Raw genomic sequence first — 57,335 nt, 5'->3', positions numbered from 1 at the left:
GCCGCGCCGACGCCGCCGCCGGGATCGTGCTCAAGCCCCTGGCCGCACGTCTGGAGCGGGTGCAGGCGGAGTTCGCCGCCAAGCCCTACGAGGAGCTGATCCAGCTCATCCGCACCGGGCCGCCGCGGCTGTCGCCCTACGCCCTCAAGCAGGTCGACGAGGCCGCGAACACCGTCGAGTTCTACGTGCACGCCGAGGACGTCCGCCGGGCCCAGCCGGACTGGGCCCCGCGGGAGGTCGACCCCGTCTTCGCGGACGCCCTGTGGGCCCGGCTGGAGCGGGCGGCCCGGGTGCTCGGCCGGAGATCGCCCGTCGGCCTGGTCCTGCGCCGCCCCGACGGGCGCACGGCGGTCGCCCGGCGCGGCGCGCCGGTGGTGACCGTCACCGGGGAGCCCGGCGAGCTGACCCTCTTCGCCTTCGGCCGCCAGGCGGCCGCCCGGGTGGAGCTGGACGGCGAAAAGGACGCGGTGGCCGAGGTGGAGGGGGCCGAGCTGGGAATCTGAGGTTCCGTGCCGGACCCGACTCCGAAGAGGTGCCCTGCCATGGCGTACACCAGCAGATCCGCCCACTCCGCCCCGTCGCCCGCACCACCCCTGACCGGCTTCTCGCTGGGGATCCTGCTGCTCCGGCTGATGATCGGCCTCATCATGATGGGGCACGGCACGCAAAAGCTGTTCGGCTGGTTCGACGGACCCGGCCTCGACGGCGTCGCGAAGGGCTTCCAGGCCTGGGGCTATCCCGCGCCCAAGGCGATGGCCGTCATCGCCGGCCTCAGCGAGACGCTGGGCGGCGCCGGCCTCTTCCTCGGCCTGCTCACCCCGCTGGCCGCGGCCGCCGTGCTCGGCACGATGGTCAACGCGCTCGGGGTGACCTGGGACGGCTTCTTCCTCCCCAAGGGCATCGAGTTCACCCTGCTGGTCGCCGTCACGGCGACGGCCCTCGCGCTCACGGGCCCCGGCAGGTACTCGGTGGACGCACACCTGCCGGTGCTGCGGCAGAACCGGCTGTCCTACGGGATCGCGGCGATCGCCCTCGCCCTGGTGACGGGGGCGATCTTCCTGCTGATCCGCGACTAGCCTCCGGCGGGCCTTCACCCGGCTGCGGTGCGGTCCGGCGGTGCCGGACCCGCATCGGGCCTACCGGACCGGGTGACCCGCCTCGTGCAAGGCGTTCTTGACGTCGGCGATCCTCAGGTCGCCGAAGTGGAAGACCGACGCGGCCAGCACCGCGTCCGCGCCTGCCGTCACCGCCGGAGCGAAGTGCTCCAAACGTCCCGCGCCGCCGCTCGCGATGACCGGGACCGTGACGTGCTTGCGCACGGCCCGGATCATCTCGGTGTCGTAGCCGTCCTTGGTGCCGTCGGCGTCCATGGAGTTCAGCAGGATCTCCCCGGCGCCCAGCTCCGCCGCGCGGTGCGCCCACTCGACGGCGTCGAGGCCGGTGCCGCGGCGGCCGCCGTGGGTGGTGACCTCGAAGCTGCCGGAAGGGGTGCGGCGGGCGTCGACCGACAGGACGAGGACCTGCCGGCCGAAGCGCTCGGCGATCTCCCGGACGAGCTCCGGCCGCTCGATGGCCGCCGTGTTGACGCCCACCTTGTCGGCACCGGCCCGCAGCAGCTTGTCGACGTCGGCCGCGGTGCGCACACCGCCGCCGACGGTCAGCGGGATGAAGACCTGCTCGGCCGTGCGGCGGACCACGTCGTAGGTGGTCTCGCGGTTGCCGGAGGAGGCGGTGATGTCGAGGAACGTCAGCTCGTCGGCGCCCTCCCGGCCGTACACCTTGGCCATTTCCACCGGGTCGCCCGCGTCGCGCAGGTTCTGGAAGTTGACGCCCTTGACGACACGGCCGTTGTCCACGTCCAGGCAGGGGATGACTCGGACCGCCAGGGTCATGTGCTCGTTGCTCCTCGGTACGCTTCCAGCTCTACTTCGACCAGCACGCGCGAGTCGACGAAGCCGGAGACGACGACCAGGGTCGCCGCCGGGCGGACCGCGTCGAAGAGCTCCTTGTGGGCGCGGCCCACCTCGTCCACGTCTCGCGCGTGGGTCAGGTACATCCGGGTGCGGACGACGGCCCCGGGGCCGAGTCCGAACCGCTCCAGCGCGGCGAGGGCGTTGCCGAAGGCCGACCTGGCCTGTTCGTACGGATCGCCCTCGCCGTGCAGCACGGTGCCGGTGAACGGCATGGTGCCGGCCACCAGCACACGGTCTCCCGCCGCGACCGCGCGCGCACAACCGAAGGCCTCTTCCCAGGGACTGTCGCTCTGCACACGCTGCACGGCTTCGGTCATGCGGACACAGCCTCCAGGGCCTCTTCCAAGGTGAACGCCTTGGCGTAGAGGGCCTTTCCGACGATGGCGCCTTCGACACCCTCCGGTACCAGGTTGGCAATCGCCCGCAGGTCGTCAAGGGAGGAGACTCCGCCGGAGGCGACGACCGGCTTGTCGGTGGCCGCGCAGACGTTCTTCAGCAGCTCCAGGTTGGGGCCCTGGAGGGTGCCGTCCTTGGCGATGTCGGTGACGACGTAGCGGGCGCAGCCCTCGGAGTCGAGGCGGGCGAGGGTCTCGTAGAGGTCGCCGCCGTCGCGGGTCCAGCCGCGGCCGCGCAGGGTGGTGCCGCGGACGTCCAGGCCGACCGCGATCTTGTCGCCGTGCTCGGCGATGACCTTGGCGACCCACTCGGGGGTCTCCAGGGCGGCGGTGCCCAGGTTGACGCGGGTGCAGCCGGTGGCGAGGGCGGCGGCGAGCGAGGCGTCGTCGCGGATGCCGCCGGACAGCTCGACCTTGATGTCCATGGCCCCGGCCACCTGGGCGATGAGCTCGCGGTTGTCACCGGTGCCGAACGCGGCGTCCAGGTCGACCAGGTGCAGCCACTCGGCGCCCGAGCGCTGCCAGGCGAGGGCCGCCTCCAGCGGGGAGCCGTACGAGGTCTCGGAGCCGGACTCGCCGTGGACGAGGCGCACGGCCTGGCCGTCGCGGACGTCGACGGCGGGGAGGAGTTCGAGCTTGCTCACAGGGTTCCGATCCAGTTGGTGAGGAGCTGGGCGCCGGCGTCGCCGGACTTCTCGGGGTGGAACTGGGTGGCCCACAGCGGGCCGTTCTCCACGGCGGCCACGAAGGGCTCGCCGTGCGTGGCCCAGGTGACCTTGGGGGCGCGGATGTTGGGGTTGGTCACCTCCAGGCTCCACTCGCGCACCGCGTAGGAGTGCACGAAGTAGTAGCGGGTGTCCGCGTCGAGGCCGGCGAAGAGCTGCGAGTCCGCGGCGGGCGTGACGGTGTTCCAGCCCATGTGCGGGACGACGTCCGCCTTGAGGGGCTCGACGACGCCGGGCCACTCGTCCAGGCCCTCGGTCTCCACGCCGTGCTCGATGCCGCGCTCGAAGAGGACCTGCATGCCGACGCAGATGCCCATCACGGGGCGGCCGCCGGAGAGGCGGCGCCCGACGAGCCAGTCGCCGCGGGCGGCGCGCAGGCCCTGCATGCAGGCGGCGAAGGCGCCCACGCCGGGCACGAGGACGCCGTCGGCGTTCATGGCCTTGTCGTAGTCGCCGGTGATCTCGACGTCCGCGCCGACGTGGGCGAGGGCGCGCTCGGCGGAGCGGACGTTGCCGAAGCCGTAGTCGAAGACGACGACCTTCTTCTTCGGGGCGCTCATGACCACAGTCCTTCGATCCGGAGGGTGCCGGCGGTCAGGCACATCGCGGCGCCTATCCCGAGCAGCACGACGATGCTCTTGGGCATGCCCTGCTTGAGGAAGGAGATGATGCCGCCGACCAGGAAGAGGCCGACGACGATGAGCGTGGTGGACAGGCCGTTCACAGGGCACCCTTCGTGGAGGGGAGGATTCCGGCGGCGCGCGGGTCGCGCTCGGAGGCGTAGCGCAGGGCCCGGGCGAGGGCCTTGAACTGGCACTCCACGATGTGGTGCGCGTTGCGCCCGTACGGGACGTGCACGTGCAGGGCGATCTGTGCCTGCGCGACGAAGGACTCCAGGATGTGCCGGGTCATCGTCGTGTCGTACGTGCCGATCATCGGCGCCATGTTCTCGGGCTCGGTGTGCACCAGGTAGGGGCGGCCGGAGAGGTCGACGGTGACCTGGGCGAGGGACTCGTCCAGCGGGACCGTGCAGTTGCCGAAGCGGTAGATGCCCACCTTGTCGCCGAGGGCCTGCCGGAAGGCGGCGCCCAGCGCGAGGGCGGTGTCCTCGATGGTGTGGTGGGTGTCGATGTGCAGGTCGCCGTCGGTCTTGACGGTGAGGTCGAAGAGGCCGTGGCGGCCGAGCTGGTCGAGCATGTGGTCGTAGAAGCCGACCCCGGTCGACACGTCGACCTGCCCGGTCCCGTCGAGGTCGATCTCGACGAGAACGGAGGTCTCCTTGGTGGTGCGCTCTACGCGGCCCACGCGGTTCATACGGTGGTCTCCTTGCGGTTGCGCCGCCCGCGGCGCGCAATACGATCGGCATCGACCCGGACCCGGCCGGGGGTCCGGGGGTTGCCCCCCGGGAGAAGCAGCACGCGGCCCACGCGGTTCATACGGTGGTCTCCTTGCGGTTGCGCCGCCCGCGGCGCGCAATACGATCGGCGTCAACCCGGACCCGGCCGGGGGTCCGGGGGTTGCCCCCCGGGAGAAGCAGCACGCGGCCCACGCGGTTCATACGGTGGTCTCCTTGCGGTTGCGCCGTCCGCGGCGCGCAATACGATCGGCGTCAACCCGGACCCGGCCGGGGGTCCGGGGGTTGCCCCCCGGAAGAAGCAGCACGCGGCCCACGCGGTTCATACGGTGGTCTCCTTGCGGTTGCGCCGCCCGCGGCGCGCAATACGATCGGCATCGACCCGGACCCGGCCGGGGGTCCGGGGGTTGCCCCCCGGGAGAAGCAGCACGCGGCCCACGCGGTTCATGACTTGCTCTCCTTCAGTACGGCGCGGACCGCGTCCAGGAACGCGTCGTTCTCCTGCGGGGTGCCGGCGGTGACCCGCAGCCACCCCGGTACGCCGTTGTCGCGCACCAGCACGCCGTGGTCGAGGATGGCCCGCCACGCGGCAGGGCTGTCCTCGAAGCGGCCGAACTGGACGAAGTTGGCGTCCGAGTCGGTCACCTCGCAGCCCATCGCGCGCAGCTCGGTGACCAGGCGGTCGCGCTCGGCCTTGAGCTGCTCGACATAGCCGAGCAGGGTGTCCGTGTGCTCCAGGGCGGCCAGCGCCGTGGCCTGGGTGACGGCCGACAGGTGGTACGGCAGGCGGACGAGCTGGACGGCGTCGACCACGGCCGCGTCCGCGGCGAGGTAGCCGAGCCGGAGTCCGGCGGCGCCGAACGCCTTGGACATGGTGCGGGAGACGACGAGGTTCGGGCGGCCTTCGATGAGCGGCAGCAGCGAGGGGCCGTGGCTGAACTCGCCGTACGCCTCGTCGAGGACGACCAGCGAGGGCCCGGCCGCCTGCGCGGCCTCGTACAGCCGCAGGACCGTCTCCGCCCCGACCGCCGTGCCCGTGGGGTTGTTGGGCGAGCAGACGAAGACGACGTTCGGCCGGTGCTCGGCGATGGCTCGCTCGGCCGCCTCCACGTCGATGGTGAAGTCGTCGCGGCGAGGGCCGGAGATCCAGCCGGTGCCGGTGCCGCGCGAGATCAGGGCGTGCATCGAGTACGAGGGCTCGAAGCCGATCGCGGTGCGGCTGGGGCCGCCGAAGGTCTGCAGCAGCTGCTGGAGGACCTCGTTGGAGCCGTTGGCCGCCCAGACCTGCCGCATGCCGACCTCGTGCCCGGCGGTGCGGGTGAGGTACCTGGCCAGCTCGGTGCGGAGCTCGACCGCGTCCCGGTCGGGGTAGCGGTTGAGGTGCCGCGCGGCCTCGGCGACGCGCTCGGCGATGCGGGCGACGAGGGGCTCGGGCAGCGGGTAGGGGTTCTCGTTGGTGTTCAGGCGTACGGGCACGTCCAGCTGGGGGGCGCCGTACGGGGACTTGCCGCGCAGCTCGTCCCGGATGGGGAGGTCGTCGATACGGGTCTCGTGCGTCACTTGCCGTCCGGTACCTTCCAGTCGAAACGCGCCTTGACCGCGGCCCCGTGCGCCGGCAGGTCCTCCGCCTCGGCGAGCGTCACCACGTGGCCCGCGACCTCGGCCAGGGCCTCGCGGGTGTAGTCCACGACGTGGATGCCGCGCAGGAAGCTCTGGACGGAGAGGCCGGAGGAGTGGCACGCGCAGCCGCCGGTGGGCAGCACGTGGTTGGAGCCGGCGGCGTAGTCGCCGAGCGAGACGGGCGCGTACGGGCCGACGAAGATCGCGCCGGCGTTCTGCACGCGGGCGGCGACGGCCGCGGCGTCGGCGGTCTGGATCTCCAGGTGCTCGGCGCCGTAGGCGTCGACGACGGCGAGGCCGTGGTCGACGGAGTCGACCAGGACGATGCCGGACTGGCGGCCGGAGAGCGCGGGCACGATCCGGTCCTCGACGTGCCGGGTCATGGCGACCTGGGTCTCGAGCTCCTTCTCCACCGCGTTCGCGAGGTCCTCCGAGTCGGTGACGAGGACGGAGGCGGCCAGCGGGTCGTGCTCGGCCTGGCTGATCAGGTCGGCGGCGACGTGCACGGGGTCGGCCGTGGCGTCCGCGAGGATGGCGATCTCGGTGGGGCCGGCCTCGGCGTCGATGCCGATGCGGCCCTTGAGCAGCCGCTTGGCGGCGGCGACCCAGATGTTGCCCGGGCCGGTGACCATGTTGACGGGGCGGCACTCCTCGGTGCCGTAGGCGAACATGGCGACGGCCTGGGCGCCGCCCGCGGCGTACACCTCGTCGACGCCCAGCAGCGCGCAGGCGGCCAGGATCGTGGGGTGCGGCAGGCCGCCGAAGCCGGCCTGGGGCGGGGAGGAGACGGCCATGGAGCCGACGCCGGCCTCCTGCGCCGGCACCACGTTCATGATCACGGACGAGGGGTAGACGGACCGGCCGCCCGGGACGTACAGCCCGACGCGCTGGACGGGCACCCAGCGCTCGGTGACCGTGCCGCCGGGCACGACCTGGACGGTCTTGTCGGTGCGGCGCTGCTCGCGGTGGACGATCCGGGCGCGGCGGATGGACTCCTCCAGCGCGGCGCGCACGGCGGGGTCGAGCTCTTCGAGCGCCCGGGCGATCGCCTCGGCGGGGACCCGGATCCGGTCGAGCGTGACGCCGTCGAACCGATGCGCGTAGTCGATCAGGGCCGCGGTACCGCGATGATGCACGTCCTCGCAGATGGGCCGCACCTTCTCCAGGGCGGCCTCGACGTCGAGTTCGGCTCGGGGCAGCAGGTCGCGGTCGACGCCGGCCTCGGGGGAGCCCGGGGCGGAGGCGGAACCACGCAGATCGATTCGGGAGATCACACGGTAATTGTCTCAGACCCGTCCCGTCGCGCGGCGCCCCGTACCACTCAGTGGTACGGGAGTTTCACCGAGAGTGTTCAATCGGTCACACGTTTGGGAAAGGGGACAGTACACCGGGGTGCACGGGACGGGAGGGGGGACGGAGCGTGACCGACCCGACGGACGGCGACCCGCCGGCGGAGCTCGAGCTGACGCCCCCCGAGCGGGCCATGTGGGAGGCCTTCCGCCGCGGCGGCACCCACGACCTGCGCGCCCCCCGCCCCGAGTGGAACGATCCGCGCGCGCCGCACGCCTGGGGGCCCGAGCGCAGCGTGCGGGCCCGGCTCGTGGCCCTCCTCCTGCTGGACGGCCCGCCCGCGCTGCCCGGCCGCGTCTGCGCCCTCAAGCTCAACGGCGTGCAGATCACCGGCCAGCTCGACCTGTCGGGCGGCACGGTCGTGCCGTACGTCGAGATGCACAACTGCCGCTTCGAGCAGGAGGTGCTGCTGCCCGAGAGCCACTTCACGACGCTGCGGCTGGTCGCCTGCGCCCTGCCCCGGCTGGAGGCGGCCCGGCTGCGCACCGAGGGCGATCTGCACCTGCCGCGGTGCGCCGTGCGGCGCGGCATCCGGCTCACCGACGCCCAGATAGGCACCGACCTGCTGCTCAACCAGCTGGTGGTGCGGGCGGACCGGCGCGGGGTGTCCATCGCCGCCGACGGCATCAGCGTCGGACAGGACCTGCAGGCCGAGATGATGCGCTCGTACGGCGAGCTGAGCATGCGGGCCGCCACGATAGGGGTCTCGCTGAGCCTGCGCGGCTCCACGCTGAGCAATCCGCAGGGGCGGCGTGCGCTCAACGCCCCGCAGCTGACCGTGGAGCGCACGCTCTACCTGACCGGGGCCGGGGTCGGCGGCTATCCGTTCGCCACGGGCGCCACTCCCCCGTACGGCATCACCACCACCCCGCAGCACGGCGTCCGCACCCAGGCCTTCGAGTGCCGCGGCGGGGTCCGTCTCGACGACGGCCGCTTCGGCGACGCCGTCGACTTCAGCCAGGCCCGGTTCGTCCTGGAGTCCGACCAGGAGCTGTCGCTGCGCCGCGTCCAGACCCCCGAGCTGCGCTTCCTCGGCGAATGGGTCCAGCGGGGGCGGGTGGTGCTCTCCGGTGCCCGCGTCTCCAACCTGGTCGACCGCTACGCGAGCTGGCCCGGCCCCGGCCATCTGGTGATGGCCGGCTTCTCCTACGAGACGCTGATACCGCTCGGCCACTTCCCCCTGGCCCTGCGCCTGGAGTGGCTGGCGGCGGCCACCCCCGAATACGCCCCCGAGCCGTACGAGCAGCTGGCCGGCGCCCTGCGCGACAGCGGCGAGGACGCCGACGCCCGCGCCGTCCTGCTCGCCAAGCAGCGGCGCCGCCGCGAGACGCTCCCCCCGGCCGGCAAGGCCTGGGGCTACCTGCAGGACTGGACGGTGGCCTACGGCTACCGCCCCGGGCGGGCGGCGGTGTGGATGGCCGTGCTGTGGGCGGCCGCCGCGGTCTACTTCACCTGGCGGCCCGTGCCGCCGCTGAAGGAGGGCGAGGGCCCCGCCTGGAGCCCCGAGCTCTACGCCCTCGACCTGCTCGTCCCCGTCATCGACCTCGGACAGGGCGGCGCCTGGCGGCCCACCGGCGCCACGCAGTGGGTGGTGACCGCGCTCATCCTGCTGGGCTGGGTGCTCGCGACGACCGTGGCGGCCGGGGCGTCGCGCCTGCTGCGCCGGCAGTGAACGCCGGGGCGGCATCGCTGCACAGGCCATTAGGCTTACCGGCTGTGACCACCGCGCGCCTGCCCCTCTTCCCGCTGAACTCGGTGCTGTTCCCTGGGCTCGTCCTGCCCCTGAACGTCTTCGAACAGCGGTACCGCGCGCTGATGCGCGACCTGTCGGCGCTCCCGGAGGAGGAACCGCGCCGCTTCGGCGTCGTCGCCATCCGCGACGGCAGCGAGGTCGCGCCCACGGCGCCCGGGCTGCCCGAGGGCGCCCGCCCCGAGCCCGGCCCCGCCTCCGGTTTCGGCCCCGATCCCCGCAAGGCGTTCCACGCCGTGGGCTGCGTGGCCGACGCGGCGACGATCCGCGAGCGCTCCGACGGCACGTACGAGGTCCTCGCCACCGGCACCACCCGCTTCCGCCTGCTGTCCGTCGACGCCTCCGGCCCCTACCTGACCGGCGAGGTGGAGGACATCGAGGAGGAGCAGGGCGAAGGGGCGGGCGCGCTCGCCTCCGGGGTCGTCCGCGCCTTCCGCGCCTACCAGAAGCGGCTCGCCGGGGCGACCGAGCGCACGCTCGCCGGGCAGAGCGACCTGCCGGGCGAGCCGTCCGTCCTCTCCTACCTGGTCGCCGCCGCGGCGATGCTCGACACCCCCGCCAAGCAGCGGCTCCTGGAGACGCCGGACACGGCCACGCGGCTCGCGCGCGAGCTGAAAATGCTGCGCACCGAGACCGCGGTGATCGCTAAGCTCCCCTCGCTGCCGGCCGTCGACTTCACCCGGCGGCCCACCAACCCCAACTGACCCGACGGGACGGACCCTTGGCACGCAAGGCCGGCAAGCAGCAGGCGGGCTCGACCCCGGCGATCGTCGCCCTGGAGAAGGCGGGGGCCGCCTTCTCCGTGCACTCCTACGCCCACGACCCGGCGGCCCCGTCCTACGGCGAGGAGGCGGCGGAGGCGCTCGGGCGCGATCCCGCGCAGGTCTTCAAGACGCTCGTCGCCGAGGTCGACGGCGCCCTGACCGTGGCCGTCGTGCCCGTCTCCGGCTCGCTCGACCTCAAGGCGCTCGCGGCGGCTGTCGGCGGCAAGCGGGCGGCCATGGCCGACCCGGCGGCCGCCGAGCGCACCACCGGGTACGTACGGGGCGGCATCTCCCCGCTCGGGCAGCGCCGGCGCCTGCGGACCGCGCTGGACGCCTCCGCACGCTCCCACGCGACCATCTGCGTCTCGGCCGGGCGGCGCGGCCTGGAGGTCGAACTCTCCCCCGCGGACCTGGCCGCCCTCACGGACGCGGTGATCGCTCCCATCGCCCGCGCGTGACCCCGCGGGCGCCGGGGGTCTGGACGGCCGCCCGTCCCTCGGCTACGACCGTCAGGAGCGGGCCGCCGCGCGTGCCGCCCGCGACTCGGGAGGGACGCCCATGTCGAAGCGCACCCGCAAGCGCCGCTGGCGCCTGAAGAAGAACCGCGCCAACCACGGCCGCAGGCCGGCGTAGCCGCACGCCCTCACCGGGCCGGGCCGGGAATCCGGCCGGGCCGGGCCCGGCCCGGTACCGCGGGCGGCTGCGGATTCCGCCGGACACTCGCCACCGTGGCCGCTCACCGTCGCGGCGGGAGGGTGGGCAGCGGCCGCCCCGTGCCCGGTGTTTCCGCTCCGGCGGTGCCGGGCCGGCGTCAGGCCGAGGGGCCCGGCTCTTCCGGGACGGACCAGTGCGGTTCCGGTTCCGGGTCGCGGGGGCCGAACAGCGCCGTCAGGAGCAGGTGCACCGCCATCGCCGCCAGCGGCCACGCCAGCAGCGCGCCCTTGGCCGCGAGCTTCAGCGGGGCGTCGAAGACGACACCGCGCCCCGCCGCGCGGGCCGCCGCCACCACGTCCGTCGTCGGGCCGAGCGCGGTGCCCACGCGCCAGGCGATCACCGAGGCGACCAGGGAGCCGGCCGCGAGGCCGATGACCAGCGGGAGGCCCCCGTGGCGGCGGAGCAGGAAGACGACCGCGCCGCTCAGCGCGCCGAACCCGAGCGCGAGCAGCACGAACGTGCCGTCGGCGCCGATCGCCTGCTCCCCCTCGCTGTTCTTGAGGTAGACCGCCTTGCCGTCCGAGATCAGCGGCACGCGCGGCGCCAGCCACACCCACAGCAGCCCGAGCAGCACTCCGGCGACGGCCACCGCCGCGGCGACGACCGCGGCCTGCCGCACCTCGGTGCGGAGCTCCTCCCGGTCGGCGGGGAGAACGGCGGGGCCGTCCTCGGCTGGCTGCTTGCCGGCGGGCGGGTCATGCGGCGTCAGGGGTGCGGTCACCCTGTCATCGTGCCAGGTCGGGGCCGCCGGACCCGCGGCAGTACGGTCCTGGCGCGTCACCGCACGGCCGCCCGGCGGTACGCCCAGGTCGCCGCGGCCAGCGACACGACGCCGACGGCGGCGCACACGCCGAGGTCGGCCGCGACCACGGCCCAGTCGGGGCTGGCGTCGAAGCTGCGGGCCAGCGCCTCCACCCCGTACGTGGAGGGCAGCAGGTCGCGGGCGTAGGCGATGGGCGCGGGCATGTGGGCGGCGGGCAGCACGCCCAGCAGCAGCGCGGCCGACATGCCCAGCTGCCCGCAGAGCGTGGCCAGCTCCTGCCGGGGGGCGAGCAGCCCGAGGGCCGCGCCGAGCCCGGCGAGGGCCGCGCCGGAGAGGGGGATCACCGCGGCGAGCACCCACAGGTGCCCCATCGGCAGGTCGAAGAGCACGCTGCCGACGACCGCGGTGACGGCCGTGCCGGGCACGGTGAAGGAGGCGTACGCGCCGGCCGCGCCGAGGACGACGGCCGCGGGCGGCACCGGCAGCGTGGCGTAGTGGTCGAGGCCGCCGCCGGCGCGCAGCTGCCCGAAGTACTGGGCGAGGAGGTTGAGGGCGACGAAGGCCACGACGAGCACGCTGGAGCCGGCCACGACGGCGCGCGCCTCGTCGCCGCCGTCCACCACTCCGCGCATCATGATCATGATGCCGACGGACTGGAACGTGGCCACGAAGAGCAGCGGGATCCGCGCCACCTTGGCCCGCGAGAGCTGCGCGCGGTACACGGCGGCCAGGGCGGGCAGCAGCTTCGCCCTGGGCGCGAGCGGGGCGGCGTCCTCGCCGCCGGACCGCGGCCGGGAGTCGCTCCCGGTCCGGACCGCCCCGGACACCGCCTCTGCGGATACAGCACTCACCCGGCACAGCTCCTGTTCGGTCGGGTCCGGTGACCCCTTCTCTCCGTCGCCCCCGTCACGCCTTCACCAGCCCGTCCGCGCGGCCGCCGAGCGCCAGGTACACGTCCTCCAGGCTCGGCGTGGTCAGGGTGAAGTCGTCGAGCGCGGCGAAGGCGGGCCCGCCGGTCACGGCGGCGACGGCCGCACGCGCCTCGGCGGGGGCGAGCCGCAGCGTCCAGCGGCGCCCCGCGGCGTGCGCGGCGTCGCGCAGCGCGGCGACCTCGGGGACGTTCAGCGGGGCCTCGTCGCGCCAGACGAGCTCGACGCGGACCTCGTCGCCGACGAGCTCCTTCAGCCCCGCGGGGGTGTCGCAGGCGATGATGCGTCCGCGCTCCAGCACGGCGACGCGGTCGAGGACGGTCTCGGCCTCGATGACGTTGTGGGTGACGAGCAGGACGGTCGCCCCGCGCTCGGCGCGCCGCCGGTCGACGGCGGCCCAGACGGCGCGGCGGGCCACGGGGTCCATGCCGGCGGTGGGTTCGTCGAGGACGAGCACGGGCCGGTCGCCGACGAGGGCTGCGGCGAAGCAGGCCAGCCGGCGCTGGCCGCCGGAGAGCTTCTTCAGCGGGCGGCCGGCGAGGTCCGTGAGGCCCAGCTCCTCGAGGACGGCGTCGCGCTCGGCGCGGGCGGCGCGCAGGGTGAGCCCGCGCAGCCGGCCGGTGGTCTCGGCGGCGAGGGAGACCGTCAGCTCGTCGAGCGCGGTCGACTCCTGGCCGAGGTAGCCGACGAGGCGGGCGGCGCGCTCGGGGTGGCGCACGAGGTCGTGGCCGAGGAGCTCGACGCTGCCCTCGTCGGGCCGGAGCAGGCCGGTCAGCTGGCGCACCAGGGTGGACTTGCCAGCCCCGTTGGGGCCGAGCAGTCCGAAGATCTCACCGCGCCGGACCTCCAGGTCGATGCCGTCGCTGGCGCGCACGGCGGCGGTGCCGGGCGCACCGCGGCGGCCGCGCGCGGCGGGGTAGGTCTTGACCAGGCCGCGCACGGTGCACACCGTGGCGGCTGCCGCCGCCTCTTTCACGCCCGTCCTCACGAGCTATGAGGGTACGCGGTTGGGCTCGCGCCCCGGCCGTTGGGGCGCCCGAAGACGGGGCGTGGTGCCGTCAGTCGCCCACCGGCGCCTTCTCCGCGGCCGTGCGCGTGTCGATTTCGCGCCAGAACCCGGCACGGATCGCATAGCGGTCGTGCTCGTCGATCTGGTCGTCCTTGTGGGCGAGGAGCCCGAACCGGGCGGCGTAGCGGAGCAGCTCGCCGTCGATGCGGTGCGGGATGCGCGGGTACTCGGTGGAGAGGTGCTGCAGGTGGACGGCGTCGGGGAGCCGCTCGGCCCAGCGCCGGGCGAAGACCTGGCCGACCTCGAAGGGGTCGCCGCCGACGGTGGTGATGTCCTCCTCGCGGTCAGCCCAGCGCTGCTCGGCGCTGGTGAGCTGGGCGAGCATCGGCAGGGAGGCGGTTTCGGGGGGCTCGCCGAGCCCGGTGCCGGTGCCGCGCTCGATCCAGCCCTTGTCGGAGGACCAGCGCAGGGTGGCGTTGGCGGCGAGGGCGCCGCCCTGGCCGCCGCCCTGGCCCGGCTGCCCGCCGGGGCCGGACTGGGCCGCGGCGGGCTGGCCGGCGGGGCCGCGGCCGAGGATGGCGAGGTCCTTGGGGGTGGGCACGCCCCGGGCGGCGGGGGTCTCCGGCGCGTCCTGCTCGTCGCGCTCGCCGTCGGCGCCGGGGACCGCGGCGGGCCGGGAGCCGTTGCGCTCGGCGGGGACCGGCTCGGCCTGGCGGGGGGCCGGGGCCGTGCCGGCCGCGGCGGTCTCGGGGAGGGGGGCGGAGAGGATCGCGGCGATCTCGGGGCGGGGCGCGGGCTGCGGGGCGCAGGGCCCGGTGAGCTCCTTGGCGCGGACGGCGCGGGTGATCCACGTGCGGTCGAGGACGCGGCGCTCGTCGGCCTCGGCGACGAGGTCCTCGGACTGGTTGTAGTCGCCGTCGGCGGCCTGGACGGCCCACAGGTGGACGGCGACGCCGTGCTCCTTGGCGGACATCAGACCCGGGAGGAGGTCGCCGTCGCCGGTGACGAGCACGATGTCGGAGCAGGCGCGGTTGCGGGCGAGCTCGGTGAGCTCGGCGTGCATGGCGGCGTCGACGCCCTTCTGCGCCCAGCGGCCGTCGCTGCGGGTCAGGGCCCCCAGCCGGACGGTGACGCGGGGCATGACGCGCAGCCTGCGGTGCTCGGGCTGGGGCACCCGGTCGGGCGCGCCGTCGAACCAGTAGATCCTCAGCAGGGGCTGCTCGGTCTCGGCCTCGGCGCGCTCGCGCAGCCCCTGGATGAGGATCGCGTGGTCGACGGAGATGCGGGACCGGGCGGGCTCGCCGGCCAGCAGGCTCGCGGCGGCGCCCAGCAGGTACCCGGCGTCCACCAGGACGACGCAGCGGTCCACGTTCCACCCTCTTTCTGTGCGTGCAGAAATTGCGGTCGCCCCCCGGCACGGCAAGCAGTGCCCCGGTTCTCCTCGGCTTTCCCTGGAGTCTGCCCGACCGTGCGGGGGTTATCAGTCCGAACTGGATCTTCGGCGTGGCGGATACGCCTTCCCGGCGGTAAGTGCACGGATCACGCACGGTAATTACCCGAAATGCGCCATTCGCCGGTGCGTGCGAGTGTGTTCGGCGGGGGGACACCCCGAGTGGAGGCTGAGCATGGCGAAGAACCGGAAACAGGACAGGAGCCAGCAGCGGGGCAGCGCCGCCGAGCGCGGGCAGCAGCAGGCCAAGAGCTCCTCGATCGAGTCCCAGAGCGAGCAGCGGGCCACGCAGGTCACCCCGGGCGACATGGCCCGCAAGAGCAAGCAGAAGCGCTTCGGGCACAACTGACCGGTGCCCGGACGGCAACCGGCCGATAGGCGACGGCGCTCGGCAGCGCTTTGATGCAGCGAGGGGCGCGCCCGGATCCTCCGGGCGCGCCCCTCGTGCGCGGGTACGGGTTCCGCCGGTGCTCAGCCGGCCAGGCAGGACGGGCCGAGCAGCTGCTTCAGGTCGCCGAAGAGCGCCGGGTCGGGGGTGACCCGGTGCCGGTCCAGGCGCAGGACGGTGGTCTTCCGCGGGCCCTGGAGCTTGATCCGCACCTCGGTGGAGCCGCGGTGGTGGGTGAGCACCTGGCCGAGCCGCTCGACCATCGGCGGGGTGACCTTCACCGTGGGGATGGTGATGATCACGGGGGCGTTGGTGCCCGCGTTGGAGAGGTCGGGGACCATCAGCTCCATGGCCACCAGCCGGGGGATGTCCTCGCGCTTGTCGAGACGGCCCTTGACGAAGACGACGGCGTCCTCGACGAGCTGGGTGGAGACCAGCTGGTAGGTGGCGGGGAAGAACATGCAGTCGATGGATCCGGCCAGGTCCTCGACGCTGGCGATGGCCCAGGCGTTGCCCTGCTTGGTCATCTTGCGCTGCAGGCCGGAGATGATGCCGCCGATGGTGACGATCGCGCCGTCGGCGTGCTCACCGCCGGTGAGCTGGGAGATCCCGGCGTCCGCCTTGTCGTTGAGGACGTGCTCGATGCCGAAGAGCGGGTGGTCGGAGACGTAGAGGCCGAGCATCTCGCGCTCCTGCGCGAGCAGGTAGGCCTTCTCCCACTCGACGTCGGAGAACTCCACGTCCAGCCCGAAGCCGGGGCCGTCGTCGCCGCTGTCGTCGCCCATGCCGCCGAAGAGGTCGAACTGGCCCTCGGCCTCCTTGCGCTTGACCTGGACCACGTTGTCGATCATCGGTTCGTAGTGCGCGGTGAGGCCCTTGCGGGTGTGGCCCATCTCGTCGAAGGCGCCGGCCTTGATCAGTGATTCGACGGTGCGCTTGTTGCAGACGACGGCCTCGACCTTGTCGAGGAAGTCGGGGAAGGAGGCGTACTTCCCCTTGGCCTTGCGGCAGCGGATGATCGAGTCGACCACGTTCTGTCCGACGTTGCGGACGGCGGTGAGGCCGAAGAGGATCACGTCGTCGCCCTGGGCGGCGAAGTTGGCCTCGGACTCGTTGACGTTCGGCGGGAGCACCTTGATGCCCATGCGCCGGCACTCGTTCAGGTAGATCGCCGACTTGTCCTTGTCGTCGCGCACGGAGGTGAGCAGCGCGGACATGTACTCGGCGGGGTAGTTCGCCTTGAGGTAGGCGGTCCAGTACGAGACGAGGCCGTAGGCGGCGGAGTGGGCCTTGTTGAAGGCGTAGCCGGCGAAGGGGACCAGCACGTCCCACAGGGCCTGGATGGCCTCGTCGGAGAAGCCCTTCTTCTGCGCGCCTTCCTTGAAGAAGACGAAGTTCTTCGCCAGCTCGTCGGGCTTCTTCTTGCCCATGACGCGGCGGAGGATGTCGGCCTCGCCGAGCGAGTACCCGGCGACGATCTGCGCCGCCTTCTGCACCTGCTCCTGGTAGACGATCAGACCGTAGGTGACACCGAGAACCTCTTCGAGGGGCTCCTTCAGCTCCGGGTGGATCGGGGTGATCTCCTGCTGCCCGTTCTTGCGCAGCGCGTAGTTCGTGTGCGAGTTCATGCCCATCGGGCCCGGCCGGTACAGGGCGGACACGGCGGAGATGTCTTCGAAGTTGTCGGGCTTCATCAGCCGCAGGAGGGACCGCATGGGCCCGCCGTCGAACTGGAAGACGCCGAGGGTGTCGCCGCGCTGGAGCAGCTCGAAGGTCGTGGGGTCGTCGAGCGGGAGGGCCAGGAGATCGATGTCGATCCCCTTGTTGGCCTTCACCATCTTGACGGCGTCGTCCATGATCGTGAGGTTGCGCAGGCCCAGGAAGTCCATCTTCAGCAGGCCGAGCGACTCACAGCTCGGGTAGTCCCACTGGGTGATGGTCACGCCGTCGGTGTGCCGCACCCAGACCGGGACGTGGTCGGTGATCGTCTCGCTGGACATGATCACGCCGGCCGCGTGCACACCCATCTGCCGGACCAGGCCCTCGACGCCGCGCGCGGTGTCGATGACCTTCTTGACGTCCGGCTCGTTCTCGTACATCCCGCGGATCTCGCCGGCCTCGCTGTAGCGCGGGTGCTGCGGGTCGAGGATGCCGGAGAGGGGGATGCCCTTGCCGAGGACGTCCGCGGGCATCGCCTTGGTGAGGCGGTCGCCCATCGCGTACGGATAGCCGAGGACGCGGGCGGAGTCCTTGATCGCGTTCTTGGCCTTGATGGTGCCGTAGGTGCCGATCATGGCAACCTTGTCGGCGCCGTACTTCTCCGTGACGTACCGGATCACCTCGGCGCGCCGGCGCTCGTCGAAGTCGATGTCGACATCGGGCATGGAGATGCGCTCGGGGTTGAGGAACCGCTCGAAGATCAGGCCGTGCGGGATCGGGTCGAGGTCGGTGATGCCCATGGCGTACGCGACGATCGAGCCGGCCGCGGAGCCTCGGCCGGGGCCGACCGCGATGCCCTGGTTCTTCGCCCACATGATGAAGTCGGCGACCACGAGGAAGTAGCCCGGGAAGCCCATCGAGATGATCGTGTCCATCTCGTACTCGACCTGCTTCATGCGGTCTTCGGGGATGCCGCCGGGGAAGCGGCGGTGCATGCCCCGCATGGTCTCCTCGCGGAACCAGGTGACCTCGGTGTAGCCGTCGGGGATGTCGAACTTGGGCATCAGGTTCCGGAACTGGAACATGCCCTCGGTGTCGATCTGGTCGGCGACCAGGCGGGTGTTGGCGCAGCCCTCCTGCCAGGCGTCCGAGGAGTCGATGGCGTACATCTCGTCCGTGGACTTCAGGTAGTAGCCCGAGCCGTCGAAGCGGAAGCGGTCGGGGTCGGAGAGGTTCTTGCCGGTCTGGATGCACAGGAGGGCGTCGTGCGCCTCGGCCTCGTGCGCGTAGGTGTAGTGCGAGTCGTTGGTGACCAGGGGCGGGATGCCGAGCTTCTTGCCGATCTCCAGCAGGCCGTCGCGGACGCGGCGCTCGATCTCGATGCCGTGGTCCATCAGCTCCAGGAAGTACCGGTCCTTGCCGAAGATGTCCTGGTACTCGGAGGCGGACTTCAGGGCCTCGTCGAACTGGCCGAGGCGCAGCCGGGTCTGCAGCTCGCCGGAGGGGCAGCCGGTGGAGGCGATCAGGCCCTCGGACCACTGGCTGATGGTCTCCTTGTCCATGCGGGGCCACTTGGTCAGCCAGCCCTCGGCGTAGGCGTCGGAGGACAGCCGGAAGAGGTTGTGCAGGCCGGTGGCGTTCGCCGCCCAGATCGTCTTGTGCGTGTAACCGCCCGAGCCCGAGACGTCGTCCCGCTTCTGGTGCGGCTGGCCCCACTGGATCCTGCGCTTGTTGCGCCGGGACTCGGGGGCGACGTAGGCCTCGATGCCGATGATCGGGATGATCCCGGCCTTCTGGGCGGAATGGTAGAAGTCGTACGCGCCGTGCAGGTTGCCGTGGTCGGACATGGCGATGTGTGTCATGCCCATCTCATTGCAGGCATTGAACATGTCCTTGAGCCGCGCGGCACCGTCCAGCAGGGAGTACTGGGTGTGGACGTGCAGGTGCGTGAAGGGCGGCTTCGTGGCCACGGTGGGAGACCTCCGGCGGTGGTGGCTGCGGGTCGGGCGGGACAGTTTTGAAGGTTACCGGCCCCCACCGACAGCCGCGGGCACGCGCCGGTAGCCTCACGCGTTGAGCACCACAGCACTGATGTTCGCTCCATGCCCCACCCCAGGAGGACCCCGCGATGGCGACCGAGCACGACCGGGCCGCGCAGCGCGGCGAGGAGATCCTCGCCGTTTTCGACACCGCCTTCGGCGAGCTGCTCGCGGCCGACCCCGCCGCCTTCCGCGTGAAGTTCCGGAAGATGGCGGCCTCCGCCTTCGCCTTCTACCGGGGCACGGCCTGCCTCTTCTACCGGGACCTGGCCGCGGAGGCGCCCGACGGCGCCGCCGGGCCGTACCTGGACGAGCGCACGAGCCGGGTGTGGATCCACGGCGACCTGCACGCCGAGAACTTCGGCACGTACATGGACGCGGGCGGCCGCCTGGTCTTCAACGTCAACGACTTCGACGAGGCCTACGTCGGCCCCTTCACCTGGGACCTCAAGCGCTTCGCCGCCTCCGTCGCCCTGATCGGCTACACCAAGGCCCTCAGCGACGAGATGATCACCGACCTGGTGCGGACCTACGCCGCCGCCTACCGCGAGCGCATCCACGCCCTGGCCACCGGCTCCGCGGAGGACGGCCACACGCCCTTCACCCTCGACACCGCCGACGGCCCGCTGCTCGGCGCCCTGCGCGAGGCCCGCTCGATGACGCGCTTCGGGCTGCTCGCCTCCATGACGGAGATCCGGGACTTCGACCGCCGCTTCGCCTCCGACGGCGGCGCCGTCGAGCTGGACGCGGCCACGCGCTACAAGATCCTCGCGGCCTTCGACGGCTACCTGGAGACCCTCCCGGACACGAGCCTCGCCCGCCCCGACTCCTACCGGGTCAAGGACGTCGTCGGCCGCCGCGGCATCGGGATCGGCAGCGCCGGCCTGCCCTCGTACAACATCCTCCTGGAGGGCAACAGCGACGCCCTGGAGAACGACGTCGTCATCTACATGAAGCAGGCGCAGACCCCGGCGGTCTCCCGGCACATCGCCGACCGCGCCGTGCGCGACTACTTCCGGCACGAGGGCCACCGCACGGTGATCTCCCAGCGCGCGCTGCAGGCCCACGCCGACCCGTGGCTGGGCTGGACCGAGCTGAACGGCACCGGGCAGCTGGTGGCCGAGGTCTCGCCGTACGCGGTCGACCTGGACTGGTCGGACATCGACGACCCGGCCGAGATCGCGGCCGTCGTCGCCGACCTGGGCCGCGCCACGGCCGCCATGCACGCCGCGGCGGACGACCAGAGCGGCCACTCCCTGGTGCCCTTCTCCACCGAGCGGGCCATCGACGCCGTGATCGCCGCCGACGAGGAGGGCTTCGCGGAGCTCCTGACCGGCTTCGCCCACTCCTACGGGGCCCGGGCCCGCGCGGACCACCAGATCTTCGTGGACCTCTTCCGCAACGGCCGCATCCCCGGCCTCTAGGGCCGCCCGCGGGCCCGGCTCCGGGGCCGCCTTTAGTCACGGTTTACGGCGGGTCGTGCCAGACTCGTTCCCCATGGACATATCGGCGGCACGGCTGCGGGCACTGCGCGCGGCGCTGTTCACAGCGCTGTGCGTGACGCTGTCCGCGGGCTCCCACGTGCTGCTGTCCGGCACCGGCCTGCCCCTGGCGACGGTCGCGGTGACCGCGGCCGCCGTGTTCGCGCTCGCGTACGCCCTGGCGGGCCGCGAGCGCGGCTTCACGCGGATCGCCGCGCTGTTCGTCCCGCTGGAGCTGGCCTCCGACGCCCTCTTCTCCGCCGGCCAGGAGAGCTGCTACGGCGCGGGCGGGCACGCCGTGCCGGGTGCGCTGACCGCCCTGTGCGGCGGTGGCACCGTCGGCGGGCCCTTCGCCCCCGCGCCGGGCCCGGACACCGCCGCCTGGCTGCTGCTCGCCGCCCACGTCGCCGTCGGCCTCCTGGCCGCCGCGTGGCTGCGGCTCGGCGAGGCGGCACTGGTCAGGCTGCTGGGCACGCTCGCCGGGGCGGCCCTGCGCCGCCTGCTGCCGGCCCTGGCCGCGGTCACCGCGGGCGGGCCGCACCGGGCCGCGCCCGTACGGGCCGCCGGCCCCGCCCGCGGGGCACCGGCCCTCCCCCTCCTCGTGCACTCCGTCGTCCGCCGTGGACCGCCGCCCGGGCCCGCCCCCGCCTGAGCACGAGCACCACGCACCACGCACGACCGAGCACGGAGAGCATGACCATGAGCAAGCGCAACAACTGGGAGAACAAGCAGTCCGCACGCGAGCGGCTGCGCGCCGAGCGCGAGCGCCAGGCCAAGAAGGACAGGACGCGCCGCCAGCTCGTCGTCGGCGGAGCCGTCGTCGCGGTCCTGGCCGTCGGCGCGGGCATCGTCGTGGCCGTCTCCCAGCTGGGCAAGGACGGCAAGAGCGGGCTGAACGCGGCGTGGGAGGCCGCGTCCAAGAAGGAGCTCGTCAAGCCCGCCAACACGGCCGGCGACAAGGGCACCGAGGTCCTGATCGGCGACAAGAACGCCAAGCACACCCTGGACCTCTACCAGGACATGCGCTGCCCGATCTGCTCGGTCTTCGAGCAGAGCGTCGGCGACACCATCGACAAGGACGTCAAGGACGGCAAGTACAAGGTCTCGTACCACGTCGCCACGTTCCTCGACCGCAACTTCGGCGGCAGCGGCTCCAAGAACGCCCTCAGCGCGCTGGGCGCCGCCCTCAACGTCAGCCCCGAGGCCTTCAGCGCCTACAACAAGGCCCTCTACTCCAAGGCCAACCACCCCGAGGAGACGAAGGACGAGTACGCCAAGGACGACGTCCTGCTGAAGGTCGCCAACGAGGTCCCGGCGCTCAAGGGCAACAAGGACTTCGAGAAGAACGTCAAGGACGGCACCTTCGACAAGTGGGCGCTGACGGTGTCCGACGAGTTCGACAAGGCCAAGGACGTCACCGGCACGCCGACCCTCAAGCTCAACGGCAAGAAGCTGACGGCGGAGGACGGCAAGAACGTCCCGATCACCCCCGAGCAGTACACCAAGGCCGTCGACGCGGCCCTGAAGTCCTGACGGTCCTCCCGTCCTGGTTTCGGCCCGGGTTTCCCGCCCGGGTTCCCGTCCCCTCCGGCGGCGTCCAGCGATGCCGAATCTTGACACGACACTTAACGGCTGCCGTGGCAGACTTCGGCCTCATGGAGGGGACGGGAGTTCGACTGAGGGCGCTGCGCGCGGCGCTCTTCACGGCGCTCTGTGTCACGCTGTCCGCCGCTTCGCACGTCCTGCTCTCCCGTACGCCCCTTCCCGCCGCCACGGTCGCCGTGCTGGCGGCGGTGTTCTTCGCCGTCGCCTACGCCCTCGCGGGCCGCGAGCGCGGCTTCGGGTCCATCGCCGCGCTGATGGTCCCGCTGGAGCTCACGGCGGACACGGTGTTCACGGTCGGCCAGCACGCCTGTTACGGGCGGGCCGGCGGGCCCGTCGCGGGCCCCCTGCACTCCCTGGGCCTCGACCTCGCCTGCCGCGGCGAGGTCGGCACCCCGCTGGCCCGCATGGCCGCCGAGGGCGACGCCGGGCCGGTCGCCGGCTCCGCGCTGCCCTGGCTGGTGCTCGCCGGCCATGTCGCGGTGGGCCTGCTGGCCGCCGCCTGGCTGCGCCGCGGCGAGGCCGCCCTGGCCCAGCTGCTGCGCACGGCCGCCGCCTTCGCCTTCGGCCCCCTGCTCCTGGCCGCCGCCTCCCCCGCGGCGCCCGCCTCCCCGGGCGCGCGCGTGCGCCCCGCGCGCCGCACGCTCCGTGCGCGCGGCCTCCCCCTCCTCGTCCACTCCGTCGTACGGCGCGGACCGCCCCTCGCTCCGGCAACTGCCTGAGCCCGGCGATCCCTCCCCTTCCGTACGTCCACACCGGAGAAGACATCATGAGCAACCGCAACAGCCACCAGAACAAGCAGGCCGCCCGCGAGCGGCTGCGCGCCGAGCGCGAGCGCCAGGCCCGCCGGGACAAGACGCGCCGTCAGCTCGTCGTCGCCGGCGCCATCGTCGTCGTCCTCGCGATAGCCGGCGGCGTCGGCTACGCCGTCACCAACATGAACGACAGCAAGGACGGCGCGAGCAGCTGGGCGGGCGACAAGACCCTGGTCAAGCCCGCCAACACCACCGGCGAGAACGGCAACGAGATCGTCCTCGGCGACGCCAAGGCCAAGGAGACCCTCACGGTCTACGAGGACCCGCGCTGCCCGTCCTGCGCCGCCTTCGAGAACGAGTCCGGCGCCCAGCTGCGCCAGGACGTCAAGGACGGCCGCTACAAGGTCCGGTTCGTCATGGTGAACTTCATCGACGACCTGGCCAAGGGCACCGGTTCGAAGAACGCCGTCAGCGCCCTCGGCGCCGCGCTCAACGTCAGCCCGGACGCCTTCGTCGCGTACAAGGAAGCGCTCTACTCCCCGAAGAACCACCCCGACGAGCGCGACGACGCCTTCGCCAAGGACTCCCGCCTGATCGAGATCGCCCAGCAGGTCCCGGCCCTGAAGGGCAACAAGGACTTCGAGAAGGCCGTCAACGAGGGCACCTACGACAAGTGGGCCGTCGAGATGGGCACGCTGTTCGAGAAGAACAAGATCGGCGGCACCCCGGCCCTGCTCCACGGCGACAAGCAGCTGAAGGGCCCGAACGGCAACCCGCCGATGGCCAAGGAGTCCTTCATCGCGGCGATCGACAAGGAATTCGGCCCGAAGAAGTAGTGACAGGGCGGTGAGGGGCGGACGAACTGTCAGGTTTCGTCCGCCCCGCGGCTTACCGGGCAGTAAGGTGATGGTCTGTGACCATTGACTCCTGCATATCGCGCCGCACCGCCGTCACGGCCGTCGCCGGCGCCGCGACCGTCGCCCTCCTGCCGCTGGCCGCAGCCGCTCCGGCGCACGCCGCGGACCCTCCCGTCTTCCTGCACGGCGTCGCCTCGGGCGACCCGCTGCCCGACGGCGTCCTGCTGTGGACGCGCGTCACGCCCTCCCCCGACGCCGTGCCCGGCTCGGGCCGCGGCGCGGACGTGGAGGTCGCCTGGGAGGTCGCCGAGGACGAGGCGTTCGGCAAGGTCGTCGCCCGCGGCACGGTCACCGCGACGGCCGCGAGCGACCACACCGTCAAGGCGGACGTCCGCGGCCTGCGCCCGGCCACCGGCTACTGGTTCCGCTTCACCGCCGGCGGCGCGCACTCCCCCGCCGCCCGCACCCGTACGGCACCCGCGGCGGGCGCGGCCGTCGCCGGCATCCGCTTCGGCGTCGTCTCCTGCGCCAACTGGGAGTCCGGTCACTTCGCCGCCTACCGCCACCTCGCGGACCGCCGCGACCTGGACGCGGTCCTGCACCTGGGCGACTACATCTACGAGTACGCCTCGGGCATCTACCCGCCCGCGAAGCAGGTCGTCCGCCCGCACGCGCCGGCGCACGAGATCGTCACCCTCGCCGACTACCGCACCCGGCACGGCCGCTACAAGACGGACCCCGATCTGCAGGCCCTCCACCGGACCCACCCCTTCGTGGCCATCTGGGACGACCACGAGTTCGCCAACGACACCTGGACGGGCGGGGCCGAGAACCACACCCCCGGCGCCGAGGGCGAGTGGGCCGCGCGCATGGCGGCCGCCAAGCAGGCCTACTTCGAGTGGATGCCGGTGCGCCCCTCCACCGAGGGCACCACGTACCGCCGCCTGCGCTTCGGCAACCTCGCCGACCTGCACCTGCTGGACCTCAGATCCTTCCGGTCGCAGCAGGTCAAGCCGGGCAACGGCAAGGTCGACGACCCCGAGCGCACGATCACCGGGCGCGCCCAGCTCGACTGGCTGAAGGCCGGGCTCGCCTCCTCCGACACCACCTGGCGCCTCGTCGGCAACCCGGTGATGATCTCCCCGTTCGCCTTCGGCGCCCTGCCCGCCCACCTGCTGGAGCCGCTCGCCAAGCTGCTGGGCCTGCCGGCCGGCGGCATAGCCGTCAGCACCGACCAGTGGGACGGCTACACCGACGACCGGCGCGAGCTCCTCGGCCACCTCGGCGACCGCGGGATCCGCAACACCGTCTTCCTGACCGGTGACATCCACATGGCCTGGGCCAACGACGTGCCCAAGAAGGCCGCCACGTACCCGCTGTCGCCGTCCGTCGCCACCGAGTTCGTCGTCACGTCGGTGAGCTCCGACAACCTGGACGACCTCCTGGGCGTGGCCCCGCACACCGTCTCGCTCGCCGCCGTCACCGCCATCAAGGCCGCCAACCGGCACGCGAAGTGGATCGACATGGACTCCCACGGCTACGGGGTCCTCGACATCACCCCCGAGCAGGCGCAGATGGACTACTACGTCCTCTCCGACAAGACCGACCCCAAGGCGACGACCGAGTGGAGCCGGTCGTACCGGACGCGCTCGGGCACGCAGCAGGTCGAGCGGGTGAAGACGCCGGTACGGTGATCCGCGCCCGGCGCCCGGCGCCCGGCGGCCCCTAGCCGCCGATCTCCTCCAGGAAGGCCAGCGCGACGCGCCAGGTCGTCTCCGCGGCCTCCTCGTCGTAGTCCGCGAGGTCCGGGTCCGTGAACAGGTGCCCCGCCCCGGGGTACCTGTGGACCTCGACGTCCGCGCCGGCCCGGCCCATGCGCAGGTACCAGGCGTTGAGCCAGTCGTGCGGCTCGAAGGGGTCCGGGTCGGCGACGTGCAGCTGGACGGGCAGCTCGTCCACAGCGGCGTCGTCGGCCAGGTCCGAGGTGCCGTGCAGGAGGAGCAGGCCGCGCGCCTTCTCGTCGCCCAGCGCCAGGTTCTGCGCGATCGAGCCGCCGAGCGAGAAGCCGGCGTAGACCAGGCCCCGGTCCGACAGCGGCGCCACCGCGGTGACGGCGCGGCGCAGCAGCTCCTCGCGGCCGATCTCGTCCTTGACGGCCATGCCGTCCTCCACCGTGTCCGCGGTCCGGCCCTCGTAGAGGTCCGGGACGTGGACCTCGTGCCCGGCGGCGCGCAGGCGCTCGGCGGCGGCGTGCACGGCCGGCCTCAGGCCGTAGGCCGAATGAAAAAGGACAATCGTGGTAGAGGACGCCACTGGAGTCACTTCCTAACAGGTGGATCGCGTGCCTCCCATCGTGCCAGCTACGGTCGGGAGCGAGCGCCACCCGGTGAGTGCCCCGCAGCAGCCGGCCGGAAGGAGCCGAGGTGTCCATGGAGGGCGTACTGCGTCCGCTGTCCGTCGTCGGCGGAGCGTTGATCGTCACCCTGGCCGTGGGATGGGCGGCCGACCACGTCCTGCGCAGAATCGACGAGCGGCACCCCGAGACGCCCCTGTGGGACCTGCTGCGCCGGTGCCGGCTCCCGCTCCAGGTCGTGCTGTGCACGGCGCTGCTGCGCGGCAGCTTCCGCTCGGCCGGCGTCCTGCCGGACCACGAGGAGGTGACCGGCCAGGTCCTGACGCTCGTGCTGATCGGCGCGTGCGCGTGGCTGGTGGTGCGGGTCGCCGTCGCCATAGTGGAGGCCGCCTACGCGCGCTACGCGGCGCGCGCCGCGGACGCGGCCCGGGTGCGCCGGGTACGGACCCAGGTGACGCTCATCCGGCGGATCGTCACGGCCGTCGTGTGCGTGGTCGCGGCGGCGTCGATGCTGCTCACCTTTCCGGCCATGCGGGCCGCCGGGGTGTCCGTGCTGGCCTCGGCCGGTCTGCTCGGCATCGTCGCCGGTGTGGCGGCCCAGTCCACGCTCGCCAACCTCTTCGCCGGACTGCAGATCGCCTTCGGCGACGTGGTGCGCATCGGGGACACGGTCGTCGTGGACGGCGAGTGGGGCCGGGTCGAGGAGATCACGCTCACCTATCTGGTGGTGACCACCTGGGACGAACGGCGCATCACCATGCCGGTGTCCTACTTCACCAGCCGCCCCTTCGAGAACTGGTCCCGCAGCAACCCCCGGATGACCGGCACGGTCTTCTTCCACCTGGACCACTCCACGCCCATAGACCTCATGCGGGAGCGGCTGCACGGCATCCTCAAGGAGCTGCCGGAGTGGGACGGGCGGTCCTGGAGCCTGGTGATCACCGACACGACCCCGACGACGATCCAGGTGCGGGCGCTGGTGACGGCGAAGGACGCCGACGACATCTGGACGCTGCGGTGCGTGGTGCGGGAGCAGCTGATCGAGTGGCTGCGGCGGGAACACCCGTACGCCCTGCCGCGCATCAACACGGCCCCGGCCCCCGGCCTGGAACAGGCCCCGGACCGCCGCCAGGCCCCACCGACATCGGAGGACATCGGCCCGGGCCCCGGCACGACGTAGGCTCCGCCCGGGTTCCGGGACCCCCGGCGGTCAGCCTCCCCTGAGGCTGCGGACGTCCAGGTGGCGCAGGACGCGGTCCACCACCTCCGGGTCCGCGCCCGGTTCGCTGCGGGCCGCCAGGACCTCGCGGCGGGCGGCCGAGAGCATCTCGGCCTGGATGCGCTGGGTCACCCGGATCCTCTCCACCCGCTGCGCGTGCGCCTCGCGGCGCTCCTCGTCGACCATGTCGGGGCTGATGCGGGCGCCGACGTCGTACGCGCGCCGCGTGAGCTGCTCGACCATGTCGTCGGGGAGCTCCTCGGTCTCCTGGATCTCCTTCAGCCGCCGCTTGGCGGCCTTCGCGGCGCGCACGGCGAGGCGGCGGGCCAGCTCCCGCTCGGCGTCGGCGTCGGACTGCACGCCGAGCCGCCGCACGAGCCACGGCAGGGTGAGGCCCTGCAGGACGAGCGTGGCGAGGATGACGGCGAAGGCGACGAAGACGATCTCGTCGCGGGCGGGGAAGGGCGTCTTGTCGTCCTGGGCGTGCGGGATGGCGAGGGCGAGCGCGACGGAGGCGACGCCGCGCATCCCGGACCACCACATCACGACCGTCTCGCGCCAGCTGAGGGGGACGTCCTCGTCGATGTCCCGCCGGCTGTGCAGCTGTTTGGCCAGCCACGCGGCGGGCAGCAGCCACAGCAGCCGTACGCCGACGACGACCGCGACGACGACGGCGCCGATGCCCAGCATCTCGCTCCACCGGCCGGAGGCGGTCCGCAGGACGTGGTGGAGTTCGAGGCCGATGAGGCCGAAGGCGACGCCGGTGACGAGGGTGTCGACGACTTCCCAGAAGGAGTGCCGGGCGAGCCGGCCGAGCACGTCGTCGGCGTCACCGGCGTACTCGGCGAGGAAGAGCCCGGTGACGAGCACGGCGAGCACGCCGGAGCCCTTGAACTCCTCGGCGAGGACGTAGGAGACGAAGGGGACGAGCAGGGTGAGGCCGATCTGGAGGGTCGCGTCCCCGAGGACGTCCATGAGCTTCTTGGCCGCCCAGCCGAGCGCGAGCCCGACCGCGAGGGCCACCACGGCGGACAGCACGAACTCGCCCGCGGCCTTCGGGGCGGAGAAGCTGCCGCTGACGGCCGCCGCGATGGCCACGTGGTAGAGCACGATGGCCGTCACGTCGTTGAAGAGCCCCTCGCCCTCCAGGATGGAGATCAGGCGGCGCGGCAGCCCGAGCGAGCCCGCGACGGCCGTCGCGGCGACCGGGTCGGGCGGGGCGACGAGGGCGCCGAGAGCGACGGCCGCGGCGAGGGAGATGCCGGGCACGATCGCGTCGGCGACGGCGGCGACGGCCGCGGTCGTCACGAACACCAGGGCGACCGCGAGCAGCAGGATGGGCCGGACGTTGGCCTGGAACTGCCGCCAGGACGTGCGCTGCACGGACGCGTAGAGCAGGGGCGGCAGCACCAGCGGGAGGATGAACTCCGGCGGCATCTCCACGTTGGGCACGAAGGGCAGCAGCGCGAGGACGATGCCGCCCAGCGTCATCAGGACGGGGGCCGGCAGGCTCAGGCGGTCCGCGACGGGCACCATGACCAGCGACCCGATGAGCAGCACGAACAGCAGGGCGAGCTGGTCCACGGACGTCCTCCGGGCGGAGCGGGAAGTCGATCGTTTCCCCAGCCTGCCACGAACCGGATGAACCCGGATCTTCCGGAGATTCCGGACGGAGTCAGCGCGTGCCGCTCACAGCGCCTTCGTCATCGCGCGGTGCGGTATGCCGCTGCCCTCGTCGAACTCGGGCCCGTGGGCCGCATAGCCGAGCCGCTCGTAGAAGCCGAGGGCGTGCGTCTGGGCCTCCAGGTAGACCCGGGCCAGGCCCAGCCGGCGGGCCTCCGCCTCCACGGCCAGGACGAGCTCGGCGCCCAGGCCCGTGCCGCGCGCCGCACGGGAGACGGCGAGCCGGCCGAGGACGGCCGTGACGTCGTCCTCGACGCCCGCGTGGCCGTACTTCTTCCGGGCCGGGGCGCCGTGCAGGAAGCGGACCGTGCCGACGGGGCCGGCCGGGCCGGTGGCCAGGAGGTGGACGGCGTGGACGTCGTACGCGTCCATCTCCTCGGCCTCGGGGATGCGCTGCTCGCCCACGAAGACCTCACGGCGCACGGCGTGGCAGCCGGGCAGCCCGTCGGGGCCGACGACGCGGACCGTGATCCCCTGCGCGGCGCCCACGGCGCTCAGGAGCTCTCGGCGCGCACCGTGTCCAGCGCGCGCTGGAGGTCCTCGGGGTAGGAGCTCTCGAACTCGACCCAGCGGCCGTCCTCGGGGTGCTCGAAGCCGAGCCGCACGGCGTGCAGCCACTGGCGGGTGAGCTTGAGGCGCTTGGCGAGGGTCGGGTCGGCGCCGTAGGTGAGGTCGCCGACGCAGGGGTGACGGTGGGCGGCCATGTGCACGCGGATCTGGTGCGTGCGGCCGGTCTCCAGCTTCACGTCCAGCAGGCTGGCCGCGCGGAACGCCTCGATCAGGTCGTAGTGGGTGACCGAGGGCTTGCCCTCGGCGGTGACGGCCCACTTGTAGTCGTGGTTGGGGTGGCGGCCGATGGGGGCGTCGATGGTGCCGCTCATCGGATCGGGGTGCCCCTGGACCAGCGTGTGGTACCGCTTGTCGACCGTGCGCTCGCGGAACTGCTGCTTGAGCAGGGTGTAGGCGCGCTCGGACTTGGCGACGACCATCAGGCCGGAGGTGCCGACGTCCAGGCGGTGCACGATGCCCTGGCGCTCGGCGGCGCCGGAGGTGGAGATGCGGTAGCCCGCGGCGGCCAGGCCGCCGATGACCGTCGGGCCCGTCCAGCCGGGGCTGGGGTGGGCCGCCACGCCGACCGGCTTGACGATCACGACGATGTCGTCGTCGTCATGGACGATCTCCATGCCCTCGACGGGCTCGGCGACGATCTGCACCGGCGCGGGCGCGGCGGGCATCTCGACCTCCAGCCAGGCCCCGCCGGTCACGCGGTCGGACTTCCCGGCCACCGCCCCGTCCAGCTGGACCTTGCCCGCGGCCGCCAGCTCGGCCGCCTTGGTGCGGGAAAAGCCGAACATACGGGCGATGGCGGCGTCGACGCGCTCGCCCTCCAGGCCGTCGGGTACGGGCAGGGCGCGGATCTCGGGAATGGTGCTCACCCGTCGAGTATGACGGACGGGTGCGACACCCCCGCCCCGGGCTCAGTCCTGGTGGACCGTGCCGTCCGGGTCCAGACCGCGGAAGGACAGGATCACGATCAGGAAGCCGCCGCAGACGATCGCGGAGTCCGCGAGGTTGAAGACCGCGAAGTGCGCGGGCGCGATGAAGTCGACGACACCGCCCTCGAAGCCGCCCGGGGCACGGAACAGGCGGTCCGTGAGGTTGCCCAGCGCGCCGCCGAGCAGCAGGCCCAGCGCGATCGCCCACGGCAGGCTGTAGAGCTTGCGGGCGATCCGCGCGATCACCACGATCACGGCGGAGGCGATCACCGTGAAGACGATCGTCATCGCCTCGCCGATGCCGAAGGCGGCACCGCGGTTGCGGACCACCTCCAGCTGCAGCCAGGTGCCGAACACCTCGATCGGGTCGTGGTGCTCCAGCTTCGCGACCACGAACAGCTTGCTGCCGAGGTCCAGCAGATAGGCGAAGGCGGCCACCGCCAGGAGTACCCCGATGCGCCGCCCGCCCTTGGCCGCGGTCGGTCCCGCGGCCTCCGGCGTGCCGGTGGTGGTCTGTTCCGCCTCTGTCACGTGAGTCCTTCGACGTCGTCCAGGTCGCCAGGGCCTGCCTGACTGAGGACGAGGGTACGGCACGCCCGTGCGACGGGGTCAGCGGCGTTCCTGGCGTTGTTTGCACTCCACGCACAGGGTCGCCCGCGGGAACGCCTGCATGCGGGCCTTGCCGATGGGCTTCCCGCAGTTCTCGCAGAGGCCGTACGTGCCCGCGTCGAGCCGTTCCAGCGCCCGCTCGGTCTGGTCCAGCATCTCCCGGGCGTTGGCCGCCAGGGCCAGCTCGTGCTCCCGGGTGATGTTCTTGGTGCCGGTGTCGGCCTGGTCGTCGCCCGCGCCGTCGCCCGAGTCCCGCATCAAGCCGGTGATCGCCTCCTCCGAGTGGGCGATCTCCGCCCGCAGCCGCAGCACCTCGCTCTGCAGCTCCGTCCGGGCCTCGGCCACCTCGCCCGGCGACCAGGGCTCCTCCCCCGGCCGCACGGCCAGCTCGCCGGGCTCCGCGGGTCCCGTACGGGCCCCCGGCACCTTCCCGGCGGCCCGGGTCCCGTCCATCGTCTTCTTCGCAGCCACCGTCCTGGCTCCCGTCTTCTTCGCGGGCACCGCCCTCTGGGCAGGTGCGGCCTTCTCGGTGGGGGCGGTCTTCCCGGCGGAGCCCGCCCCCGTGTCAGAACCCGCGCCGCCACCGCCTGCGGCACGCTTGCCGGCCGCCCCGGTGGCGCTCGCCTCGGCGGGCACCGCGGCCTTGCCTGCGGCACGCCCGGCGGCCGCCCGGGTGGCGCTCGCCCGGGCAGGCGCCCCGGCAGATGCCGCCTCCTTCTTCGCAACGGCCTTCTTGGCCGAAGCCGTCCCCTTCTTGGCGGCCGCCTTCTTGGTGGCCGCCTTCTTGGCAGCTGCCTTCTTGGCGGCCGCCGGCGGAGCCGTGGCGGCTTTCCCGGCGGCAGCCTTCTTGGCCGGGGCAGCCTTCTTGGCCGGGGCGGCCTTCTCCACCGCCGTGGACGCCTTCTTCGCCACGGCCGCCTTCTTCGCCGCGGTCCCGACCGGATCGGCGGCCTTCGCCGCCTTGCCCGCCGACGGCGCCTTCTCCGCAGCCTTCCCGGCGGCCTTCGCCGCCTTCCCGGCCGCGGGCGACGCGTTCTTGGCCGCGCCCGGCGACCGCGACGTCTTCTTCGCCGGGGCGGCCGCCTTCGTGGCCTTGCGCGCCGACGGCGCCTTCTTCGTCGCGGTCCCGCCGCCCGTGGCGGCCTTCGCGGAAGCGGCACCCCCGTCCGCGTCCGCCGCCGCTCTCTTCGCCACCATGACCGCGGCCCCTTCACATTTTATGATCTTGCGCGCGAATCGTGCCGGAACGATAAAACTCCACCGGGCACGCGGCAACGGGGCACGCCGGTCTCCTCCGTTGTGCCCCGCCCCCGGCCCTGTAATCGGACTGCGCCCGTCCCCCGCCCGGCCCCGGCCGAAACCGGTGGGCCGCGTCCGGTCCGGCCCCGTACACTGGGGCGCAGCGAAAGGCGTGGAAGGGACGAGTAGCGCCGCACGCAGCCTGTAGCGACCCGGGGACGGTGGGAGCCCGGGGGCGTGCGCGGTGTGAAGATCACCCCTGAGCCGCCGGAAGAACGCCCCCGGACACCCCGGCGGGTCAGTAGAGCCGGCATCGCGGCCCAATGAGGGGGCCCGGGCGCGAGCGTCCGTGGCCAAGGAGGGTGGTACCGCGGGAAGCGCACCGCACGGCGCATCTCGTCCCTCCGACGGACAGCGCAATGACGTTCCGCCGGAGGAAGCCTCATATGAGTCCCCAGCCGCAGTACCACCAGGTACCCGCCCAGGTGGACCTGCCCGCCCTGGAGCACGCCGTGCTCGAGTTCTGGCGCGAGAGCAAGGTCTTCGCCCGTAGCCTCGAGCAGTCCGAGGGGCGCCCCGAGTGGGTGTTCTACGAGGGCCCGCCCACGGCCAACGGCATGCCGGGCGCGCACCACATCGAGGCCCGCGTCTTCAAGGACGTCTTCCCCCGCTTCCGCACGATGCAGGGCTACCACGTCGGCCGCAAGGCCGGCTGGGACTGCCACGGCCTGCCGGTGGAGCTCGCGGTGGAGAAGGAGCTGGGCTTCTCGGGCAAGCAGGACATCGAGGCGTACGGCATCGCGGCCTTCAACGACAAGTGCCGCGAGTCCGTCACCCGCCACACGGACGCCTTCGCCGAGCTCACCACCCGCATGGGCTACTGGGTCGACCTGGACGACGCCTACCGCACGATGGACCCGGACTACGTCCAGTCCGTGTGGTGGTCGCTGAAGGAGATCTTCAACAAGGGCCTGCTGGTCCAGGACCACCGCGTGGCCCCCTGGTGCCCCCGCTGCGGCACCGGCCTGTCGGACCACGAGCTGGCCCAGGGCTACGAGACGGTCGTCGACCCCTCCGTCTTCGTCCGCTTCCCGCTGACCTCCGGCCCGCTCGCGGGCGAGGCCTCGCTGCTGGTGTGGACGACCACCCCCTGGACGCTGGTCTCCAACACCGCCGCCGCCGCGCACCCGGACGTCACGTACGTCGTGGCCACCGACGGCGACGAGAAGCTGGTCGTCGCCGAGCCGCTGCTGGAGAAGGCCCTCGGCGAGGGCTGGACCGCGACGGGCCAGTCCTTCACCGGCCGCGAGATGGAGCGCTGGGCCTACCGCCGCCCGTTCGACCTGGTCGAGCTGGAGGGCGCCAACTTCGTCGTCAACGCCGAGTACGTCACGACCGAGGACGGCACGGGTCTGGTCCACCAGGCGCCCGCCTTCGGTGAGGACGACCTCAGGACCTGCCGCGCCTACGGCCTGCCGGTCGTCAACCCGGTCCGCCCGGACGGCACCTTCGAGGAGGGCCTCGGCCTCGTCGGCGGCCAGTTCTTCAAGAAGGCCGACGAGAAGCTCGTCGCGGACCTCACCGAGCGCGGCCTGCTCTTCAAGCACATCGCCTACGAGCACAGCTACCCGCACTGCTGGCGCTGCCACACCGCGCTGCTCTACTACGCGCAGCCGTCCTGGTACATCCGCACCACCGCGGTCAAGGACCGGCTGCTCGAGGAGAACGAGAAGACCAACTGGTTCCCCGAGTCGGTCAAGCACGGCCGCTTCGGCGACTGGCTGAACAACAACATCGACTGGGCGCTCTCCCGCAACCGCTACTGGGGCACGCCGCTGCCCATCTGGCGCTGCGAGGAGAACCACCTCACCTGCGTCGGCTCGCTGGCCGAGCTCACCGAGCTCACCGGCACGGACCAGAGCGGCCTCGACCCGCACCGCCCGTACATCGACGACGTCACCTTCACCTGCACCGCCGAGGGCTGCGCCCACACGGCCGTGCGCGTGCCGGAGGTCATCGACGCCTGGTACGACTCGGGCTCGATGCCGTTCGCGCAGTGGGGCTACCCGTACAAGAACAAGGAGCTCTTCGAGCAGCGCTACCCGGCGCAGTTCATCTCCGAGGCGATCGACCAGACGCGCGGCTGGTTCTACACCCTGATGGCCGTCGGCACCCTCGTCTTCGACAAGTCGTCGTACGAGAACGTCGTCTGCCTGGGCCACATCCTCGCCGAGGACGGCCGGAAGATGTCCAAGCACCTGGGCAACATCCTCCAGCCGATCCCGCTGATGGACCAGCACGGCGCCGACGCCGTCCGCTGGTTCATGGCGGCCGGCGGCTCCCCGTGGGCCGCGCGCCGCGTGGGCCACGGCACCATCCAGGAGGTCGTCCGCAAGACGCTCCTCACGTACTGGAACACGGTCGCCTTCCAGGCCCTCTACGCCCGCACGTCCGGCTGGGCGCCCAGCGCCGCGGACCCGGCCCCGGCCGACCGCCCGCTGCTGGACCGCTGGCTGCTCGGCGAGCTCAACGCCCTGGTCGGCCAGGTCACCGAGGCCATGGAGGCCTACGACACCCAGCGCGCCGGCAAGCTGCTGTCCTCCTTCGTCGACGACCTGTCCAACTGGTACGTGCGCCGCTCGCGCCGCCGGTTCTGGCAGGGCGACGCGGCCGCGCTGCGCACCCTCCACGAGGTCGTCGAGACGGTGACCCGCCTGATGGCGCCGCTGGTGCCGTTCATCACCGAGCGCGTCTGGCAGGACCTCGTGGTCCCCGTCGACCCGCAGGCCCCCGCGTCGGTCCACCTGGCCACCTGGCCGGTGGCGGACGCCGCCCTCGTCGACCCGAAGCTGTCGCAGCAGATGCTGCTCGTGCGGCGCCTGGTCGAGCTGGGCCGCGCCACCCGCGCGGAGTCCGGCGTCAAGACCCGCCAGCCGCTCTCCCGCGCGCTGGTCGCCTCGGCAGGCTTCGACGAGCTGGGCCCCGAGCTGCGCGCCCAGATCGCCGAGGAGCTCAACGTCTCCTCCCTCGCCTCCCTCGCCGATTCCTCCGCTGGTGCAGCGGGCGGCGGCTCCCTGGTCGACACCACCGCCAAGGCCAACTTCCGTGCCCTGGGCAAGCGGTTCGGCAAGGGCGTCCAGGCGGTCGCCAAGGCCGTCGCCGGTGCCGACGCCGCGGCGCTGTCGCTGGCCCTGCGCGAGGGCACCGCCTCGGTCGAGGTGGACGGCGAGACGGTCACCCTCTCCCCCGACGAGGTCATCATCACCGAAACGCCCCGCGAGGGCTGGTCGGTGGCCTCGGACTCGGGCGCGACGGTGGCCCTCGACCTGGAGATCACCCCGGAGCTGCGCCGCACGGGCCTCGCCCGCGATGCCGTCCGGCTCATCCAGGAGGCCCGGAAGAACAGCGGCCTCGACGTCGCCGACCGGATCGCCGTGCGCTGGGAGTCGGCGGCCGAGGAAGTCCGTACCGCCCTCTCGGAGCACGCCTCCCTGATTGCGGACGAGGTCCTGGCCACGGACTTCGCCGCGGGCGAGGCCGACGGGTCCTACGGCGAGCCTTTCACCGACGAAGCGCTTTCGCTGACGTTCCGTCTCCGTAAGACGACCGAGGGCTGATAAAACCGGCAATGGCCGGGCGAGAATTTCCCTCGCCCGGCCATTGCCATATGTCGTATTGACCGACATCCGTACGGAAATGCAGAGCGCATAAAAGGGCCGGGCCCCTGGGGAATCCCAGGGGCCCGGCCCTTTATGACTGCCGACCGACCGACTGCCGACTAGCGGCCGTACGGGCGCCTCAGTTGTCGTCCTCGTCGATGAGGAAGCCCCGCATGGGGGACGGCGCCTGCTGCATCGGCTGCTGGCCCTGCGGCCGCACCGGTGCCATCGGCTGGGTCATCGCCGGGGACATCTGCTGCTGACCGCCGTAGGACGGGCCGCCCATGGAGGAGTTGCCGCCCATCGAGGTGTTGCCACCCATGGACGGGTTGCCGCCCATGCTGTGACCGCCCATGCCCGCACCTGCCGGAGCCATCGACCCGCTCATCGAGGGGGCCGCGGGCAGCGACGGGGTGTTCGGGTTGCGGGGCGGGGCCAGCGAGTCGTCCGCCTGGTTCTCCAGCTGGCGCAGCTGGCTCTCCAGGTAGGACTTCAGACGGGTGCGGTACTCGCGCTCGAAGCCGCGCAGGTCCTCGACCTTGCGCTCCAGCGTGGCGCGGGCGGACTCCAGGGAGCCCATCGCGACACGGTGCTTCTCCTGCGCGTCCCGCTCCAGGGCGTCGGCCTTGGCGCGGGCGTCCCGCTCCAGGCCCTCGGCCCGGCTGCGCGCCTCGCCGACGATCTTGTTGGCCTCGGAACGGGCCTCCGCGATCGCCTGGTCGGCGGTCTGCTGAGCGAGCGAGAGCACACGGGCGGCGCTGTCGCCGCCCGGGCCCTGGCCCGGCTGCGGCAGCTGCGGGCCGCCCATGGGGCCGTTCTGGCCCATGGGGTTCTGGCCCATGGGGCCGTTCTGACCCATGGGGTTCTGACCCATCGGACCGTTCTGACCCATGGGACCGCCCATGGGGCCGCCCATCGGACCGTTCTGACCCATGGGGCCGGGACCGTTCTGACCCATCGGGCCGGGACCGTGCGGACCCTGGGGACCGTGGCCGTGACCGCTGGGGCCGGCCGGAAGCTGCGGGGCGCCCCCCGGCAGCTGCGGCGGGCCGCCCATCTGCTGCTGCTGCGGCACCGGCTGCGGTCCGGATATGGCGGCGGGCACCGGAGCCCCGCCGGGTCGCTGGTCCTGCGGCTCGGGCTTGCGCATGCCCTGCTGCTGGTTCTGCGCGGCGGCACGCGTGGCGGCGGCCAGCTTGGCGCGCAGGTCCTCGTTCTCGCGGAGCAGACGGGTCAGTTCGGCCTCGACCTCGTCCAGGAAGGCATCGACCTCGTCCTCGTCATAGCCTTCTCGGAGACGGACGGTCGTGAACTGCTTGTTCCGCACGTCCTCGGGGGTCAACGGCATCTCTTCTTCACCTCAACGTAGTCGTCGGCAATCGGCAAGACCGTATCGTTCACACCTGCTCCACGACGCGGATCAGGATGAAGACGATAATCATCAATACGAAGAAGGACAGGTCGAGCGCCACGCCCCCGAGACGCAGCGGCGGAATGAACCGCCGCAGAAGCTTGAGTGGCGGATCGGTGACAGTGTAGGTGGCCTCAAGGATGACCACCATCGCCTTACCGGGTTGCCATGAGCGAGCGAACTGGAAGACGTAATCCATCACCAGCCGGAAGATCAGTACAAACAGGAAGCAATACAGCGCGATGTAGATCACCTGCAGTGCGATGCTCATTCCCGCGCTTCCCTCTCCCCTTGCTCGTACCCGGCCTGTTCGGCCGTCATTCTCCCGGTATCGCCAGGTATTGCGTCTCAGCTCTGATTGAAGAACCCACCCTCTGCGATGCGGGCCTTGTCCTCCGCCGTGACATCGACGTTAGCAGGAGACAGCAGGAACACCTTCTGCGTCACCCGCTCGATGCTGCCGTGGAGACCGAAGACGAGGCCGGCGGCGAAGTCGACAAGTCGCTTCGCATCCGTGTCGTCCATCTCCGTCAGATTCATGATCACCGGGGTGCCCTCGCGGAAGTGTTCCCCGATGGTACGGGCTTCGTTGTAGGTCCGGGGGTGCAACGTCGTGATGCGGTAGGGCTCCCGCTCGGACACAACCTTGGGCATGATCACCGGTGCGTTCTTCTCCAGAGAGTGGCGTTCGGGTGTGATGGACGCCACGGGGGCGATTCGGGCGGGTCGTCCCGTTTCCGCTGTGAGCGGAGCGGGTTCGCGCTGAGCAGGCGGCTGGGCGACTCGAACCGGTTCGTCCGATTGCGTCTGTTGTGCGAGGTGTTGCTGATGCTGCTGCCTGCGTCGGTCGGGCTCCGGCTCGGGTTCGAACTCGTCATCGGGGTCGAACCCCGGGCCGTCGTACCCATCGTCCTCCACGAGGCCGAGGTAGACCGCCATCTTGCGCATCGCGCCGGCCATTCTCTGCGTCCTCCGCTCTGTGGTGGATCGGCTCCGTCAACGGCGCCTTGGATCCACTCGGTCTGCCCGCCTTCTGGCGGGAATGACCATATTTTTTGCTGTGGTCCGACTTCTTGGCGACGTTACCCGAGCCTGGGTCGGACTCCGAGTACCGCCGATCCGACACGTACATGTGTCGCCCCGGCGGCCACGGCGTCATCCAGATCCGCGCTCATCCCTGCTGACACCATGTTCGCAGCAGGATGGGCCGCGCGCAGGCCCGTTGAGATTTCCATCAGCCGGCCGAAGGCGGCCCGCGGCCGTCCGGCATATGGTCCGACGAGCGGAGCGACCGTCATCAGCCCCGCGGGGCGCAGTCCTTCGGCCCCCGCGAGCGCGTCGGCGAGTTCTGCCACACCGTCAGGAGCGACCCCGCCCCTTTCGCCCCGTTCACCCGACTCCACGTCAAGTGCCACCTGGATCAGGCAGTCCAGGGTCCGGCCGGCCTTGACGGCCGCCGCGGACAGTGCGGTGACGAGCCGGGTCCGGTCGACCGAATGCACAAAGTCGGCATAACCGGCCACCGAACGCACCTTGTTCGTCTGCAATTGTCCGACGAAGTGCCAGGTGAGGGGCAGATCCGCGCACTCGGCCGCCTTCGGCGCCGCGTCCTGGTCGCGGTTCTCGGCGACGTGGCGCACCCCGAGCTCGGCGAGGAGTCGCACGTCACTGGCGGGGTAGGTCTTGGTGACCACGATGAGGGTCACGTCCTCGCGCGGGCGGCCCGCCGCGGCGCACGCCACGGAGATACGTTCCTCCACGCGGGCCAGGTTGTCGGCGAGTTCCGTTCTCCGGTCCGTCACAGTCCTCAGTCCAACCAGACATAGCTGGCGAGTCGCCCCGTGGTGCGCTCGCGCCGGTACGAGAAGTGATCGGCCGACTCCAGCGTGCAGATGTGAGATTGTCCGCTCATCGTCACGCCGAGCCGGGCGAGTTGGGCGCGCACTCCCGCGGCCACGTCCACCGCCGGGGTGCCCCGCCGGGTGGTGGCCCAGGCCTCGGGCACGGCCTCGGCGACCTCGGTCCGCATCGCCTCGGGCACCTCGTAGCACAGGCCGCAGACCGCGGGGCCGGTGTGCGCGAGGATCCGGGCGGGGTCCGCGCCGAGAGTGATCATCATCTCGACGGTCGCGGGAACCACCCCCGCGACCAGGCCCGGGCGGCCGGCGTGGGCCGCGCCCACGACCCCGGCGACCGGGTCGGCGAGGAGCACCGGGGTGCAGTCCGCGGTCAGGACCGCGAGGGCCAGACCCCGTCGGGCGGTCACCACCCCGTCGACCGCGGGGACGTCGGCGCTCCGCCAGGGGCCGTCGACCACGGCCACGTCCCGGCCGTGCACCTGGTTCATCCAGACGACGTCCGCCGGGTCGAGGCCGAGCGACTTCGCCGCGCGCTCCCGGTTGGCCCGGACGGCGGCCGGGTCGTCGCCGACCGCGCCGCCGAGGTTGAGCTCGTCATACGGAGCGGCGCTCACCCCGCCCCACCTGTCGGTGAAGGCGAAGTGCGCGCCGCTCTCGTGCTGATCGTGCGACACAGCTTCCGATGTCACTGCGTGCTGTTGTCCTATGCCGCTCACTCGCTCGTACGTCCTACTTGAGGAAGTCCGGAACGTCCAGTTCCTCGGCGGTCGAGTCCTGGTACGGACGGGCCGGCGGAACCTGCGGGGAGGAGACCGGCGGCGGGGGGAGCTCGTTGACCGGCACCGGGTCGGCCGCGGGCTCCTCGGTGCGCGGGGTCACGCTGCCCAGGCCGCCGAAGGACGGGCGGGAGGGCTCGGCCGGGGCGGCCGCGCGCGGGGCCGCGGCGGCCGGGGTCTCCTCGCGGCCGGAGCCGTAGGAGGAGCCGAGCACCTTGTCGCGGCTGCCCTTGGCCGGCGGCTGGCCGCCGTCGAAGCCGGCGGCGATGACGGTGACCCGGACCTCGTCGCCCAGGGCGTCGTCGATGACGGCGCCGAAGATGATGTTGGCCTCGGGGTGGGCCGCCTCGCTGACCAGCTGGGCGGCCTCGTTGATCTCGAAGAGACCGAGGTCGGAGCCGCCGGAGATGGAGAGCAGGACGCCGCGGGCGCCGTCGATGGACGCCTCCAGCAGCGGCGAGGAGATCGCCATCTCGGCGGCGGCCACCGCGCGGTCGTCGCCGCGGGCCGAGCCGATGCCCATGAGCGCCGAGCCCGCCTCGGACATCACGGACTTGACGTCGGCGAAGTCGAGGTTGATCAGGCCTGGGGTGGTGATCAGGTCGGTGATGCCCTGGACGCCCGACAGCAGCACCTGGTCCGCAGACTTGAACGCGTCGAGCACGCTCACCTGACGGTCCGAGATGGACAGCAGCCGGTCGTTCGGGATCACGATGAGGGTGTCGACCTCGTCGCGCAGACCCGCGATGCCGTCCTCCGCCTGGTTCGCCCGGCGGCGGCCCTCGAAGGTGAACGGGCGGGTGACCACACCGATCGTCAGGGCGCCCAGCGAACGGGCGATGTTGGCGACCACGGGGGCGCCGCCGGTGCCGGTGCCGCCGCCCTCGCCCGCGGTCACGAAGACCATGTCGGCCCCCTTGAGGACCTCCTCGATCTCCTCGCGGTGGTCCTCGGCGGCCTTGCGGCCGACGTCGGGGTTGGCGCCGGCGCCGAGGCCGCGGGTGAGCTCGCGGCCGACGTCGAGCTTGACGTCGGCGTCGCTCATCAGCAGGGCCTGCGCATCGGTGTTGATCGCGATGAACTCGACGCCCTTGAGACCGACCTCGATCATCCGGTTGATGGCGTTCACGCCACCGCCGCCGATGCCGACGACCTTGATGACTGCGAGGTAGTTCTGCGGTGCTGCCACGTCGAAGGCCTCTCGCCTCGAGTTACGTATGCCTGGGGGACGGTTCAGTGCCGACCCGAACCCTCAACGTGAAGTTTAGGGTTACCGGTGCCGCTGTTCGCTGGGGTTCTCCGAACAGGACACTAAGTCGACAAGCCGCGCGCGTTCAACGAACACGCCGAACCTCCCGTTTTTCTTTTCACCCTATGTGATCACCCATAGCCGTAGCCAGCCAGGGTGCTGCCCGGCCACCCCGGCCGTCAACTCCCCGACGCCGCGGGAGCGCTGGGAGCGCTCACGTCGAAGCGGTCGGCACCCCGCGCGGCCTTCAGCAGAGCCGTCAGCGCACGGGCCTTCGCCTCGCCCCGCTCCCCGCTCCCCCAGACGACCGTCCGATCGCCCGTCAGCTCCAGGGTGATGGAGTCGTACGAGCGTACGCGGATGGTGCGGGTGTCCGCGCGCACGGCCTCGGGCAGCGCCTCGGCGACCCGGACGCCCTCGCGCTCCAGTCGCTCGGGGCCGAACCGGCGCAGGCTGGCCGCCGCGGCGTCCGAGGGTTCCACGGACAGCCGGGGCACCCCGCCCGGAGCATGATCGACTGTGGCGAACCGTACGCCCTCGCCGTCGATTTCGATAAATCTTCCGCCCTTTGCGGCGTCCTGGACGATCGCCTTGGGCTGCCGCTCGACCACTTTCAGGCCGACCGTGTGCGGCCAGGACCGCTCGACCCTGACCGAGGCGATCCGCGGCAGGGCGTCCCGCAGCCGTTCCTCGATGGCGTCGGTGTCCACGGAGACCAGGGGGCCGCCGAGCCGGACGTCGGCGGCGGCGCGGACCTCATCGGGCGTCAGCACGCGGGCGCCGGAAACCTCCACCCGGGTGGCGCGCAGCCAGGTGGAGCCGTAGAGGGCCCATCCGGCGGCACCGCCGGCGAGTACGGCGGCCACCGCCCACAGCACCAGCCGGCGGCCGCGGGGCAGCCTGGAGCGCAGGCCGCCGCGGCGCGGACCGCGCCCGGGCGGCCTCCCGGCCGGCTTCCTGGCCGGCCGGGAGGGAGCGCCGCTCCGGGACCGCACCGACTTGCTGCTCTTCGCACCACCGCGCCGTGCGGTCGTCGGTCCGGCCACGCTCCAGCCTCCTGCTTCCGGGCGTCAGCCCGCTCTCTTGGCGGCAATCGCCTCGTACACCATGCCGACGAGCAGGTCGTCGGCGTCCCGGCGGCCGAACTCGGAGGCGGCGCGGGACATCTCGTACAGCCGGTGCTGGTCGGCGAGGACCGGGAGCACGTGGCTCTGCACCCACTCGGGCGTCAGCTCGGCGTCGTCCACCAGCAGTCCGCCGCCGGCCTTGACCACCGGCTGGGCGTTCAGCCGCTGTTCGCCGTTGCCGATGGGCAGCGGGACGTAGGCGGCGGGCAGCCCGACGGCGGACAGCTCGGCGACGGTCATCGCGCCCGCGCGGCAGAGCATCATGTCGGCCGCGGCGTACGCGAGGTCCATCCGGTCCACGTACGGTACCGGGATGTAGGGCGGCATTCCGGGCATGTTGTCCACGCGCGGCAGGTCGTTCTTCGGACCGACCGCGTGCAGCACCTGGATGCCGGCGCGCTGCAGGAACGGGACGACGGCCTGGACGACCTCGTTCAGCCGGCGGGCGCCCTGCGAGCCGCCGGAGACCAGCAGCGTGGGCAGGTTCTGGTCGAGCCCGAAGTACGCCCGCGCCTCGGGCCGGGCGGCGCCGCGGTCCAGGGTGGCGATGGTGCGGCGCAGCGGGATGCCCACGTAGCGGGCGTTGCGCAGCTTGCTGTCCGGGGTGGACACCGCGACCCCGGCGGCGTAGCGCGAGCCGATCTTGTTGGCGAGGCCGGGCCGGGCGTTGGCCTCGTGCACGATGATCGGCACGCCGAGCCGCTTGGCGGCCAGGTAGCCGGGCAGCGCCACGTAGCCGCCGAAGCCGACCACGCAGTCCGCCTTGGTGCGCTCCAGGATCTGCTCGGCCGCCTTGATCGTGCCGCGCAGCCGCCCGGGGACGGTGATCAGCTCGGGTGTGGGCTTGCGGGGCAGCGGTACGGCGGGAATGAGACCGAGCTCATAGCCCCGCTCGGGCACGAGCCGGGTCTCCAGACCCCGCTCCGTGCCGAGCGCCGTGATCCCCACGGTCGGGTCCTGCCTGCGCAGGGCGTCCGCGAGGGCGAGCGCGGGCTCGATGTGGCCGGCGGTCCCCCCACCGGCGAGTACGACATGCACCGAAATTCACCGCTCTCCGGACGGTCGCTTCTTGACGCGCCGTCTCATCGTCTTCCATCTCACCCCAGGCTGCCGCATGGCCAGCGCCGCCCGTGCACCGGGTTCGTCGCGCGCGAAGGCGATCAGCAGCCCGATGGCGAACATGGTCGGCAGCAGGGCGGACCCTCCGTAGGAGAACAGCGGCAGGGGGACACCGGCGATCGGCAGCAGGCCGAGCACCGCACCGATGTTGACCACGGCCTGGGCCGTGATCCAGGTGGTCACACCTCCCGCGGCGTACCTCACGAAGGGGTCCTCCGTGCGTCCGGCCACGCGGATACCCGCATAGCCTAGAGCCGCGAAGAGGGCGAGCACCGACAGCGTCCCCGCCAGGCCCAGCTCCTCGCCCGTGATGGCGAAGATGAAGTCGGTGTGAGGTTCGGGGAGTTCGCCCCATTTCTCCACGCTCGCCCCCAGTCCGGCACCGAACCAGCCGCCGTTGGCCAGGGCGTAGATTCCGTGCACGGCCTGCCAGCACTGGTCGTGGTTGCCGGGGTCGGTGGCCCCGATGCAGGCCAGCCGGGACATCCGGTTGGCGCTGGTCTTGATGAACAGGACGGCGAGCACGGCGGTGACGCCGAAGACCCCGGCGAACAGCCGCGTCGGCGCCCCGGCGACCCACAGCAGCCCGAGCAGCACCGTGGTGAGCACCACGGTGGTGCCCATGTCGCCGCCCAGCATGATCAGGCCGAGCAGCACGAAGGTGACGGGCACCAGCGGCACCAGCAGGTGCTTCCACTGGGTGAGCAGCTTCTTGGACTGCTTGCGGGCCAGCAGGTCGGCGCCCCACAGGACCAGCGCGAGCTTGGCGAACTCGCTCGGCTGGAGCTGGAACGGGCCGCCGAGGGAGATCCAGTTGGTGTTGCCGTTGATGGTCTCGCCGATGCCCGGCACCTGCACCAGGCAGAGCAGGAAGAGCGAGCCGGCGAGCGCGGGGTAGGCGAAGACGCGCAGCAGGCGCACGGGCATGCGCGCGGCCAGGAGCAGCATGACGGCGCCGATCGCGGCGGCCAGCAGCTGCTTGCGGAAGAAGAAGGTGGGCGGCAGGCCGTTCTGCAGGGCCTTGATCTGGGAGGCCGAGTAGACCATGACGAGGCCGAGCACGGTGATCAGCAGGGAGCCGCCCATCACCAGGTAGTACGCGGTCAGGGGGCGGTCCCAGGCGCGCTTGGCGCGCCTGTGCAGCTGCCTGAGGCCGCCCAGCAGGCTCCCGCGGCCCGGTCCGGGGCCGCCGGGCCCGCCGCGGCCCGCGCCGCCTCCACGGCCCGCTGCCGGGCGCGGACGGGCCGTCCGTGCGGGTCCGGAGCGTGCGACGGGGCCGCGCAGGGCCGTCCAAGGGCCGGACGGCCTCAGGGTGTCGTCCGCGTGCATCCGGGTGTCCCCTTCGCTGGTCTCCGGCGGCGTACGGCTGCACCGTTCCGTCGGGACCGGCCGGGGGGGTCTCTCAGGGCTGAGAGACCCCCCGGCCGTCACAAGGAGCCGTGCCGCTAGGCGCCTGCGCCGCCGGGCTCCTGGCCGGCCAGGTCCCGGACCGCCTCGGCGAAGGCCTCGCCGCGCTTGTTGTAGTCGGTGAACATGTCCATCGAGGCGCAGGCCGGGGCCATGAGCACGGTGTCCCCCGGCCCGGCGAGCCGTGCGGCTTCCCGCACCGCCGCGGCCATCGCCCCAGTGTCGGTCCGGTCGAGGTCGACCACCGGCACATCCGGGGCGTGTCGCGCCAGCGCTTCCGCGATCAGGGCCCGGTCGGCCCCGATGAGGACGACGCCGCGCAGCCGCTTGGCGGCCTTGGTGACGAGGCTGTCGAAGGTGGCGCCCTTGGCGAGCCCGCCGGCGATCCACACGATCGACTCGTAGGCCGCGAGGGACGCCTCGGCGGCGTGGGTGTTCGTGGCCTTGGAGTCGTCCACGTACGCGACGCCGGCGACGTCCGCGACATGGGCGATGCGGTGGGCGTCCGGCCGGAAGGCGCGCAGGCCCTCCCGCACGGCCGCGGGCTCGACGCCGAAGGCCCGGGCGAGGGCCGCGGCCGCGAGGGCGTTGGCGACGTTGTGCGGGGCCGCGGGCTTCACGTCGGAGACCTCGGCGAGCTCCTGCGCGGTCGTCTGCCGGTCCGCCACGAAGGCCCGGTCCACGAGGATGCCCTCGACCACGCCGAGCATGGACGGGCCGGGGGCGCCGAGGGTGAAGCCGATCGCGCGGCAGCCCTCCTCGACGTCGGCCTGGCGGACCAGGTGCTCGGTGGCGGGGTCGGCGGCGTTGTAGACGCAGGCGACCTGGTTGCCCTCGTAGATCCGGCCCTTGTCGGCGGCGTACTCCCGCATGGAGCCGTGCCAGTCGAGGTGGTCGGGGGCGAGGTTCAGGACGGCCGCGGAGTGGGCGCGGACGGACGGCGCCCAGTGGAGCTGGTAGCTGGAGAGCTCGACGGCGAGGACGTCGTACTCCTCCTCGCCCAGCACCACGTCGATGATCGGCGTGCCGATGTTGCCGACGGCCCGCGTGCGCAGGCCCGCGGCCTCCAGGATCGAGGCGAGCATCTGGACCGTGGTGGTCTTGCCGTTGGTGCCGGTGACCGCGAGCCAGGCGGCCGGCTTGCGGCCGCTCTCGCCCCGCAGGCGCCAGGCGATCTCCACGTCGCCCACGACCTCCACGCCGGCCTCGGCGGCGGCCGCGAACAGCGGGCTCGACGGCTTCCAGCCGGGGGAGGTGACGACGAGCTCCGTGCCCTCGGGCAGGGTCTCCGCGTCGCCGAGGCGGACGGCGATGCCCTCGGCCTCGACGGCCGCGGCGCGCTCACGCAGCTTCGGGCCGTCGCCGCCGTCGACGACGGTCACCCGGGCGCCGAGGCCGGCCAGGGCGCGGGCGGCGCTGATGCCGCTCACGCCGAGGCCGGCGACGGTGATGTTCTTGCCGCTCCAGGCGGCGGAGGCGGAGGGGTGCGTCACTTGATGGCCAGCCATCCCGCGTAGAAGATTCCGAGGCCGATGGCCACGCACAGGCCCTGGATGATCCAGAAGCGGACCACCACGAGGACTTCGCTCCACCCCTTGAGTTCGAAGTGGTGCTGGAGCGGGGCCATCCGGAAGACTCGCTTCCCGGTGAGCCGGAACGAACCCACCTGGATGATCACCGACAGGGTGATCAGCACGAAGAGGCCGCCCAGGAGGGCGAGCAGCAGCTCGGTGCGCGAGCAGATCGCGAGGCCCGCGAGGGCGCCGCCGAGGGCCAGCGAGCCGGTGTCGCCCATGAAGATCTTGGCGGGCGAGGTGTTCCACCACAGGAAGCCGAAGCAGGAGCCCATCAGGGCCGAGGCGACGACGGCGAGGTCGAGTGGATCGCGTACCTCGTAACAGCCGGAGCCGGCGGTCAGCGGGTTGCCGCAGGACTGGCCGTGCTGCCAGGTGCCGATGAAGACGTAGGCGCCGAAGACCATCACGGAGGCGCCGGTGGCCAGGCCGTCGAGGCCGTCGGTGAGGTTCACGCCGTTCGACATCGCGAGGATCATGAACAGCGCCCACACCACGAAGATGACCGGGCCGACGGACCAGCCGAAGTCCTGGGTGAAGGAGAGCCGGGTGGAGGCCGGGGTCTGCCCGCGGGTGTCCGCGAACTGCAGGGCCAGGACCGCGAAGGCGATGCCGACGATCAGCTGGCCGGCCATCTTCGCCTTGGCCCGCAGGCCCAGGCTCCGCTGCTTGACGATCTTGATGTAGTCGTCGAGGAAGCCGACGAGGCCCATGCCCGCCGTCAGGAACAGCACCAGCAGACCGGAGAAGGTCGGCTCGTGGCTGGTGATGACCTTCGTCAGCGCGTAGGCGATCAGCGTGGCCAGGATGAAGGCGATGCCACCCATGGTGGGCGTGCCCTTCTTCCCGGCGTGGCCGCGCGGGCCGTCGTCGCGGATGAACTGGCCGTAGCCCTTGCGGGCGAGGAACTTGATCAGCAGCGGGGTGCCGATGAGGGTCAGGAAGAGACCGATGACACCCGCGAAGAGGATCTGGTTCATCAGCCGGCGACCTCACCGTCGACGGCGAGCAGCTGCTCCGCCACCCGCTCCAGCCCCACCGACCTGGACGCCTTCACCAGCACGACGTCACCCGGGCGCAGCTCGCTGCGCAACAGGTCGACCGCCGCCTGCGCGTCGGACACGTGCACCGACTCCTCACCCCACGAACCCTCGTTATAGGCGCCCATCTGCAGCCAGGCCGCTTCCCTGCCCCCGACTGCCACGAGCTTGCCGACATTGAGCCGGACGGCGAGCCGTCCGACCGCGTCGTGCTCGGCGAGTGACTCCTCGCCGAGCTCGGCCATCCGACCGAGCACCGCCCACGTGCGGGCCCCCTTCGCCGTGGCGGCGGCGCCCATGGCGGCCAGCGCGCGCAGCGCGGCTCTCATGGACTCGGGGTTGGCGTTGTAGGCGTCGTTGACGATCGTCACGCCGTCCGCGCGCTCGGTGACCTCCATCCGCCAGCGGGAGAGCTGGCCGGCCTCGGAGAGCGCAGTGGCGATCTCTGTCACGGGCATGCCCAGCTCATGGGCGACGGCGGCGGCGGCGAGCGCGTTCGACACGTGGTGCTCACCGTACAGCCGCATGGTCACGGCGGCGCACCCGGTGGGTGTGTGAAGCGTGAAGGAGGGCTGTCCGGTCGCGGTGAGGCGGACGTCCTCGGCGCGCACGTGGGCGTCGGCGGCCTCGCCGAAGAGGACCGTGCGGGCCTTGGTGCGGTCGCTCATGGCGCGCACCAGGGGGTCGTCGGCGTTGAGCACGGCGACGCCGCCGGCGTCCGCCGGGGGCAGCGCCTCGACGAGCTCGCCCTTGGCCACGGCGATCTGCTCGCGGCCGCCGAACTCGCCGACGTGGGCGGTGCCGACGTTGAGGACGACGCCGATGCGCGGCGGGGTCAGCTCGGTGAGGTAGCGGATGTGGCCGATGCCGCGGGCGCCCATCTCCAGGACGAGGGTGCGGGTCTCGGGACCGGCGGTCAGGGCCGTCAGGGGCAGCCCGATCTCGTTGTTGAGGGAGCCGGGGGTCCACACGGTGGGGCCGAGCCGCTGCAGCAGCTGGGCGATCAGGTCCTTGGTGCTGGTCTTGCCGGCGGAGCCGGTCAGGGCCACCACGTCGGTGCCGAGCTTGTCCACGACGGCGCGGGCGAGGGCGCCGAGGGCGGCCACGACGTCCGGGACGACGATGGCGGGGACGCCGACGGGTCGGGTGGCCAGGACGGCCACGGCGCCGTCGGCGACGGCGCGCTCGGCGAAGTCGTGGCCGTCGACGCGCTCACCGGCGATGGCGGCGAAGAGGCTGCCGGGCCGTACGTCGCGGGAGTCGCGCACGACCGGGCCTTCGGCCATGCGGCCGGGGTCCGGTATGTCGTGCTGCTGCCCGCCGACGATGGCGGCGATCTCGGCGAGGGACAGAGCGATCACTGAGATTTACCTCCGGCCGTTCGGGAGAGCTTCCGGGGGGAGGGTTGTGCGCGCATGGCGGTCTGTCATCCCTGGTCGTTCCGGTGCGTGGTCAACGAGCGCAGCGCGGCTTCGACGGCCTCGCGCAGCACCTGGCGGTCGTCGAAGGGGCGGACGACGCCGTTGATGTCCTGGCCCTGCTCGTGGCCCTTGCCGAGGATCAGGACGATGTCGTCGGCCCCGGCCCGGGCGACCGCCGCGGCGATCGCGTCGGCCCGGTCCTCCAGCAGCAGGACGGTGCCGCGCTCGTGGACGGGCACCTCGGCGGCGCCCGTGAGCATGGCGGCGAGGATCGCGAGCGGGTCCTCGGAGCGGGGGTTGTCGGAGGTCAGCACGGCGGTGTCGGCGAGCCGGGCGAGGGCCGCGCCCATGGGGGCGCGCTTGGTGGTGTCGCGGTCGCCGCCGCAGCCGAGGACGGCGTGGATGCGGCCGGTGCAGACCTTGCGCAGCGCGCGGAGAACCGATTCGACGGCGTCCGTCTTGTGCGCGTAGTCGACCACGGCCAGGTAGGGCTGGCCGGCGTCGACGCGCTCCAGGCGGCCGGGCACGCCCGGCACGGCGGCGACGCCGTCCGCGGCGGTCTGCGGGTCGATCCCGGCCGCGACGAGGGCCACGACGGCCGCCAGGGTGTTGGCGACGTTGAACGGGCCGGCGAGCGGCGCCCTGGCCCGGACGCGCTCGCCCTGCGGGCCGAGGATCGTGAAGACCGAGTCGAACGGGCCGATCTCTACGCCGTCCGCGCGCCAGTCGGCGTCCGGGTGGCCCTCGGCGGAGAAGGTGGTGACGGGCACCTCGGACTCGCCGGCGGCGAGCCTGCGGCCGTACTCGTCGTCGAGGTTGACCACGCCGGCGCGGCTGCGGCCCTTGGTGAAGAGCTCCGCCTTGGCCTGGAAGTAGTCCTCCATGCCGGAGTGGAACTCCATGTGCTCCGGGCTGAGGTTGTTGAAGACCGCGACGTCGAAGACGCAGCCGTCGACGCGGCCCAGGCGCAGGGCGTGGCTGGAGACCTCCATGGCCACCGAGCCGACGCCGCGCTCGCGCATGACGGCGAAGAGCGCCTGCAGGTCCGTGGCCTCGGGGGTGGTGCGTTCGGACTTGATCCGCTCGTCGCCGATGCGGGACTCGACGGTGCCGATCAGGCCCGTCATCGCCCCGGCCGCCCGCAGGCCGCCCTCGATGAGGTACGCGGTGGTGGTCTTGCCGGAGGTGCCCGTGATGCCGATCTGGAGCAGTTCCTCACCCGGCCGGCCGTAGATCGTGGCGGCCAGCTCGCCCATGACGGCGCGCGGGTCGGCCACGGTGAGCACGGGCAGCCCGGTGGCCGCGGCGCGCTCGGTGCCCGCGGGGTCGGTCAGCACGGCGACGGCGCCGAGGCCGGCGGCCTGGGCCGCGAAGTCGGCGCCGTGGAAGCGGGCGCCGGGCAGGGCGGCGTAGACGTCGCCCGGCCGCACGGCCCGTGAGTCGTGGGTGATGCCGGTGACGGCGGCCCCGGAGCCCTGCGGCGCGGGGATGCCCAGCTGACCGGCCAGCTCCGCCAGGGGCGCGGGGCGGACATGGGTGGGACGGGGCGCACCCGCGGGAACGGCGGGGGCGCCCTGGGGGCTGGTGTGGGACTGATCAGCGTGTGGCACGGCGGTGAGCGTACCGGGCGCACCCGCCCCGTCGCGAAGCGAGGGGCGCCCCGGGCCGCGGTTCCCCGGATCGGGAGTGATGGTCGTCACGGCCGGCCCCGGGCTCACTGGTCGTCGTAGCTCACCGGCAGCCGGGGCGGCTGGGTGCCGGAGGGGGGTACCTGCAGGGTCTTCAGGGCGAACTCCATCACCTGCTTGTAGACGGGTCCGCAGATCTGGCCGCCGAAGTAACTGCCCTTGGTGGGGTTCTGGATGGCGCAGTAGACGGTGACGCGCGGCTGGTCGGCGGGGGCGAAGCCGGCGAAGGAGGCGGTGTAGCCGTGGTAGCGGCCGGTGCGCGGGTCCACCCGGTTGGACGTGCCGGTCTTCCCCGCGACGCGGTAGCCGGGGATCTTGGCCTTGGTGCCGGTGCCCTCGCGGTCGTCGACGACGGACTCCAGCATCGTGGCGAGCTCCCGGGCGGTGCGTTCGCCGATCACCCGGGTGCGCTCGGGGACGGGCGCGGGGGTGAAGCGGCCGTCGGGGCCCTTGGTGCCGCGGACGAGGGTGGGGCGGATGCGCTCCCCGCCGTTGGCGATCGTGGAGTAGACGGAGGCCGCCTGGACGGCGTTCAGGGACAGGCCCTGGCCGAACGGGATGGTGTACTGCCGGGAGCCCTGCCACTTGGCCGGCTGGGCGAGGATGCCGGGCGTCTCGCCCGGGAAGCCGAGGCCGGTGGGCTCGCCGATGCCGAACTTCCGCAGGTAGGAGTAGAGGACCTGGTTGGCCCGGCCCTGGTCCTTGCCGAGCTGCTCGGCGGCGAGGATGGTGCCGATGTTGCTGGACTTGGCGAGGACGCCGTTGAGGGTCAGGTGCCAGGTCGGGTGGTCGACGTCGTCGGCGAAGGAGCGGTCGGCGCGCGGCAGCCGGTTGGGCACCTCGACGTGGGTCCCGGGGCCGGCCGCGCCCTCCTCCAGGACGGCGGCCATGGTCATCACCTTGCTGACGCTGCCGGGCTCGTAGGCGTCCTGCAGGGCGGCGTTGCCTAGGGCGGCGCTGTCGGCGTGGGCGAGGTCGTTCGGGTCGTAGCCGGGGGCGTTGGCCATGGCCAGGATCTCGCCGGTGCGGTTGTCCTGGACGACGGCGTAGCCGCGGTCGGCCCCGGACTCCTGCACCTGCCGGGTGATGGCGCTCTGGGCGGCCCACTGGATGTCCCGGTCGATGGTCAGCTCGATGTCCGAGCCGGGCACGGCGGGCTGCTCCTTGACGTCCCCGGTGGGCACCTGGCGGCCGCCGGACTGGGCGTAGACGAGCTTGCCGTCCTGGCCCGCGAGGACGCGGTCGTACTGCGCCTCGATACCGCCGCCCCCGCGGCCCTCCGCGTTCACGAAGCCCAGTATCCCGGCCGCGAGGCCGCCGTTGGGGTAGACGCGCTTGCTGTGCGGTTCTCTGTTGACCCCGGCGAGGACGTCTGCGCCCTCCTTGCGCTGCGCCCTGGCGGCGGACGCCTTCTTCAGCTCCTTGATCCGGTTCCAGACCTTGGGGGTCTGCCGGCGGGCGAGGACGACGTACTTCGACTTGGGGTTGGCGGTGAGCTTCTGCTCCAGCACCGAGGGGCGCTCGCCGAGGACGGGCGCGAGCAGGGCGGCCGCCTGCCGGGCAGCGCCCTCGGCCTTGATCCGCTCGGGGGTCAGCAGGTCGGGCGCGGCGGTGATGTCGTAGGCGTCGACGGTGGTGGCCAGGTCGATGCCGGAGCGGTCGGTGATGGTGCCGCGCTCCGCGGCGAGGGTGACCGGGATGTACCGGTTGACGTTGGCGCGGGCCGCGTAGGCGCTCGCGTCGAAGGCCTGCACCTGCAGCAGCCGGACGGTGAAGACGAGCAGGACGAGCGTGAGCCCGAAGCCGACCAGGCGCAGCCGCGGCCGGGGGCTGCCGAGCTTCAGGGGCCGGTCCCCGGCGGCCTTCAGGCGCGCCGGGCGGGGGCGGGCCTGGGGGCGGGCGGGCTCGGGGACGCGGCGGCGGGCGGGCCCGGACTGCCTGGGGGGCCGGCCCCCGGGGTTCTGCGGCACAGCGTCACCTGCCGGTGGTCGGGGTGGTCGGCACTGCGGTGGGGGCGGGCATCAGGGCCGGCACGGGGGCCGGCGGGGGCGCGGGGGCGGCCGGCGCGGGCGCGCGGTAGGCCGCCGGGCCGGCGGCGGGGGACGGCAGGCCGCGGACGGTGCCGTCGGGGCTGAGGAAGGCGGGGTTGCCGCCGGGGACCATGCCGAGCTCGCGGGCGCGGCGCTCCAGGGCGTCCGGGGCGGCGAGCTGGTCGACCTCCTGCTGGAGGGCCTGCTGCTCGTCGGTGAGCTCGGTGGTCTTGCGCTGGAGGCGGGAGAGTTCGAAGGAGCCCTGGTTGAGGGCGGAGTTCAGCAGGAGGAGCGAGATCAGGCCGGAGCCGAGCAGCACCACCACGAGGAGGACGAAGGGGGTGCGCTTGGCCCCGACGGGACCCACCAGGCGGCCCAGCCGGGTGCCCCGGCGGGCGGCCGGGGTCACCGGATGTCCTCGCGGATGCGTTCGGCGCCGCGCAGCCGGGCGGGGGCGGCCCTGCGGTTCTCGGCGACCTCTTCCTCGGTGGGCAGTTCGGCGCCGCGGGTGAGGAGCTTCAGGCGGGGCTGGTAGCGCTCGGGGACGACGGGCAGGCCGGGGGGCGCGGTGGTGGCGGCGCCGGCCGCGAAGACCTGCTTGACGATGCGGTCCTCCAGGGACTGGTAGGACAGCACGGCGATGCGGCCGCCGACGGCGAGCGCGGCGACGGCGGCGGGGATGGCCGCCTCGACGCTGGCCAGCTCGGCGTTGACCTCGATGCGCAGGGCCTGGAAGGTGCGCTTGGCGGGGTTGCCGCCGTGCCGCTTGGCGGCCTGCGGCAGGGCCTCGCGGATGACGTCGACGAGGCGGGCGCTGTTGGTGAAGGGCTCCTTGGCGCGCTCGCGGACGACGGCCTCGACGATCCTGCGGGCCTGCTTCTCCTCGCCGTAGGCGCGCAGGATGCGCACCAGGTCGCCGGGGGCGTACGTGTTGAGGACCTCGGCCGCGCTGATGCCCGTCGTCTGGTCCATGCGCATGTCCAGCGGGGCGTCCTGCGCGTAGGCGAAGCCGCGGTCGGCCTCGTCCAGCTGCATGGAGGAGACGCCCAGGTCGAAGAGGACGCCCTGGACCCTGGGGATGCCGAGCCGCTCCAGCACCTCGGGCAGCTCGTGGTAGACGGCGCGCACCAGGGTGGCGCGCTCGCCGAAGGGGGCGAGGCGCGCGCCCGCGAGGTCGAGGGCGGTGGGGTCGCGGTCGAGGGCGACGAGCCGGGCCTCGGGGAAGGTCTTGAGCAGCGCCTCGCTGTGCCCGCCGGCGCCCAGGGTGCAGTCGACGACGACGGCGCCGGGCTCGGTGAGAGCGGGAGCGAGCATGTCCAGGCAGCGCTGGAGCATGACGGGGACGTGTCGCGCGTTGCTGCTCATGCGCCCTTCTGAGTTAGGGGTACCCGGGACGCGCGCAAGCGTCCGTATCCCCGGGTCCCCACCCGCTCCAAGGGGAAGCGGCCTGCCCGGCACCGGGGAAGGGGCGCCGGACGACCGGGGAGCGGGAGGAGGCCGAGGGGTACGTCCGCGTCGCGCGCATGCGGGTTTCTTCGGTGTCCAGGGGGAGCATCGGGCCTCCCACTTCGCGTCACTTTAGTCCACTCGTCCCCCCGGTCAATCAACCGGCCAGCGCGTCCCGGGACGGGCGCGGCGAAGGGTGCCCACCGGCACAAATGCGGGGAAGCATTCCGTTCACCCGGACGGCCGCAGGCCCGCAACCCCTGTGGCTTACCTCACAGAGGCCCCTGCTGGCGGGATTTTGTGGCGGGCGTAACGGGCCTGGGGGCGCTGCGCCGACTACCGTCGTTCACATGTCGATATCCGCGTCCCAGCCGGCGCCCCAGAGCTCCGACAGCGCCCGACAGCCGACGGTCACGGACCGTCTGGTTCAGGCCAACACCGAATACGCCTCCCACTTCTCCGATCCGGGCATGGACGCACGCCCCGTCCTGAAGGTCGCCGTCGTCGCCTGCATGGACGCCCGGCTCGACCTGCACGCGGCGCTGGGCCTGCAGCTCGGCGACTGCCACACCATCCGCAACGCGGGCGGCGTCGTCACCGACGACATCATCCGCTCGCTGACCATCAGCCAGCGCGCGCTCGGCACCCGCTCCGTCGTCCTCATCCACCACACCGGCTGCGGTCTGCTGACCCTGACCGAGGACTTCCGCCACGAGATCGAGGCCGAGGTCGGGCAGCGCCCGGCGTGGGCGGTGGAGGCGTTCAAGGACCTGGAGCAGGATGTCCGGCAGTCCATGCAGCGCGTACGGACCTCGCCGTTCCTGCCCCACACCGACGACGTCCGTGGCTTCATCTTCGATGTGACGACGGGTCTGCTGCGCGAGATCGACCCGCAGCACTGATTGTCCACAGGCGGTGACGCGGCGCCGCGCGGGCGGCCAGAATGCGGAGAGGACGCCGCCCTCGTGTGACGAGCGGGGCGCGGCGTCCGTATTCGGGGGCGGGCCGGTTCGCGACCAGCGGACCGCAAGCCCGCAGGACGGGCCGAGGAGGGCCGGGTGACGACCTATGGCGAGCCGGGGAGCCTTGGGGGTCCCCCCACGCGGGCGGAGCCGAGCGTAGGGGGAGACCCGACCACCACCGCGGAGCGGATCCGCCGGGCGGTGGAGGGCGTGATCGAGGGCAAGCCGGAGGTCGTGCGGCTCGCGCTGACGGTGCTCCTGGCCGAGGGGCACCTCCTCATCGAGGACGTGCCGGGCGTCGGCAAGACGATGCTCGCCAAGGCCCTGGCGCGCTCCGTCGACTGCTCGGTGCGCCGCATCCAGTTCACGCCCGACCTCCTCCCCTCGGACATCACGGGCGTGAGCGTCTTCGACCAGCAGCGACGCGACTTCGAGTTCAAGCCCGGCGCGGTCTTCGCCCAGATCGTCATCGGCGACGAGATCAACCGCGCCTCGCCCAAGACCCAGTCGGCGCTGCTGGAGTCCATGGAGGAGCGCCAGGTCACCGTCGACGGGCACACCTACGAGCTGCCGAGCCCCTTCATGGTGGTGGCCACGCAGAATCCCGTCGAGATGGAGGGCACCTACCCGCTGCCCGAGGCCCAGCGCGACCGCTTCATGGCCCGGGTCTCCATGGGCTATCCCAGCCCCGAGGCCGAGCTGCGCATGCTGGACGTGCACGACGGCTCCCGCCAGGTCTCCCCGCTGGAGGACCTGCAGCCGGTCGCCCACGCCCACGAGGTCGTCAAGCTCGTCGAAGCGGTCCGCTCGGTGCACGTGGCCGACTCCGTCCGGCGCTACGCCGTGGATCTCGTGACCGCCACCCGGCACCACCCCGAGCTCAGACTCGGGGCCTCCCCCCGGGCGACGCTCCACCTGGTGCGCGCGGCCAGGGCGGCGGCCGCCCTCGCGGGCCGCGAGTTCGTCCTGCCCGACGACGTCCAGGCGCTGGCCGTCCCCGTCCTCGCCCACCGGCTGCTGCCCACGCCCCAGGCCCAGCTGGGCGGGCGCACCGCCGAGCAGGCCGTCCTCGACCTCCTCCGGCGCACCCCCGTGCCCGACCCGTCGGCGCAGGCTGCCTGGCGGCAGGCCCGGAGGCTGTGATGGGCGCGGGGGACGGCGCGGATCCCGGACGGGAGGGCGGCGGTCCGTCCGCGGCGGGCGGCAGCCTGTGGGCGGCGCTGGGCGGGCTGACCACCCGCGGCCGCTCCTTCCTCGCGGCCGGCATCGCGGCCGCCTCCTGTTCCTACGTGCTCGGCCAGGCCGATCTGCTGCGGGTCGGGCTGTTACTGGCCGTGCTGCCTCTGCTCTGCGTTGCCGTGCTGCACCGCACCCGCCACCGCGTCGCGGGCAGCCGCCGCCTGACGCCGTCCCGGGTCCCCGCCGGCGCCGAGGCCCGCGTCCAGCTGCGGATCGACAGCGTCTCCCGGCTGCCCACCGGCCTGCTGATGCTCCAGGACCGGGTGCCCTACGTCCTGGGCTCGCGCCCGCGCTTCGTCCTCGACCGGATCGAGCCCGGCGGCCGGCGCGAGGTCTCCTACCGCGTCCGCTCCGATCTGCGCGGCCGCTATCCGCTCGGCCCGCTGCAGCTGCGGCTGACGGACCCCTTCGGCATGTGCGAGCTGACCCGCGGCTTCAGCGCGTACGACACCCTGACGGTCGTGCCGCACACCGAGCCGCTGCCCCCGGTGCGCCTGGGCGGCCCGGGCGCGGGCCACGGAGACGGCCTGCGGCGCTCCCCCGCCCTGGCCGGCGAGGACGACGTCATCCCCCGCGGCTACCGCCACGGGGACGACCTGCGCCGCGTGCACTGGCGCTCCACCGCGCGCCACGGCGAGCTCATGGTGCGCCGCGAGGAGCAGCCCCGCCGCGCCCGCTGCACGGTGCTGCTGGACACGCGCCGCACCGCCCACGAGGGCAGGGGCCCCGGCTCGTCCTTCGAGTGGGCCGTCTCGGCGGCCGCCTCCGCCGCGCTGCACCTGCTGGGGCGCGGCTTCTCCGTGCGGCTGCTCACCGACACCGGGGCCGCGATCCCCGGCCCGGGCGCCCCCGGCGAGCTCGCGGGACTCCCCGGCGAATCCGCGGACACGGCGGGCCTGCTGCTGGAGAGCCTCGCGGCCGTGGAGCACTCGGAGGGCACCTGCCTCTCCCCCGCCCTCGGCGCCCTGCGCGGCGAGGGCGGGCTGCTCGTGGCGTTCCTCGGCGGCCTCGACGAGCAGCAGGCCGCTCTGGCGGCCCGGATGCGCGGGCGCGGCGGCACCGCCGTCGGCTTCGTCCTCGATCCGGCCGCCTGGCGGGGGGACCCACGGGCCCACGCCGCGGCCGAGCCACGGCTGCAGATGCTGCGCGCCG

Annotated in this window: 53 protein-coding genes (1 of these 53 running past the window's edge); 18 read left to right on the top strand and 35 right to left on the bottom strand. The window is 72.7% G+C overall.

Going from position 1 to position 57,335, the window contains the following annotated elements; all coding sequences use genetic code 11:
* Positions 1 to 503 carry the 3' portion of a TIGR03085 family metal-binding protein gene (locus NQU55_RS29255; RefSeq protein ID WP_168091266.1) on the top strand. Its footprint begins 130 nt before the window's first position, so the window shows 503 of its 633 coding nt (coding positions 131-633); its start codon lies beyond the left edge, outside the window; it ends in the stop codon at positions 501 to 503.
* Positions 504 to 542: 39 nt separating this feature from the next.
* Positions 543 to 1,076, top strand: coding sequence for a DoxX family protein (locus NQU55_RS29250; protein ID WP_168091267.1), 534 nt, complete (start codon positions 543 to 545; stop codon positions 1,074 to 1,076).
* A gap of 60 nt (positions 1,077 to 1,136) precedes the next feature.
* Here the strand turns inward: NQU55_RS29250 and hisF are convergent, their stop codons facing one another.
* From hisF to hisD, 8 genes are all read right to left on the bottom strand, one after another.
* Positions 1,137 to 1,892 carry an imidazole glycerol phosphate synthase subunit HisF gene (gene hisF / locus NQU55_RS29245; protein ID WP_168091268.1) on the bottom strand — a complete coding sequence of 252 codons (756 nt, stop codon included), beginning with the start codon at positions 1,890 to 1,892 and terminating at the stop codon, positions 1,137 to 1,139.
* Positions 1,889 to 2,290 carry a RidA family protein gene (locus tag NQU55_RS29240; protein WP_168091269.1) on the bottom strand — a complete coding sequence of 134 codons (402 nt, stop codon included), beginning with the start codon at positions 2,288 to 2,290 and terminating at the stop codon, positions 1,889 to 1,891. Before NQU55_RS29240 ends, hisF begins: the two co-directional genes overlap by 4 nt.
* Positions 2,287 to 3,012: a bifunctional 1-(5-phosphoribosyl)-5-((5-phosphoribosylamino)methylideneamino)imidazole-4-carboxamide isomerase/phosphoribosylanthranilate isomerase PriA gene (gene priA / locus NQU55_RS29235; protein WP_168091270.1), complete on the bottom strand. Its 726-nt coding sequence runs from the start codon at positions 3,010 to 3,012 to the stop codon at positions 2,287 to 2,289. Before priA ends, NQU55_RS29240 begins: the two co-directional genes overlap by 4 nt.
* On the bottom strand, positions 3,009 to 3,653 hold the full coding sequence (gene hisH / locus NQU55_RS29230; protein ID WP_206328927.1) for an imidazole glycerol phosphate synthase subunit HisH: 645 nt from the start codon (positions 3,651 to 3,653) through the stop codon (positions 3,009 to 3,011). Before hisH ends, priA begins: the two co-directional genes overlap by 4 nt.
* Positions 3,650 to 3,817: a CG2302 family histidine operon protein gene (locus NQU55_RS29225; RefSeq protein ID WP_168091272.1), complete on the bottom strand. Its 168-nt coding sequence runs from the start codon at positions 3,815 to 3,817 to the stop codon at positions 3,650 to 3,652. The genes hisH and NQU55_RS29225 overlap by 4 nt, the downstream gene beginning before the upstream one ends.
* Complete coding sequence (gene hisB / locus NQU55_RS29220; protein ID WP_058044853.1) at positions 3,814 to 4,407, bottom strand: imidazoleglycerol-phosphate dehydratase HisB; 594 nt, start codon at positions 4,405 to 4,407, stop codon at positions 3,814 to 3,816. Before hisB ends, NQU55_RS29225 begins: the two co-directional genes overlap by 4 nt.
* A 484-nt stretch (positions 4,408 to 4,891) precedes the next feature.
* Complete coding sequence (locus NQU55_RS29215) at positions 4,892 to 6,007, bottom strand: histidinol-phosphate transaminase (RefSeq protein ID WP_256791473.1); 1,116 nt, start codon at positions 6,005 to 6,007, stop codon at positions 4,892 to 4,894.
* Positions 6,004 to 7,341, bottom strand: a complete 1,338-nt coding sequence (gene hisD / locus NQU55_RS29210; protein WP_256791471.1) for a histidinol dehydrogenase — start codon at positions 7,339 to 7,341, stop codon at positions 6,004 to 6,006. The genes NQU55_RS29215 and hisD overlap by 4 nt, the downstream gene beginning before the upstream one ends.
* Before the next feature lie 146 nt (positions 7,342 to 7,487).
* Here hisD and NQU55_RS29205 point away from each other — a divergent pair, with 146 nt between their 5' ends.
* From NQU55_RS29205 to NQU55_RS37335, 4 genes are all read left to right on the top strand, one after another.
* Positions 7,488 to 9,089 (top strand): oxidoreductase, encoded by a 1,602-nt coding sequence (locus NQU55_RS29205; RefSeq protein WP_168095697.1) that lies wholly within the window; start codon positions 7,488 to 7,490, stop codon positions 9,087 to 9,089.
* Positions 9,090 to 9,133: 44 nt separating this feature from the next.
* Complete coding sequence (locus NQU55_RS29200; protein ID WP_168095698.1) at positions 9,134 to 9,871, top strand: LON peptidase substrate-binding domain-containing protein; 738 nt, start codon at positions 9,134 to 9,136, stop codon at positions 9,869 to 9,871.
* 17 nt (positions 9,872 to 9,888) lie between these two features.
* Entirely contained in the window at positions 9,889 to 10,389 is a 501-nt protein-coding gene (gene ybaK, locus NQU55_RS29195; protein WP_168095699.1) for a Cys-tRNA(Pro) deacylase, read from the top strand.
* Positions 10,390 to 10,489: 100 nt separating this feature from the next.
* On the top strand, positions 10,490 to 10,564 hold the full coding sequence (locus tag NQU55_RS37335; RefSeq protein WP_430542707.1) for a 50S ribosomal protein bL37: 75 nt from the start codon (positions 10,490 to 10,492) through the stop codon (positions 10,562 to 10,564).
* 178 nt (positions 10,565 to 10,742) lie between these two features.
* On the opposite strand, the gene NQU55_RS29190 is transcribed toward NQU55_RS37335, so the two are convergent.
* From NQU55_RS29190 to NQU55_RS29175, 4 genes are all read right to left on the bottom strand, one after another.
* Positions 10,743 to 11,366, bottom strand: a complete 624-nt coding sequence (locus NQU55_RS29190) for an ABC transporter permease (RefSeq protein WP_168095700.1) — start codon at positions 11,364 to 11,366, stop codon at positions 10,743 to 10,745.
* Positions 11,367 to 11,422: 56 nt separating this feature from the next.
* Entirely contained in the window at positions 11,423 to 12,259 is an 837-nt protein-coding gene (locus NQU55_RS29185; RefSeq protein WP_168095701.1) for an ABC transporter permease, read from the bottom strand.
* Between the two features lie 55 nt (positions 12,260 to 12,314).
* Complete coding sequence (locus NQU55_RS29180) at positions 12,315 to 13,286, bottom strand: ABC transporter ATP-binding protein (RefSeq protein WP_256791485.1); 972 nt, start codon at positions 13,284 to 13,286, stop codon at positions 12,315 to 12,317.
* Positions 13,287 to 13,395: 109 nt separating this feature from the next.
* On the bottom strand, positions 13,396 to 14,715 hold the full coding sequence (locus tag NQU55_RS29175; protein ID WP_168096631.1) for an NYN domain-containing protein: 1,320 nt from the start codon (positions 14,713 to 14,715) through the stop codon (positions 13,396 to 13,398).
* A 256-nt stretch (positions 14,716 to 14,971) separates the two neighbouring features.
* Here NQU55_RS29175 and NQU55_RS29170 point away from each other — a divergent pair, with 256 nt between their 5' ends.
* Entirely contained in the window at positions 14,972 to 15,145 is a 174-nt protein-coding gene (locus tag NQU55_RS29170; protein WP_168096632.1) for a hypothetical protein, read from the top strand.
* Between the two features lie 122 nt (positions 15,146 to 15,267).
* On the opposite strand, the gene dnaE is transcribed toward NQU55_RS29170, so the two are convergent.
* Positions 15,268 to 18,813: a DNA polymerase III subunit alpha gene (gene dnaE, locus NQU55_RS29165; RefSeq protein WP_256791470.1), complete on the bottom strand. Its 3,546-nt coding sequence runs from the start codon at positions 18,811 to 18,813 to the stop codon at positions 15,268 to 15,270.
* A 158-nt stretch (positions 18,814 to 18,971) separates the two neighbouring features.
* On the opposite strand from dnaE, the gene NQU55_RS29160 reads away from it, so the two are divergent.
* The 6 genes from NQU55_RS29160 to NQU55_RS29135 all read left to right on the top strand — a co-directional run bounded on the left by NQU55_RS29160 (position 18,972) and on the right by NQU55_RS29135 (position 25,271).
* Positions 18,972 to 20,306, top strand: coding sequence for a DUF2252 domain-containing protein (locus NQU55_RS29160; protein WP_168090830.1), 1,335 nt, complete (start codon positions 18,972 to 18,974; stop codon positions 20,304 to 20,306).
* A gap of 73 nt (positions 20,307 to 20,379) precedes the next feature.
* Positions 20,380 to 21,015: a hypothetical protein gene (locus NQU55_RS29155; protein ID WP_168090829.1), complete on the top strand. Its 636-nt coding sequence runs from the start codon at positions 20,380 to 20,382 to the stop codon at positions 21,013 to 21,015.
* Positions 21,016 to 21,062: 47 nt separating this feature from the next.
* A complete protein-coding gene (locus NQU55_RS29150; protein ID WP_168090828.1) occupies positions 21,063 to 21,896 on the top strand; it encodes a thioredoxin domain-containing protein in 834 nt (277 codons plus the stop codon).
* A gap of 122 nt (positions 21,897 to 22,018) precedes the next feature.
* Complete coding sequence (locus NQU55_RS29145; protein WP_168090833.1) at positions 22,019 to 22,687, top strand: hypothetical protein; 669 nt, start codon at positions 22,019 to 22,021, stop codon at positions 22,685 to 22,687.
* A gap of 47 nt (positions 22,688 to 22,734) precedes the next feature.
* On the top strand, positions 22,735 to 23,556 hold the full coding sequence (locus tag NQU55_RS29140; protein ID WP_168090827.1) for a thioredoxin domain-containing protein: 822 nt from the start codon (positions 22,735 to 22,737) through the stop codon (positions 23,554 to 23,556).
* Between the two features lie 77 nt (positions 23,557 to 23,633).
* A complete protein-coding gene (locus NQU55_RS29135) occupies positions 23,634 to 25,271 on the top strand; it encodes an alkaline phosphatase D family protein (protein WP_256791469.1) in 1,638 nt (545 codons plus the stop codon).
* Positions 25,272 to 25,302: 31 nt separating this feature from the next.
* Here the strand turns inward: NQU55_RS29135 and NQU55_RS29130 are convergent, their stop codons facing one another.
* Positions 25,303 to 25,890, bottom strand: a complete 588-nt coding sequence (locus tag NQU55_RS29130) for a dienelactone hydrolase family protein (RefSeq protein WP_168090826.1) — start codon at positions 25,888 to 25,890, stop codon at positions 25,303 to 25,305.
* Between the two features lie 116 nt (positions 25,891 to 26,006).
* On the opposite strand from NQU55_RS29130, the gene NQU55_RS29125 reads away from it, so the two are divergent.
* Entirely contained in the window at positions 26,007 to 27,110 is a 1,104-nt protein-coding gene (locus NQU55_RS29125) for a mechanosensitive ion channel family protein (protein WP_168090825.1), read from the top strand.
* Positions 27,111 to 27,140: 30 nt separating this feature from the next.
* On the opposite strand, the gene NQU55_RS29120 is transcribed toward NQU55_RS29125, so the two are convergent.
* The 5 genes from NQU55_RS29120 to NQU55_RS29100 all read right to left on the bottom strand — a co-directional run bounded on the left by NQU55_RS29120 (position 27,141) and on the right by NQU55_RS29100 (position 32,134).
* Complete coding sequence (locus NQU55_RS29120; protein ID WP_168090824.1) at positions 27,141 to 28,733, bottom strand: Na+/H+ antiporter; 1,593 nt, start codon at positions 28,731 to 28,733, stop codon at positions 27,141 to 27,143.
* Positions 28,734 to 28,838: 105 nt separating this feature from the next.
* Positions 28,839 to 29,321: a GNAT family N-acetyltransferase gene (locus NQU55_RS29115; protein WP_168090823.1), complete on the bottom strand. Its 483-nt coding sequence runs from the start codon at positions 29,319 to 29,321 to the stop codon at positions 28,839 to 28,841.
* Between the two features lie 5 nt (positions 29,322 to 29,326).
* A complete protein-coding gene (locus NQU55_RS29110) occupies positions 29,327 to 30,268 on the bottom strand; it encodes an RluA family pseudouridine synthase (protein WP_168090822.1) in 942 nt (313 codons plus the stop codon).
* Positions 30,269 to 30,310: 42 nt separating this feature from the next.
* On the bottom strand, positions 30,311 to 30,859 hold the full coding sequence (gene lspA, locus NQU55_RS29105) for a signal peptidase II (RefSeq protein WP_168090821.1): 549 nt from the start codon (positions 30,857 to 30,859) through the stop codon (positions 30,311 to 30,313).
* 78 nt (positions 30,860 to 30,937) lie between these two features.
* Entirely contained in the window at positions 30,938 to 32,134 is a 1,197-nt protein-coding gene (locus NQU55_RS29100) for a TraR/DksA family transcriptional regulator (RefSeq protein WP_168090820.1), read from the bottom strand.
* A 488-nt stretch (positions 32,135 to 32,622) separates the two neighbouring features.
* Here NQU55_RS29100 and ileS point away from each other — a divergent pair, with 488 nt between their 5' ends.
* Entirely contained in the window at positions 32,623 to 35,793 is a 3,171-nt protein-coding gene (gene ileS / locus NQU55_RS29095; protein WP_168090819.1) for an isoleucine--tRNA ligase, read from the top strand.
* A gap of 181 nt (positions 35,794 to 35,974) precedes the next feature.
* On the opposite strand, the gene NQU55_RS29090 is transcribed toward ileS, so the two are convergent.
* The 16 genes from NQU55_RS29090 to rsmH all read right to left on the bottom strand — a co-directional run bounded on the left by NQU55_RS29090 (position 35,975) and on the right by rsmH (position 53,901).
* Positions 35,975 to 37,183, bottom strand: a complete 1,209-nt coding sequence (locus NQU55_RS29090) for a DivIVA domain-containing protein (RefSeq protein WP_168090818.1) — start codon at positions 37,181 to 37,183, stop codon at positions 35,975 to 35,977.
* A gap of 49 nt (positions 37,184 to 37,232) precedes the next feature.
* Entirely contained in the window at positions 37,233 to 37,517 is a 285-nt protein-coding gene (locus tag NQU55_RS29085) for a YggT family protein (RefSeq protein ID WP_030364712.1), read from the bottom strand.
* A 77-nt stretch (positions 37,518 to 37,594) separates the two neighbouring features.
* A complete protein-coding gene (locus NQU55_RS29080; protein WP_058044831.1) occupies positions 37,595 to 38,206 on the bottom strand; it encodes a cell division protein SepF in 612 nt (203 codons plus the stop codon).
* Positions 38,207 to 38,328: 122 nt separating this feature from the next.
* Positions 38,329 to 39,048 (bottom strand): YggS family pyridoxal phosphate-dependent enzyme, encoded by a 720-nt coding sequence (locus NQU55_RS29075; protein ID WP_168090817.1) that lies wholly within the window; start codon positions 39,046 to 39,048, stop codon positions 38,329 to 38,331.
* Between the two features lie 5 nt (positions 39,049 to 39,053).
* On the bottom strand, positions 39,054 to 39,779 hold the full coding sequence (gene pgeF, locus NQU55_RS29070; protein WP_168090816.1) for a peptidoglycan editing factor PgeF: 726 nt from the start codon (positions 39,777 to 39,779) through the stop codon (positions 39,054 to 39,056).
* A gap of 55 nt (positions 39,780 to 39,834) precedes the next feature.
* On the bottom strand, positions 39,835 to 41,070 hold the full coding sequence (gene ftsZ, locus NQU55_RS29065; RefSeq protein ID WP_168090815.1) for a cell division protein FtsZ: 1,236 nt from the start codon (positions 41,068 to 41,070) through the stop codon (positions 39,835 to 39,837).
* Positions 41,071 to 41,309: 239 nt separating this feature from the next.
* Complete coding sequence (locus NQU55_RS29060; protein ID WP_168090814.1) at positions 41,310 to 42,176, bottom strand: cell division protein FtsQ/DivIB; 867 nt, start codon at positions 42,174 to 42,176, stop codon at positions 41,310 to 41,312.
* A gap of 24 nt (positions 42,177 to 42,200) precedes the next feature.
* Positions 42,201 to 43,295, bottom strand: coding sequence for an undecaprenyldiphospho-muramoylpentapeptide beta-N-acetylglucosaminyltransferase (gene murG / locus NQU55_RS29055; protein WP_168090813.1), 1,095 nt, complete (start codon positions 43,293 to 43,295; stop codon positions 42,201 to 42,203).
* A gap of 6 nt (positions 43,296 to 43,301) precedes the next feature.
* Positions 43,302 to 44,705, bottom strand: a complete 1,404-nt coding sequence (ftsW, locus tag NQU55_RS29050) for a putative lipid II flippase FtsW (protein ID WP_168090812.1) — start codon at positions 44,703 to 44,705, stop codon at positions 43,302 to 43,304.
* A gap of 116 nt (positions 44,706 to 44,821) precedes the next feature.
* Positions 44,822 to 46,291 carry a UDP-N-acetylmuramoyl-L-alanine--D-glutamate ligase gene (murD, locus tag NQU55_RS29045; RefSeq protein ID WP_168090811.1) on the bottom strand — a complete coding sequence of 490 codons (1,470 nt, stop codon included), beginning with the start codon at positions 46,289 to 46,291 and terminating at the stop codon, positions 44,822 to 44,824.
* Complete coding sequence (gene mraY, locus NQU55_RS29040; RefSeq protein WP_168090810.1) at positions 46,273 to 47,337, bottom strand: phospho-N-acetylmuramoyl-pentapeptide-transferase; 1,065 nt, start codon at positions 47,335 to 47,337, stop codon at positions 46,273 to 46,275. Before mraY ends, murD begins: the two co-directional genes overlap by 19 nt.
* Positions 47,337 to 48,758 carry a UDP-N-acetylmuramoyl-tripeptide--D-alanyl-D-alanine ligase gene (locus NQU55_RS29035; RefSeq protein ID WP_058044822.1) on the bottom strand — a complete coding sequence of 474 codons (1,422 nt, stop codon included), beginning with the start codon at positions 48,756 to 48,758 and terminating at the stop codon, positions 47,337 to 47,339. Before NQU55_RS29035 ends, mraY begins: the two co-directional genes overlap by 1 nt.
* A gap of 65 nt (positions 48,759 to 48,823) precedes the next feature.
* Entirely contained in the window at positions 48,824 to 50,518 is a 1,695-nt protein-coding gene (locus NQU55_RS29030; protein WP_168090809.1) for a UDP-N-acetylmuramoyl-L-alanyl-D-glutamate--2,6-diaminopimelate ligase, read from the bottom strand.
* Positions 50,519 to 50,532: 14 nt separating this feature from the next.
* On the bottom strand, positions 50,533 to 52,476 hold the full coding sequence (locus NQU55_RS29025; RefSeq protein ID WP_168090808.1) for a peptidoglycan D,D-transpeptidase FtsI family protein: 1,944 nt from the start codon (positions 52,474 to 52,476) through the stop codon (positions 50,533 to 50,535).
* A 4-nt stretch (positions 52,477 to 52,480) separates the two neighbouring features.
* Entirely contained in the window at positions 52,481 to 52,945 is a 465-nt protein-coding gene (gene ftsL / locus NQU55_RS29020; RefSeq protein ID WP_168090807.1) for a cell division protein FtsL, read from the bottom strand.
* The gene (gene rsmH, locus NQU55_RS29015) at positions 52,942 to 53,901 is read right to left on the bottom strand and encodes a 16S rRNA (cytosine(1402)-N(4))-methyltransferase RsmH (protein ID WP_168090806.1); all 960 of its coding nucleotides are present in this window, start codon (positions 53,899 to 53,901) and stop codon (positions 52,942 to 52,944) included. Before rsmH ends, ftsL begins: the two co-directional genes overlap by 4 nt.
* Before the next feature lie 431 nt (positions 53,902 to 54,332).
* Between rsmH and NQU55_RS29010 the strand changes: the two genes are divergently transcribed.
* The 3 genes from NQU55_RS29010 to NQU55_RS29000 all read left to right on the top strand — a co-directional run.
* On the top strand, positions 54,333 to 54,884 hold the full coding sequence (locus NQU55_RS29010; protein ID WP_058044818.1) for a beta-class carbonic anhydrase: 552 nt from the start codon (positions 54,333 to 54,335) through the stop codon (positions 54,882 to 54,884).
* A 156-nt stretch (positions 54,885 to 55,040) separates the two neighbouring features.
* Positions 55,041 to 56,087 (top strand): AAA family ATPase, encoded by a 1,047-nt coding sequence (locus NQU55_RS29005; protein ID WP_168090805.1) that lies wholly within the window; start codon positions 55,041 to 55,043, stop codon positions 56,085 to 56,087.
* Positions 56,087 to 57,335: DUF58 domain-containing protein (locus NQU55_RS29000; protein ID WP_256791466.1), on the top strand; the 1,249-nt coding region annotated here is incomplete at its 3' end. The genes NQU55_RS29005 and NQU55_RS29000, both read left to right, overlap by 1 nt.

The organism is Streptomyces telluris, from assembly GCF_024519335.1.
Classification (GTDB): Bacteria; Actinomycetota; Actinomycetes; order Streptomycetales; family Streptomycetaceae; genus Streptomyces; species Streptomyces telluris.
Note: the sequence above shows the minus strand (reverse complement) of the source record. Positions and strands in the feature narration are given on the sequence as shown.

What these genes read in the sequence shown, in the direction of transcription:
- mraY (WP_168090810.1), bottom strand. Translation starts at nt 47,337, where the DNA reads ATGAACCAGATCCTCTTCGCGGGTGTCATCGGTCTCTTCCTGACCCTC.
- NQU55_RS29010 (WP_058044818.1), top strand. Translation starts at nt 54,333, where the DNA reads ATGTCGATATCCGCGTCCCAGCCGGCGCCCCAGAGCTCCGACAGCGCC.
- rsmH (WP_168090806.1), bottom strand. Translation starts at nt 53,901, where the DNA reads ATGAGCAGCAACGCGCGACACGTCCCCGTCATGCTCCAGCGCTGCCTG.
- NQU55_RS29250 (WP_168091267.1), top strand. Translation starts at nt 543, where the DNA reads ATGGCGTACACCAGCAGATCCGCCCACTCCGCCCCGTCGCCCGCACCA.
- hisB (WP_058044853.1), bottom strand. Translation starts at nt 4,407, where the DNA reads ATGAACCGCGTGGGCCGCGTAGAGCGCACCACCAAGGAGACCTCCGTT.
- ileS (WP_168090819.1), top strand. Translation starts at nt 32,623, where the DNA reads ATGAGTCCCCAGCCGCAGTACCACCAGGTACCCGCCCAGGTGGACCTG.
- NQU55_RS29100 (WP_168090820.1), bottom strand. Translation starts at nt 32,134, where the DNA reads ATGGTGGCGAAGAGAGCGGCGGCGGACGCGGACGGGGGTGCCGCTTCC.
- NQU55_RS29140 (WP_168090827.1), top strand. Translation starts at nt 22,735, where the DNA reads ATGAGCAACCGCAACAGCCACCAGAACAAGCAGGCCGCCCGCGAGCGG.
- NQU55_RS29150 (WP_168090828.1), top strand. Translation starts at nt 21,063, where the DNA reads ATGAGCAAGCGCAACAACTGGGAGAACAAGCAGTCCGCACGCGAGCGG.
- NQU55_RS29160 (WP_168090830.1), top strand. Translation starts at nt 18,972, where the DNA reads ATGGCGACCGAGCACGACCGGGCCGCGCAGCGCGGCGAGGAGATCCTC.
- murD (WP_168090811.1), bottom strand. Translation starts at nt 46,291, where the DNA reads ATGGCTGGCCATCAAGTGACGCACCCCTCCGCCTCCGCCGCCTGGAGC.
- NQU55_RS29085 (WP_030364712.1), bottom strand. Translation starts at nt 37,517, where the DNA reads ATGAGCATCGCACTGCAGGTGATCTACATCGCGCTGTATTGCTTCCTG.
- NQU55_RS29240 (WP_168091269.1), bottom strand. Translation starts at nt 2,290, where the DNA reads ATGACCGAAGCCGTGCAGCGTGTGCAGAGCGACAGTCCCTGGGAAGAG.
- NQU55_RS29155 (WP_168090829.1), top strand. Translation starts at nt 20,380, where the DNA reads ATGGACATATCGGCGGCACGGCTGCGGGCACTGCGCGCGGCGCTGTTC.
- NQU55_RS29125 (WP_168090825.1), top strand. Translation starts at nt 26,007, where the DNA reads ATGGAGGGCGTACTGCGTCCGCTGTCCGTCGTCGGCGGAGCGTTGATC.
- NQU55_RS29145 (WP_168090833.1), top strand. Translation starts at nt 22,019, where the DNA reads ATGGAGGGGACGGGAGTTCGACTGAGGGCGCTGCGCGCGGCGCTCTTC.
- ftsW (WP_168090812.1), bottom strand. Translation starts at nt 44,705, where the DNA reads ATGCACGCGGACGACACCCTGAGGCCGTCCGGCCCTTGGACGGCCCTG.
- NQU55_RS29090 (WP_168090818.1), bottom strand. Translation starts at nt 37,183, where the DNA reads ATGCCGTTGACCCCCGAGGACGTGCGGAACAAGCAGTTCACGACCGTC.
- NQU55_RS29080 (WP_058044831.1), bottom strand. Translation starts at nt 38,206, where the DNA reads ATGGCCGGCGCGATGCGCAAGATGGCGGTCTACCTCGGCCTCGTGGAG.
- hisH (WP_206328927.1), bottom strand. Translation starts at nt 3,653, where the DNA reads ATGAGCGCCCCGAAGAAGAAGGTCGTCGTCTTCGACTACGGCTTCGGC.
- hisF (WP_168091268.1), bottom strand. Translation starts at nt 1,892, where the DNA reads ATGACCCTGGCGGTCCGAGTCATCCCCTGCCTGGACGTGGACAACGGC.
- NQU55_RS29170 (WP_168096632.1), top strand. Translation starts at nt 14,972, where the DNA reads ATGGCGAAGAACCGGAAACAGGACAGGAGCCAGCAGCGGGGCAGCGCC.